The sequence below is a fragment of the Streptomyces gamaensis genome, assembly GCF_042656465.1.
Classification (GTDB): Bacteria; Actinomycetota; Actinomycetes; order Streptomycetales; family Streptomycetaceae; genus Streptomyces; species Streptomyces gamaensis.
Genome location: NZ_JBHSPB010000019.1, coordinates 56454 through 113901, shown reverse-complemented (window position 1 = coordinate 113901; position 57448 = coordinate 56454). Strand labels below are relative to the sequence as shown.

General features: G+C 73.9%; 44 protein-coding genes and 1 riboswitch (1 of these 45 running past the window's edge). Of the genes, 35 read left to right on the top strand and 9 right to left on the bottom strand.

Going from position 1 to position 57448, the window contains the following annotated elements; translation table 11 throughout:
* The first annotated feature begins 44 nt into the window (after positions 1–44).
* The 5 genes from ACFP1Z_RS26345 to ACFP1Z_RS26325 all read left to right on the top strand — a co-directional run bounded on the left by ACFP1Z_RS26345 (position 45) and on the right by ACFP1Z_RS26325 (position 8389).
* A complete protein-coding gene (locus ACFP1Z_RS26345) occupies positions 45–1565 on the top strand; it encodes an aminotransferase class III-fold pyridoxal phosphate-dependent enzyme (protein WP_390320053.1) in 1521 nt (506 codons plus the stop codon).
* 17 nt (positions 1566–1582) lie between these two features.
* A complete protein-coding gene (locus ACFP1Z_RS26340; RefSeq protein WP_390320051.1) occupies positions 1583–3523 on the top strand; it encodes an IucA/IucC family protein in 1941 nt (646 codons plus the stop codon).
* A gap of 105 nt (positions 3524–3628) precedes the next feature.
* The gene (locus ACFP1Z_RS26335; RefSeq protein WP_390320049.1) at positions 3629–4363 is read left to right on the top strand and encodes a GNAT family N-acetyltransferase; all 735 of its coding nucleotides are present in this window, start codon (positions 3629–3631) and stop codon (positions 4361–4363) included.
* Between the two features lie 188 nt (positions 4364–4551).
* Complete coding sequence (locus ACFP1Z_RS26330) at positions 4552–6264, top strand: IucA/IucC family protein (protein WP_390320047.1); 1713 nt, start codon at positions 4552–4554, stop codon at positions 6262–6264.
* A 118-nt stretch (positions 6265–6382) separates the two neighbouring features.
* Complete coding sequence (locus tag ACFP1Z_RS26325) at positions 6383–8389, top strand: ATP-dependent DNA helicase (protein WP_390320046.1); 2007 nt, start codon at positions 6383–6385, stop codon at positions 8387–8389.
* A gap of 114 nt (positions 8390–8503) precedes the next feature.
* Here ACFP1Z_RS26325 and lexA read toward each other — a convergent pair whose 3' ends face one another.
* The gene (gene lexA, locus ACFP1Z_RS26320; RefSeq protein WP_390320045.1) at positions 8504–9289 is read right to left on the bottom strand and encodes a transcriptional repressor LexA; all 786 of its coding nucleotides are present in this window, start codon (positions 9287–9289) and stop codon (positions 8504–8506) included.
* 592 nt (positions 9290–9881) lie between these two features.
* Between lexA and nrdR the strand changes: the two genes are divergently transcribed.
* The 9 genes from nrdR (at position 9882) to ACFP1Z_RS26275 (ending at position 18437) form a co-directional block, all read left to right on the top strand.
* Positions 9882–10409: a transcriptional regulator NrdR gene (gene nrdR, locus ACFP1Z_RS26315; RefSeq protein WP_390320043.1), complete on the top strand. Its 528-nt coding sequence runs from the start codon at positions 9882–9884 to the stop codon at positions 10407–10409.
* 115 nt (positions 10410–10524) lie between these two features.
* Positions 10525–13395 (top strand): vitamin B12-dependent ribonucleotide reductase, encoded by a 2871-nt coding sequence (locus tag ACFP1Z_RS26310; RefSeq protein ID WP_390320041.1) that lies wholly within the window; start codon positions 10525–10527, stop codon positions 13393–13395.
* A gap of 117 nt (positions 13396–13512) precedes the next feature.
* Positions 13513–14352: an arylamine N-acetyltransferase family protein gene (locus ACFP1Z_RS26305; protein ID WP_390320040.1), complete on the top strand. Its 840-nt coding sequence runs from the start codon at positions 13513–13515 to the stop codon at positions 14350–14352.
* 34 nt (positions 14353–14386) lie between these two features.
* Positions 14387–14992 (top strand): YdbC family protein, encoded by a 606-nt coding sequence (locus ACFP1Z_RS26300; RefSeq protein ID WP_390320039.1) that lies wholly within the window; start codon positions 14387–14389, stop codon positions 14990–14992.
* Positions 14993–15115: 123 nt separating this feature from the next.
* Positions 15116–15259: a hypothetical protein gene (locus ACFP1Z_RS26295; protein WP_390320037.1), complete on the top strand. Its 144-nt coding sequence runs from the start codon at positions 15116–15118 to the stop codon at positions 15257–15259.
* Positions 15260–15448: 189 nt separating this feature from the next.
* A complete protein-coding gene (locus ACFP1Z_RS26290; RefSeq protein ID WP_390320036.1) occupies positions 15449–16108 on the top strand; it encodes a histidine phosphatase family protein in 660 nt (219 codons plus the stop codon).
* 14 nt (positions 16109–16122) lie between these two features.
* Complete coding sequence (locus ACFP1Z_RS26285) at positions 16123–17013, top strand: ADP-ribosylglycohydrolase family protein (RefSeq protein ID WP_390320035.1); 891 nt, start codon at positions 16123–16125, stop codon at positions 17011–17013.
* 66 nt (positions 17014–17079) lie between these two features.
* Positions 17080–17781, top strand: coding sequence for a ribonuclease HII (locus ACFP1Z_RS26280; RefSeq protein WP_390320034.1), 702 nt, complete (start codon positions 17080–17082; stop codon positions 17779–17781).
* A 59-nt stretch (positions 17782–17840) separates the two neighbouring features.
* The gene (locus ACFP1Z_RS26275; RefSeq protein WP_390320033.1) at positions 17841–18437 is read left to right on the top strand and encodes a hypothetical protein; all 597 of its coding nucleotides are present in this window, start codon (positions 17841–17843) and stop codon (positions 18435–18437) included.
* A 60-nt stretch (positions 18438–18497) separates the two neighbouring features.
* On the opposite strand, the gene ACFP1Z_RS26270 is transcribed toward ACFP1Z_RS26275, so the two are convergent.
* The gene (locus ACFP1Z_RS26270; RefSeq protein WP_390320032.1) at positions 18498–19076 is read right to left on the bottom strand and encodes a hypothetical protein; all 579 of its coding nucleotides are present in this window, start codon (positions 19074–19076) and stop codon (positions 18498–18500) included.
* 210 nt (positions 19077–19286) lie between these two features.
* Positions 19287–21449, bottom strand: coding sequence for a RecQ family ATP-dependent DNA helicase (locus ACFP1Z_RS26265; protein WP_390320031.1), 2163 nt, complete (start codon positions 21447–21449; stop codon positions 19287–19289).
* Between the two features lie 146 nt (positions 21450–21595).
* Here ACFP1Z_RS26265 and ACFP1Z_RS26260 point away from each other — a divergent pair, with 146 nt between their 5' ends.
* The 7 genes from ACFP1Z_RS26260 (at position 21596) to ACFP1Z_RS26230 (ending at position 32054) form a co-directional block, all read left to right on the top strand.
* A complete protein-coding gene (locus ACFP1Z_RS26260; protein WP_390320030.1) occupies positions 21596–22957 on the top strand; it encodes a DUF4192 domain-containing protein in 1362 nt (453 codons plus the stop codon).
* Positions 22958–23103: 146 nt separating this feature from the next.
* Positions 23104–25125: a glycogen debranching N-terminal domain-containing protein gene (locus tag ACFP1Z_RS26255; RefSeq protein ID WP_390320076.1), complete on the top strand. Its 2022-nt coding sequence runs from the start codon at positions 23104–23106 to the stop codon at positions 25123–25125.
* Between the two features lie 88 nt (positions 25126–25213).
* On the top strand, positions 25214–25972 hold the full coding sequence (locus ACFP1Z_RS26250; protein ID WP_390320029.1) for an NUDIX hydrolase: 759 nt from the start codon (positions 25214–25216) through the stop codon (positions 25970–25972).
* Positions 25973–26121: 149 nt separating this feature from the next.
* Positions 26122–27894, top strand: coding sequence for an ABC transporter ATP-binding protein (locus tag ACFP1Z_RS26245; RefSeq protein ID WP_390320027.1), 1773 nt, complete (start codon positions 26122–26124; stop codon positions 27892–27894).
* A 136-nt stretch (positions 27895–28030) separates the two neighbouring features.
* The gene (locus ACFP1Z_RS26240) at positions 28031–28969 is read left to right on the top strand and encodes a FadR/GntR family transcriptional regulator (RefSeq protein WP_390320025.1); all 939 of its coding nucleotides are present in this window, start codon (positions 28031–28033) and stop codon (positions 28967–28969) included.
* A 423-nt stretch (positions 28970–29392) separates the two neighbouring features.
* The gene (locus tag ACFP1Z_RS26235; protein WP_390320024.1) at positions 29393–30955 is read left to right on the top strand and encodes an RNA polymerase sigma factor; all 1563 of its coding nucleotides are present in this window, start codon (positions 29393–29395) and stop codon (positions 30953–30955) included.
* 160 nt (positions 30956–31115) lie between these two features.
* A complete protein-coding gene (locus tag ACFP1Z_RS26230) occupies positions 31116–32054 on the top strand; it encodes a serine protease (protein WP_390320022.1) in 939 nt (312 codons plus the stop codon).
* Positions 32055–32202: 148 nt separating this feature from the next.
* Here the strand turns inward: ACFP1Z_RS26230 and ACFP1Z_RS26225 are convergent, their stop codons facing one another.
* Positions 32203–32433, bottom strand: a complete 231-nt coding sequence (locus ACFP1Z_RS26225; protein WP_390320021.1) for a DUF7455 domain-containing protein — start codon at positions 32431–32433, stop codon at positions 32203–32205.
* A 432-nt stretch (positions 32434–32865) separates the two neighbouring features.
* Here ACFP1Z_RS26225 and ACFP1Z_RS26220 point away from each other — a divergent pair, with 432 nt between their 5' ends.
* From ACFP1Z_RS26220 to ACFP1Z_RS26205, 4 genes are all read left to right on the top strand, one after another.
* Positions 32866–34986, top strand: coding sequence for a DNA gyrase/topoisomerase IV subunit B (locus ACFP1Z_RS26220; protein WP_390320019.1), 2121 nt, complete (start codon positions 32866–32868; stop codon positions 34984–34986).
* Between the two features lie 187 nt (positions 34987–35173).
* Positions 35174–35662, top strand: a complete 489-nt coding sequence (locus ACFP1Z_RS26215) for a DUF1453 domain-containing protein (protein ID WP_390320018.1) — start codon at positions 35174–35176, stop codon at positions 35660–35662.
* Between the two features lie 10 nt (positions 35663–35672).
* Positions 35673–36854 (top strand): sensor histidine kinase, encoded by a 1182-nt coding sequence (locus tag ACFP1Z_RS26210; protein ID WP_390320016.1) that lies wholly within the window; start codon positions 35673–35675, stop codon positions 36852–36854.
* Positions 36851–37732 carry a response regulator transcription factor gene (locus tag ACFP1Z_RS26205; protein WP_390320015.1) on the top strand — a complete coding sequence of 294 codons (882 nt, stop codon included), beginning with the start codon at positions 36851–36853 and terminating at the stop codon, positions 37730–37732. Before ACFP1Z_RS26210 ends, ACFP1Z_RS26205 begins: the two co-directional genes overlap by 4 nt.
* A gap of 79 nt (positions 37733–37811) precedes the next feature.
* Here ACFP1Z_RS26205 and ACFP1Z_RS26200 read toward each other — a convergent pair whose 3' ends face one another.
* Together ACFP1Z_RS26200 and ACFP1Z_RS26195 are read right to left on the bottom strand one after the other, a co-directional pair.
* The gene (locus tag ACFP1Z_RS26200; protein ID WP_390320014.1) at positions 37812–38486 is read right to left on the bottom strand and encodes a response regulator; all 675 of its coding nucleotides are present in this window, start codon (positions 38484–38486) and stop codon (positions 37812–37814) included.
* Positions 38486–40105: a sensor histidine kinase gene (locus ACFP1Z_RS26195; protein WP_390320012.1), complete on the bottom strand. Its 1620-nt coding sequence runs from the start codon at positions 40103–40105 to the stop codon at positions 38486–38488. The genes ACFP1Z_RS26200 and ACFP1Z_RS26195 overlap by 1 nt, the downstream gene beginning before the upstream one ends.
* Before the next feature lie 359 nt (positions 40106–40464).
* Here ACFP1Z_RS26195 and ACFP1Z_RS26190 point away from each other — a divergent pair, with 359 nt between their 5' ends.
* The 3 genes from ACFP1Z_RS26190 to ACFP1Z_RS26180 are packed head-to-tail and all read left to right on the top strand — an operon-like array spanning position 40465 to position 43356.
* A complete protein-coding gene (locus ACFP1Z_RS26190) occupies positions 40465–41403 on the top strand; it encodes an ABC transporter ATP-binding protein (RefSeq protein ID WP_390320010.1) in 939 nt (312 codons plus the stop codon).
* The gene (locus ACFP1Z_RS26185; protein WP_390320009.1) at positions 41393–42262 is read left to right on the top strand and encodes an ABC transporter permease; all 870 of its coding nucleotides are present in this window, start codon (positions 41393–41395) and stop codon (positions 42260–42262) included. The genes ACFP1Z_RS26190 and ACFP1Z_RS26185 overlap by 11 nt, the downstream gene beginning before the upstream one ends.
* Positions 42263–42300: 38 nt before the next feature.
* Positions 42301–43356 (top strand): ABC transporter substrate-binding protein, encoded by a 1056-nt coding sequence (locus tag ACFP1Z_RS26180; protein WP_390320007.1) that lies wholly within the window; start codon positions 42301–42303, stop codon positions 43354–43356.
* Positions 43357–43362: 6 nt separating this feature from the next.
* On the opposite strand, the gene ACFP1Z_RS26175 is transcribed toward ACFP1Z_RS26180, so the two are convergent.
* Positions 43363–44268 carry a sucrase ferredoxin gene (locus ACFP1Z_RS26175; protein ID WP_390320005.1) on the bottom strand — a complete coding sequence of 302 codons (906 nt, stop codon included), beginning with the start codon at positions 44266–44268 and terminating at the stop codon, positions 43363–43365.
* Between the two features lie 213 nt (positions 44269–44481).
* Here ACFP1Z_RS26175 and ACFP1Z_RS26170 point away from each other — a divergent pair, with 213 nt between their 5' ends.
* Complete coding sequence (locus ACFP1Z_RS26170; protein WP_390320002.1) at positions 44482–45576, top strand: CobW family GTP-binding protein; 1095 nt, start codon at positions 44482–44484, stop codon at positions 45574–45576.
* A gap of 86 nt (positions 45577–45662) precedes the next feature.
* Here the strand turns inward: ACFP1Z_RS26170 and ACFP1Z_RS26165 are convergent, their stop codons facing one another.
* Positions 45663–48116 (bottom strand): DNA gyrase/topoisomerase IV subunit A, encoded by a 2454-nt coding sequence (locus ACFP1Z_RS26165; protein ID WP_390319999.1) that lies wholly within the window; start codon positions 48114–48116, stop codon positions 45663–45665.
* A gap of 218 nt (positions 48117–48334) precedes the next feature.
* On the opposite strand from ACFP1Z_RS26165, the gene ACFP1Z_RS26160 reads away from it, so the two are divergent.
* From ACFP1Z_RS26160 to ACFP1Z_RS26145, 4 genes are all read left to right on the top strand, one after another.
* Positions 48335–49687: a M16 family metallopeptidase gene (locus tag ACFP1Z_RS26160; RefSeq protein ID WP_390320074.1), complete on the top strand. Its 1353-nt coding sequence runs from the start codon at positions 48335–48337 to the stop codon at positions 49685–49687.
* A gap of 35 nt (positions 49688–49722) precedes the next feature.
* Positions 49723–51096 carry a M16 family metallopeptidase gene (locus tag ACFP1Z_RS26155; RefSeq protein WP_390320072.1) on the top strand — a complete coding sequence of 458 codons (1374 nt, stop codon included), beginning with the start codon at positions 49723–49725 and terminating at the stop codon, positions 51094–51096.
* 215 nt (positions 51097–51311) lie between these two features.
* Positions 51312–51495, top strand: a riboswitch (cyclic di-AMP (ydaO/yuaA leader).
* Positions 51496–51509: 14 nt separating this feature from the next.
* Entirely contained in the window at positions 51510–52313 is an 804-nt protein-coding gene (locus ACFP1Z_RS26150; RefSeq protein ID WP_390319998.1) for a M23 family metallopeptidase, read from the top strand.
* Between the two features lie 166 nt (positions 52314–52479).
* The gene (locus ACFP1Z_RS26145; RefSeq protein ID WP_390319996.1) at positions 52480–53214 is read left to right on the top strand and encodes a GntR family transcriptional regulator; all 735 of its coding nucleotides are present in this window, start codon (positions 52480–52482) and stop codon (positions 53212–53214) included.
* A 169-nt stretch (positions 53215–53383) separates the two neighbouring features.
* On the opposite strand, the gene ACFP1Z_RS26140 is transcribed toward ACFP1Z_RS26145, so the two are convergent.
* On the bottom strand, positions 53384–53665 hold the full coding sequence (locus ACFP1Z_RS26140) for an HPr family phosphocarrier protein (RefSeq protein ID WP_390319994.1): 282 nt from the start codon (positions 53663–53665) through the stop codon (positions 53384–53386).
* A gap of 192 nt (positions 53666–53857) precedes the next feature.
* Here ACFP1Z_RS26140 and ACFP1Z_RS26135 point away from each other — a divergent pair, with 192 nt between their 5' ends.
* The gene (locus tag ACFP1Z_RS26135) at positions 53858–56932 is read left to right on the top strand and encodes a bifunctional acetate--CoA ligase family protein/GNAT family N-acetyltransferase (protein WP_390319993.1); all 3075 of its coding nucleotides are present in this window, start codon (positions 53858–53860) and stop codon (positions 56930–56932) included.
* A gap of 53 nt (positions 56933–56985) precedes the next feature.
* Positions 56986–57448, top strand: partial view of a DUF5998 family protein gene (locus ACFP1Z_RS26130; RefSeq protein ID WP_390319991.1) — the 5' portion only. 125 nt of this gene lie beyond the right edge of the window; only the first 463 of its 588 coding nucleotides appear in the window; the start codon lies at positions 56986–56988; its stop codon lies off the right edge, out of view.

Below are 57448 nucleotides of genomic sequence, written 5' to 3'. Positions count from 1 at the left end.
CCGCCGCTCGCGGCGTCGTTGGTACGTACGGGGGAGACGTGCCGATGACACACACCAGGCAGCAGGCGGGCGTCCGCGCGGGAGGGCCGGGCGTCGTGGCCGGGCACGGGCCCGCGCCGGTGACGCGGTCCGCGGCCGGCGCCGTCCCGCGCAGGCGGCAGGCGGGGGAGGGGGCGGCGCACGGCGAGGCCCTGCCCGTGGTGCCGGTGCGCGCCCGCGGACTGACGGTCGAGGGCGCCGACGGGCGGCGCTATCTCGACTGTTTCGCCGCCGCCGGGGCGTTGGCGCTCGGGCACAATCACCCGGTCGTGCTGGAGGCGATGCGCTCCGTCCTTGACTCGGGGGCTCCGCTGCACGTGCCGGACCTCGCCACGCCGGTGCGCGACGCCTTCGCGAGGGAGCTCCTCGCCACGCTGCCCGGGGAGTTGGCGGGCTCGGCCCGGATCCGGTTCTGCGGCCCGGCCCGCGCCGACGCGCTGCAGGCCGCCGCCCGCCTGGTGCGCGCGGCCACCGGCCGGGAAGGCCTGCCGGCCGTCGACGGGCCCTGGGACGCGGCGCGGGGGAGTACGGGCGTGCGCCCGGCCGGCGTGCTCGTCGAACCGGTGCCGGGCGAGGGCGCGGTGCTCCCGGTGCCGGCCGCCCGGATGCGGCGGCTGCGCGAGGCCGCGGCCGCCGGGGCCGTCCCGCTGGTCGCCGACGAGACCCGCACGGGGGTCGGGCGCACGGGCGCGCTGTGGGCCGTCGGGCACAGCGGGACCGTGCCCGATGTCATGGTGCTCTCCGGGGCCGTCGGCGGCGGCCTCCCGCTCGCCTGCCTCGTCCACCGCAGTGGTCTCGACGCCGGGTGCGACTCCCCGGGCGTCTTCCCGTACCAGGGCAATCAGCTGGCGATGGCCGCCGGTGCCGCGACCCTGCGCCACGTCCGGCGCAACCGACTCGCCGAGCGGGCCCGCGAGTTGGGCGCGCGCATGCTGACGCGGCTGCGCGGCCTGGCGGGGGAGCACACGCAGATCGCCGGCGTCAGCGGGCTCGGGCTCATGCTCGCCGTGGAGTTCGCGGAGCCCTGCCCTGCGGGAGTGCGTGAGCCGGTGTCGGGCGGAGGTGGCGCGGGCGCGTACGGGGCCTGCTGCCGTGCGGGCCCGGGCGGTACGTGCCGCAGCGGCGGCGGCGAGGGCCCGGCCCGCACACCAGGAGCGCCCGGTGCGCTCCGCACGCCCCGCGCAGCCGAAACCCCGCACGCTCCCGTTGCCCAGCCGGCGCCCGGAGCGGCCCCGGCCGCCCCCGCGCCCGACCCCGGGCGCGCAGCCGCGCGCCGGCACGCCCCCGGCACGGCCGCCCTCGTGCAGCAGGAGTGCCTGCGCCGCGGCCTCATCGTGGGGCTGGGCCGCCGGCACTGCGAGGCCGTCCGCCTGCTGCCGCCCCTGACCATCACCGACGAGCAGGCCGAAGCGGTCCTCGACCGGCTCTGCGACGCGGTCGCCGCGGCCGCGCGCACCCGCCGCACCACGTCCACCCCCGGCACGCCGAAGGAGGCAGGCGCCGCGTCCCCGGCCCCCACGCCGTGACCCGCGCCGCACACCGCATGAACACCGTCCCCGGTACCGGAGCGTCCACCGCCGAGCAGCAGCCCGCCCCGGGCAGCCGGCCGCAGCACGTGGTCTCCGCCGTGCCGCGCCAGGGCTGCCGCCGCGGCGAGACCCCCGACCCCGGCCTGCCCGGCGCGCCCGATCCCCTGGAGCACCCCGACCCCCGGGCCGCCGCCGACGCCGCCGCCGTGGAGAGCCTGCTGCGCTGCTGGATCCGCGAGACCGGCGTCCCCCGCCCCGACGACGGCACGCTGCGGCTCCGCCTCACCGCCTGCGGCACCGCGCTGCGCGTCCCCGTGCACTACTGGTCGCCCGCCGGCTGGCACCGCTTCGGCCCGCCCGCCCTGACCTGCGGACCCGCCGACGCCCCCGCCGTCGACGCCGCGACCCTCGCCGCGCTCCTGGGCCGCGAGGCCGCCCACCGTGCCGCCCGGGCCGGCCGCGCCACCGTGGCGGACACCGCCGAACTCGTCGGCCGTGTCGCGGAGTCGGCCCGCCGCACGGCCCTCTTCCTCGCGGAGCGCCGCGCCCGGCCCGCCGACCCGGATACCGGCGAACTCTTCCTCCACGCCGAGCAGTCCCTCGTCTTCGGCCACCCGCTGCACCCCACACCCAAGAGCCGCGAGGGCCTCTCCGACGCCGAAATGCATCTGTACTCCCCGGAGTTGCGCGGCTCCTTCCCGCTGCACTGGCTGGCCGTGCACCGCTCCGTCCTGGCCACCGACTCCGCCTGGACCGAGCGCGGCCGGCCCGTCGACGCCTGCTCCCTCGCCGCCCGCCTCGCGGGTCCCGACCTGCGGCTGCCCGCGGACACCGTCCCTCTGCCACTGCACCCCTGGCAGGCCCGGGACATCCGCACCCGCCCGGCGGTGGCCCGGCTGCTGGACGCCGGCCTGCTGCGCGACCTCGGTCCCCTCGGCGCCCCCTGGCACCCCACCTCCTCCGTGCGCACCGTGCTGCGCCCCGGCGCGCCCGCCATGCTCAAGCTCTCCCTCGGCCTGCGCATCACCAACTCCCGGCGCGAGAACCTGCGCAAGGAGCTGCGGCGCGGCGTCGAGGTCCACCGTCTGCTGCGCGGCGGCCTCGCCGAAAGCTGGCGCGTGGCCTGCCCCGGCGGCCTCGGCTTCGACATCGTCCGCGACCCGGCCTGGCTCGCGGTCGACGACCCCGAGGGCACCCCGGTGCCCGGCGTCGACGCCGTCATCCGGCACAACCCCTTCGGCCCCGGCGACGACGCCGTCTGCCTCGCCGGGCTCGCCGCACCGCGCCCCTGGCCCGACGGCCCCGGCCACCCCGCCGGATCCACCCTCCGCTCACGCCTCGCCGACCTCGTCGCCCGCCTCGCCCACCGCACCGGCCGGCCCGCCGGAGCCGTCTCCGCCGAGTGGTTCCTGCGCTACCTGGAAGCCGTCGTCCGGCCCGTCCTGTGGCTCGACGGCGAGGCCGGCATCGCCCTGGAGGCCCACCAGCAGAACACCCTCGTCCTGCTGGACCGCGACGGCTGGCCCGCCGGCGGGCGCTACCGCGACAACCAGGGCTACTACTTCCGCGAGTCCCACCGCGAGGCCCTCGACCAGCGGCTGCCCGGCGTCGGCGTGGACAGCGACACCTTCGTCTCCGACGCGACCGCCGACGAACGCTTCGCCTACTACCTCGGTATCAACAACATCCTCGGTCTCATCGGGGCGTTCGGCGCGCAGCGCCTCGCCGACGAACAGATCCTCCTCGCCGCCCTGCGCCGCTTCCTCAAGGACGTCGCGTCCGGGCCGGACGCGACCCGCTCGGCCCTGCCCGGCCTCCTCCTGGAGCGCCCCACCCTGCGCTGCAAGGCCAATCTCCTCACCAGACTGCACGGGCTCGACGAACTCGTCGGCCCCGTCGACACCCAGTCCGTCTACGTCACCATCCCCAACCCCCTGGCCACGCCCACCGGATGACGGGCGCACAGCCCCGCCCGTCCGGGCCGGGACCCTCGACCCCACGGGCCGGACAGGCCCGCGAGGCCCCCGGCCCGGACGGGCCACCGACAGGAGAGCGCCGCCGTGCCACCCACCGACCCCCGCGACCCCCTCACCAGCGACGACACCCTCGACCTGCAACTTCCCGACGGCTTCGCCGACTTCGCCGAACTCCTCGCCTGCGAGGACCCGGCCGCCGACGGCCCGCGCCCCGCTCCGCCGGCCCGGGCCCCCGGCCCCCGGCCGTCCGGCCTCCTCGACGCGCTCGCCGACTGGGGCCCCGCCGACACCCCCTTGGGCCCCTTCCGGCTCGTTCCCGTCCGTCTCGAACGCGACCTGCCGCTGATCGCCCGCTGGATGAACGACCCCGCCGTCGCCGCCTTCTGGGGCCTGGCCGGGCCCGACACCGTCACAGAAACGCATCTGCGCGCCCAACTCGACGGCGACGGCCGCAGCGTCCCCTGCCTCGGCGTGCTCAACGGCGCCCCGATGAGCTACTGGGAGATCTACCGTGCCGACCTCGACCCCCTCTCCCGCCACTACCCCTGCCGGCCGCACGACACCGGCGTCCACCTCCTCATCGGCCGGGTCGCCGACCGGGGCCGGGGCCTGGGCACCCGGCTGCTGCGTGCCGTCGCCGATCTCGTCCTCGACCACCGGCCCGCCTGCGCCCGCGTCGTCGCCGAGCCCGACCTGCGCAACACCGCCTCCGTCGCCGCCTTCCTCGGCGCGGGCTTCCGGCTCACCGCCGAAGTCGACCTGCCGGACAAACGCGCGGCCCTGATGATCCGCGACCGCGCGCTGCGCACCGCCCTCTGACGTCACGTCACCTCACTGGGAACGTCACCTCACCGGAGGTCCCCTTGCCCTCTGCGTCCTCGCCCTCTCCCTCGCCGGTGCCGCCCTCGGCTTCACCCCGCCCCTCCTGTCCCCCGCCCCGGCCCCCGGGGCCAGGCAGCCCGGATGCCTCCGCCTGGGACCACTCGGCACGCCTGCTCCTGGCCAAGATGCTCGGCGAGCTCAGCTACGAAGGCGTCCTCGCCCCCGAACCCGACGGCACCGGCGGGGAGTCCACCGGCCGGGGCGCCGCCGGCTACCGGCTGCGGTTAACGAAGGACGTGACCTACCGCTTCCGCGCCCGCCGCGGCGCGTACGGCCACTGGCGCGTCGACCCCCGCTCCATCACCCCCTCCACGGACCCCCTCCGCTTCCTCGCCCTCGCCCACGACACCGTGCTCGGCCTCTCCGGCGACACCACCGGCCACCTCGCCCGCGAACTCCTGGCCACCCTCTCCGCCGACACCCGCCTGCACACGACCGCGCTGACCGTCGCCGAACTCGCCGAGCTCGACTACGCGGCCCTGGAGGGCCACCAGACCGGCCACCCCTGGCTCATCGCCAACAAGGGCCGCCTCGGCTTCTCCGCCGCCGACGCCGCCCGCTGGGCACCCGAGGCCCGGACTCCCCGGCGCCTGCCCTGGCTCGCCGCGCACCGCGGCCTCGCCCGCTACCGCGGCGTCCCCGCGCTCGCCACCCCCGAACTCCTCTACGCGGACGAACTCGCCCCCGGCACCCGCGCCGCCTTCGCCCGCACCGTCGCCGACCACGGCCGCGCCCCCCGCGACTACCTCTGGCTCCCCGTCCACCCCTGGCAGTGGGACGAGACCATCGCCCCCCTCTTCGCCGCCCACCTCGCCGACGGGACCATCATCCCCCTGCCCACTGACAACGACCTGAGACTGCCCCAGCAGTCGGTACGCACCTTCCTCAACACCAGCCGCCCCCGGGCCCGTACGGTCAAACTCCCGCTCTCCATCCTCAACACCCTCGTCTGGCGCGGCCTGCCCACCGAACGCACCCTCGCCGCGCCCGCCGTCACCTCCTGGATCCAGTCCCTCCACGACGCCGACGACTTCCTCCGCGAGGAGACGGGCGTGATCCTGCTCGGGGAGACCGCCTCCGTCACCGTCGAGCACCCTCTCTACGACCGGGTCCCCGGCGTGCCCTACCAGTACAAGGAACTCCTCGGCTGCATCTGGCGCGAACCCCTCGACCCGGCCCTCCGCCCCGGTGAACGCGCCCGCACCCTCGCCGCCCTGCTGCACACTGACGCGCACGGGCACTCCTTCACCGCCGAACTCGTCCGCCGCTCCGGCCTGCCCCCACGACAGTGGCTGCGGCACCTCTTCGCCGCGCTGCTGCCGCCGCTGCTGCACTTCCTCTACCGCTACGGCACCGTCTTCTCCCCGCACGGCGAGAACGCCGTCGTCGTCTACGACTCCCGCGAGATCCCCGCCCGCCTCGCGGTCAAGGACTTCGTCGACGACGTCAACATCAGCGCCGAGCCGCTGCCGGAGCACGCCTCGCTGCCCGACGAGGTACGCGCCGTCCTGCTCACCGAACCGCCCGCGTTCCTCACCCAGTTCATCCACTCCGGGCTCTTCGTCGGAGTCTTCCGCTATCTCGCACCGCTGTGCGAGGACCAACTGGGCGTGGCCGGGCCCGAGTTCTGGGCGCTCGTGCGCACGGAGATCCTGCGGTACCAGGAGCGGTTCCCGCAACTGAAGGCACGCTTCGAGATGTTCGACCTGCTCACGCCCCGGATCGACCGTCTGTGCCTGAACCGCAACCGGCTCCACCTCGACGGCTACCGCGACCGCCCCGAGCGCCCCCACGCCGCTGTCCACGGCACCGTGCCCAATCCGCTCCGCGCCCCGTGACACGTATCCCGTGACGCGTGCCACGGGACGCGAGCGGGGGAGGGCGGTGGCCCGCGGACCGCGGGTTTTCCGGGATCGCGGGAGCGCTGTCAGTGCCGCCCCTTAGGCTGGACGCGCTATGACTGCCTCCTCTCCGCCCTCCCTCACCGACCTGCTGCACGCGGCGGTCGCCGCCGTCGGCGGCACCGAGCGTCCCGGCCAGGTCGCCATGGCCGAAGCCGTCGCCGAGGCCATCGACGGCGACTCCCACCTGCTCGTGCAGGCGGGCACCGGCACCGGCAAGTCGCTCGGCTATCTCGTGCCCGCTCTCGCGCACGGCGAGCGCGTGGTCGTGGCCACCGCGACCCTCGCGCTGCAGCGGCAGCTCGTCGAGCGCGACCTGCCCCGCACGGTCGAGGCGCTGCGCCCGCTGCTGCGCCGCCGCCCGGAGTTCGCCATGCTCAAGGGCCGCTCCAACTACCTGTGCCTGCACCGGCTGCACGAGGGAGTGCCGCAGGACGAGGAGGAGGGGCTCTTCGACCCCTTCGAGGCGGCGGCGCCCACCAGCAGGCTCGGCCAGGACCTGCTGCGGCTGCGCGACTGGTCCGACGAGACGGAGACCGGTGACCGTGACGACCTGACCCCCGGTGTCTCCGACCGCGCCTGGTCCCAGGTCTCCGTCTCCTCCCGCGAGTGCCTGGGCGCGAGCAAGTGCGCCTACGGGGCCGAGTGCTTCGCCGAGGCGGCCCGGGAGCGCGCCAAGCTCGCCGAGGTCGTCGTCACCAACCACGCCCTCCTCGCCATCGACGCGATCGAGGGCGCCCCGGTGCTGCCGAGCCACGAGGTGCTGATCGTCGACGAGGCCCACGAGCTGGTCTCCCGGGTCACCGGCGTGGCCACCGGCGAGCTCACCCCCGGCCAGGTCAACCGCGCGGTGCGGCGCGCGGCCAAGCTCGTCGACGAGAAGGCGGCCGACGCCCTGCAGAGCGCCGCCGAGGGCTTCGAGCGGCTGATGGAGCTCGCCCTGCCCGGCCGGCTCACCGAGCTGCCCGAGGACCTGCGGTACGTGCTGATGGCCCTGCGCGACGCGGCCCGCACGGTGATCACCGCCCTCGGCAACACCCGCGACGCCTCGGTGCAGGACGAGGACGCCGTCCGCAAGCAGGCCCGCGCCTCCGTGGAGAACGTCCACGCCGTCGCCGAGCGCATCGTGGAGGGCTCCGAGTACGACGTCGTGTGGTACGAGCGCCACGATGCCCGCGGCGGAGCCGCGTACCGGCACAGCGGGGCGTCGCTGCGGGTCGCCCCGCTGTCGGTCTCCGGCCTGCTGCGCGAGAAGCTGTTCACCGAGCGCAGCGTGGTGCTCACCTCGGCGACGCTCAAGCTCGGCGGGGACTTCAACGGGGTCGGCGCCTCCCTCGGGCTCGCCCCCGAGGGCACCGGCGGCGAGGAGCTGCCGCAGTGGAAGGGCGTCGACGTCGGCTCGCCCTTCGACTACCGCAAGCAGGGCATCCTCTATGTGGCCCGGCATCTCGCCCAGCCCGGGCGGGAGGGCGGCCGGGCGGACATGCTCGACGAGCTGTCCGAGCTCATCGCGGCCGCGGGCGGCCGGACGCTGGGGCTGTTCTCCTCGATGCGCGCCGCCCAGGCGGCCGCCGAGGAGCTGCGCGGGCGGCTGGAGACGCCGATCCTGCTGCAGGGCGAGGAGACTCTCGGCGAGCTCATCCGCCGCTTCGCCGACGACCCCCGCACCTGCCTGTTCGGGACGCTGTCCCTGTGGCAGGGCGTCGACGTGCCCGGTCCGAGCTGCCAGCTCGTCGTCATGGACCGGGTGCCCTTCCCGCGCCCCGACGACCCGCTGATGAGCGCCCGGCAGAAGGCCGTCGAGGAGGGCGGGGGCAATGGCTTCATGGCCGTCGCCGCGACCCACGCGGCCCTGCTGATGGCCCAGGGCGCGGGCCGCCTCGTGCGGGCCGCGGGGGACCGCGGCGTCGTCGCCGTCCTCGACCCGAGGCTGGCTACCGCCCGCTACGGGAGCTTCCTGCGGGCCTCCATGCCCGACTTCTGGTACACGACCGACCGCAATCAGGTGCGCCGGTCGCTGGCCGCCATCGACGCGGCCGCCCAGGAGGCCGAAGGGCGTTAGGCCCTGTTCGAAATCCCGCCTGCCGGATCCCGCCTGCCGACGGAGCGGCGACCGTCGGCGCAGGGCCCCGGGACCGGCGCAGTGGTTCCCGGGGCCCCGTCCTGCGGAGCGCCCTCAGACCCGGCGCAGCACCGCCACGACCTTGCCGAGGATGGTGGCCTCGTCGCCGGGGATCGGCTGGTAGGCGGAGTTGTGCGGCAGCAGCCACACGTGCCCGTCCTCGCGCTTGAAGCGCTTGACCGTCGCCTCTCCGTCGAGCATCGCGGCCACGATATCGCCGTTCTCCGCGACCGGCTGGCGGCGCACCGTCACCCAGTCGCCGTCGCAGATCGCGGCCTCGACCATGGAGTCCCCGACCACGCGCAGCACGAACAGCTCGCCGTCACCGACCAGTTGGCGCGGGAGCGGGAAGACGTCCTCGACCGACTCCTCGGCCAGGATCGGGCCGCCGGCCGCGATCCGGCCGACCAGCGGCACGTACGAGGCGGCGGGCTTGCCGGTGGTGTCGGTGGGCTGGGAGGTGGGCTGGTCCGAGCCGCGCACCTCGTACGCCCGGGGCCGGTGCGGGTCCCGGCGCAGGAACCCCTTGCGCTCCAGCGCCATGAGCTGATGGGCCACCGAGGACGTGCTCGACAGCCCCACGGCCTGGCCGATCTCCCGCATGGACGGTGGGTATCCGCGGCGCTGCACGGAGTCGCGGATCACTTCGATCACGCGGCGCTGCCGGTCGGTGAGCCCGGAGCTGTCCGCCCGGATTCCCGGAGGTCGCCCGGGCAGCGCGCGAGCGGGCTTGGGCCCCTCGGCGTTCGTGGCTGCGTCATTCATGGGGTGTGTCTGGTCGAGTCGGTTCTGGGAGCGGTCCTGGGCGGTGATGGTGGCGCTGTCTGCGGTGGTAGTCACGTCGGCCCCTCTCGAAATGTTCTCCCCAGCTGGACAACGGTAGTTGCTTTCGAAAGGTTGCGCCAAACACACGTTCGAGTGAAATATCGGGGAACGGCTGACGCGATCAGGGTTGAGGGTGTACGGCTGAAGATCAATTCGGTCTATTACGGTACGCTTCGTGCGAAGCGCGGCGAAGCCCGAAAAGGCTTCCCGGTCGGGGCAAGTGGTAGTGCGAACCGGCCTCTCCGGCTGTCGCCGACGGACTTCTTCCGGCCGGCCGGGGTGCGGTCCCGCGCGGCGCTCCCGCAGCGGGGCGCCGGGGCCCAGTGTGCCACCGGCTGACCCCTGGGACGGCGGCCGGGGCGGCTCACGTAGGCTCGTGCCCCGTCCCGGGCAACGCGACACGCGTCCGGCGCGCTTGGCCGACCGGTACCAGATCTAGTGGTTTGATGGCGACGGCCTCCCACAGGTTGTGGTCGTCGGCCCCTGGCGGTCAATCCGGGGCCCGGTCATCGCCTATGCTTGGGGCTGCTTCGCGGGGCCCTGTGAGGGCCTGGCCGAGGCCGAAGATCGTGCACAGTCCGAATGAGGGTGAGGAGGGTGGAGAGCCATGCACTGCCCCTTCTGCAGGCACCCCGACAGCCGCGTGGTCGACAGTCGGACCACTGACGACGGCTGCTCGATCCGACGGCGTCGCCAGTGCCCCGACTGCTCCCGCCGGTTCACGACCGTCGAGACCGCTTCACTGATGGTGATCAAGCGCAGCGGGGTCACCGAGCCCTTCAGCCGCACCAAGGTCATCTCCGGTGTGCGCAAGGCGTGCCAGGGGCGCCCGGTCTCCGAGGACGCCCTGGCCCAGCTCGGCCAGCGGGTCGAGGAGGCCGTGCGCGCGACCGGCAGCGCCGAACTCTCCACGCACGACGTGGGCCTGGCCATACTCGGCCCGCTCCGGGAGCTGGATCTCGTCGCGTATCTGCGGTTCGCGTCCGTGTACCAGGCGTTCGACTCGCTGGAGGACTTCGAGGCCGCCGTCGCGGAGCTGCGTGAGGAGGTCCACCGCGCCGAGGGCGGACACGCGTCCGCCGGGAGTCGCGCCGAGGACTCCGGGGCCCCCGCGCCCGCCACGGCCGCCGAGTAGCGGCCGTACATCACAGACCTGCCCGGTGCGCGGGGTGCGCGCCGGGTGAACGACAGACATCGCGTCACGGAAGATTTAGGCGCATCAGGGCGTTTTGCCCGTAGAGGGAGGCGGCATGACAGAGACGACGAGCGGCCCGGCACGAGGTTCCCGCTCCAAGGGGAACAAGGGCGGCAAGGGGCTGCGTATCGAGCGCATCCACACGACTCCCGGCGTGCACCCGTACGACGAGGTGACCTGGGAGCGTCGTGACGTCGTCATGACCAACTGGCGCGACGGCTCGATCAACTTCGAGCAGCGCGGCGTCGAGTTCCCCGACTTCTGGTCGGTGAACGCGGTCAACATTGTCACGAGCAAGTACTTCCGCGGCGCCGTCGGTTCGCCCGAGCGCGAGTCCGGCCTCAAGCAGCTCATCGACCGCGTCGTGGGCACCTACCGCGCCGCCGGCGAGAAGCACGGCTACTTCGCCTCCCCGGCCGACGCCGAGATCTTCGAGCACGAGCTGGCCTACGCCCTGCTGCACCAGGTCTTCAGCTTCAACTCGCCGGTGTGGTTCAACGTCGGCACCAAGCAGCCGCAGCAGGTCTCCGCCTGCTTCATCCTCTCCGTCGACGACTCCATGGAGTCGATCCTCGACTGGTACAAGGAAGAGGGGATGATCTTCAAGGGCGGCTCCGGCGCCGGCCTGAACCTCTCCCGCATCCGCTCCTCCAAGGAGCTGCTGTCCTCCGGCGGCAACGCCTCCGGTCCCGTCTCCTTCATGCGCGGCGCCGACGCGTCCGCAGGAACGATCAAGTCGGGCGGTGCCACGCGCCGCGCGGCCAAGATGGTCGTGCTCGACGTCGACCACCCGGACGTCGAGGCCTTCATCGACACCAAGGTGAAGGAGGAGGAGAAGGTCCGCGCGCTGCGCGACGCCGGCTTCGACATGGACCTGGGCGGCGACGACATCACCTCCGTCCAGTACCAGAACGCCAACAACTCCGTCCGCGTCAACGACGAGTTCATGAAGGCCGTCGAGACCGGTTCGAAGTTCGGCCTGCGTGCCCGCCTGACCGGCGAGGTCATCGAGGAGGTCGACGCCAAGGGCCTCTTCCGCAAGATGGCCGAGGCCGCCTGGGCCTGCGCCGACCCCGGCATCCAGTACGACGACACCATCAACCACTGGCACACCTCGCCGGAGACGGGCCGCATCACCGCGTCCAACCCGTGCAGCGAGTACATGCACCTGGACAACTCCTCGTGCAACCTGGCCTCGCTGAACCTCATGAAGTTCCTCCGCGACGACGACGCCGGCCACCAGTCGTTCGACGCCGAGCGCTTCGCCAAGGTCGTGGAACTGGTCATCACGGCGATGGACATCTCCATCTGCTTCGCCGACTTCCCGACCGAGAAGATCGGCGAGACCACCCGCGCCTTCCGCCAGCTGGGCATCGGCTACGCCAACCTCGGCGCCCTGCTGATGGCCACCGGTCACGCCTACGACAGCGAGGGTGGCCGCGCGCTCGCCGGCGCCATCACCTCCCTGATGACCGGTACCTCCTACCGCCGCTCCGCCGAACTGGCCGCCGTCGTCGGCCCGTACGAGGGCTACGCCCGCAACGCGGACGCCCACCAGCGCGTCATGAAGCAGCACTCCGACGCGAACGCGGCCGCCCGGCGCATGGACGACCTGGACACCCCGGTGTGGGCCGCGGCGACCGAGGCCTGGCAGGACGTGCTGCGCCTCGGCGAGAAGAACGGCTTCCGCAACGCGCAGGCCTCGGTGCTCGCCCCCACCGGCACCATCGGCCTGATGATGGACTGCGACACCACCGGTATCGAGCCGGACCTGGCCCTGGTCAAGTTCAAGAAGCTCGTCGGCGGCGGCTCGATGCAGATCGTCAACAACACGGTGCCCAAGGCGCTCAAGCGTCTGGGCTACCAGCCGGAGCAGATCGAGGCGGTCGTCGCCCACATCGCCGAGCACGGCAACGTCATCGACGCCCCGGGCCTGAAGGCCGAGCACTACGAGGTCTTCGACTGCGCCATGGGCGAGCGCGCCATCTCCGCCATGGGCCACGTGCGCATGATGGCCGCCACCCAGCCGTTCCTCTCCGGCGCGATCTCCAAGACCGTCAACCTGCCGGAGACGGCCACGGTCGAGGAGGTCGAGGAGGTCTACTTCGAGGGCTGGAAGCTCGGCCTGAAGGCTCTCGCGATCTACCGCGACAACTGCAAGGTCGGCCAGCCGCTGTCGGCGAAGAAGAAGGACGAGGCGAAGCAGGACGCCGCCGAGGCGCCCGCCGCGGAGAAGGTCGTCGAGTACCGCCCGGTCCGCAAGCGCCTGCCCAAGGGCCGCCCGGGCATCACCACCTCCTTCACGGTGGGCGGTGCCGAGGGGTACATGACCGCCAACTCCTACCCGGACGACGGCCTAGGTGAGGTCTTCCTCAAGATGTCCAAGCAGGGTTCGACCCTCGCGGGCATGATGGACGCCTTCTCCATCGCCGTCTCCGTCGGTCTGCAGTACGGCGTCCCCCTGGAGACGTACGTCTCGAAGTTCACCAACATGCGCTTCGAGCCGGCCGGCATGACGGACGACCCGGACGTGCGGATGGCACAGTCGATCGTCGACTACATCTTCCGCCGCCTCGCACTGGACTTCCTGCCGTTCGAGACCCGCTCGGCGCTCGGCATCCACTCCGCCGAGGAGCGTCAGCGGCACCTGGACACCGGCTCCTACGAGCCGATCGACGAGGAGGTCGACGTCGAGGGCCTGGCCCAGTCCGCCCCGCGCCGGATCGAGCCCCCGAAGACCGAGGCCCCGGCCGCGCGTACCACCGCTCCGGCCCCCAAGCAGGCCCACAACTCCACGGAGCTCGTGGAGATGCAGCTCGGCCTGAACGCCGACGCGCCGCTGTGCTTCTCCTGCGGCACGAAGATGCGCCGCGCGGGCAGCTGCTACCTGTGCGAGGGCTGCGGCTCGACGAGCGGCTGCAGCTGATATCCGGCGATCCGCACCGCGTGAGCGGTCGTAGCCGCTGAGCACCGAGAGGGCGCCGACCACAGGTCGGCGCCCTCTTCGTCCGGTCGGTCCGGCAGAAGGGGAGGGAACTTCGCGATGAGCACGAGCACGTGGGGCGGCAACGAGGTGGACCTGGGCGCCTATCTGGCGCGCATCGGGGTGGCCGGGCGGGGCGGCGGGGTCCGGGCGGACCTGGCCACGCTCACGGCACTGCACCAACGGCACATGGCCGCGTTCCCGTTCGAGAACCTGGAGATCCTCCTGGGCCGTCCGGTGCTGCTGGGGATCAAGGCGCTCCAGGACAAGATGGTGGCGCGGCGCCGCGGCGGCTACTGCTACGAACAGAACCTGCTGTTCGCCGCGGTGCTGGAGCGCGTCGGTTTCCGGGTGACGGGACTGGGGGCCCGGATCCGTATGGGCGGTGACACCCTGCGCCCGGCCACGCACATGGCGCTGAAGGTCGCGGCCGACGACGGGGTGTGGCTGTGCGATGTCGGGTTCGGCGGCGAGGGACTGCTGGAGCCGCTGCCCCTGGAGGACGGGGCACGGGCACGGCAGGGGGAGTGGACGTTCGGGCTGGCGCGCGAGGGGCAGGACGTGCACGTGCTGCGCTCCCTGCATCCGGACGGCTGGTTCGACCTGTACGCCTTCGGCCCGGAGGAGCGTTTTCCGGTCGACTACACCGTGCTGAACCATTACGTCTCCACCCACCCGCACTCGCCGTTCGTCTCCCGCGCGGTGGTCCAGCAGACCGGGCCCGAACTGCGGCGGAGCCTGCTCGGCCCGGTCCTGTCGGCCGCCCGTCCGGACGGTTCGGTCACTCAACGCGAGGTGCCTGTCGGGGAGTTGGCCGGGCTGCTGGCGCGGGAGTTCCGTATCGAGCTCACCGGGGCGGAGGCCGCGACCCTCGCCAGGGTGTACTCGTCCGGTACGTGATTCCGCGTCCCTTCGTGGCCTCTACGATGGCGCGGTGCTGGTCAAGTGGATTCGCTGCACCGTGGTGGACCGTCGCGGCTTCGAGCGGGGACAGCGGAAGTGGGCGGGGCTGCTGGGCGAGCCGGGGTTCCGGGGACAGGGCGGGGGCTGGAGCCGGTCGCGCCCGGACGTGGCGCACCTGTTCGGCTTCTGGGAGAGCCGGATGCTCTACGACTCCTTCATGGCACGTTCGCACGACCGGCTGGCGACGGCACAGGCAGGCACGTTCAAGGACGTCCAGGTGCGCCTCTTCGAGCACCGGTGTGACGTAAAAGTGGGGTTCCGGCCGCAGTTCTCGGACGCCGACGTGGTCCGGGTCGCCCACTGCCGGGTGCGCGAGGAGCGGGTGGAGCACTTCACGCTCATGCAGGAGAAGGTGTGGAACCCGGCCATGGCGGGATCGCCCGGGATGCTCCGCGGACTGTTCGGCGAGGCACCCGGCCGGGAGTTCCTGGTGCTGTCGATGTGGAACTCCGGGGCGGAGCACGGCAAGTACCGCACGGAGCGCGTGGAGAGACTCGCGCTGCGGGCGCAGACGGAGGCCGATGTCGCCGCGGTCGGGGGCGACATCGTCGCCCTCGAACCGTCCTGGACGGTGTGACCGGAAGTCGCCCGTCGTCGGTGCGGCGGCGTCGGACGCGGATGACGCAGGCCCCGGCGTGTGCCGCCGCGAGCGCCGTGTCGGCGGCCTGGTCCGCGGTGGCCGCGTCGACCGGCTCGCGCGGTGAGGATCTCGCAGCGCGCGAACCGCTCGGTGCAGCTCGACAGGGTCCGCCCGGGGAGCCGGCTCGACGTCGACGGCCTGCGGCTGCGCGCCGGGGAGCGCCTGCTGGTCCACGGCCCCAACGGCGCCGGGGACGGGCCTTGACCGTACCTGACGCCGGGACCGTCACCCGCAACGGCCGCACGGGGTATCCGGGGCAGGAGATCCCCGTGCACCGGCCCGCCGAGCGGCTGCGGGCCACCGGGCTCTGCCGCGAACGGGACGTGTACGGGCCGGCCCGTTTACCCTGGGGTGACGCGCGCGGCCGCCCGACGCCCGATCTAGGGTGGCGTCATGCCACGGCCCCGACGCATCGTCCTCCTCCGGCACGGAGAGTCGGTGGGCAATGTCGACGACACCGTCTACGAGCGGGAGCCCGACCACGCGCTGAGCCTCACCGAGACGGGCCGCAAACAGGCCCGGGAGGCCGGGGCGCAGCTGCGCGGGCTCTTCGGCGACGAGAGGGTGTCCGCCTACGTCTCCCCCTACCGCCGCACCCACCAGACCTTCCAGGCCCTGGGACTCGATCCCGGCCGGGTCCGGGTCCGCGAGGAGCCCCGGCTGCGCGAGCAGGACTGGGGGAACTGGCAGGACCCCGCCGACGTCCGCCGCCAGAAGGCCTACCGGGACGCCTACGGTCACTTCTTCTACCGCTTCGCCCAGGGCGAGTCCGGGGCCGACGTCTACGACCGCGTCGGGGCGTTCCTGGAGAGCCTGTGGCGCAGCTTCGAGCAGCCCGACCACCCCCCGAACGTCCTGCTCGTCACGCACGGTCTGACCATGAGGCTGTTCTGCATGCGCTGGCTGCACTGGACCGTCGCCGAGTTCGAGTGCCTGTCCAACCCGAGCAACGGGGAGACCCGCGCGCTGCTGCTCGGCGCCGACGGCAAGTACCACCTCGACCGGCCCTTCGAGCGCTGGTGCACCCCGGAACCCTACGGGTTCACCGGTTAGTAGAGTTCGCTGCGATGACCGCTGACCGATTCCACCGCGCCCTCCGGAGCCTGCGCGGGCTGTCCGTGGGCGACGCCCTCGGTTCCCAGTTCTTCGTCCCCGCCCACTACCCGGCACTGCGGCGCCGGGAACTGCCGCCGGGCCCCTGGCAGTGGACCGACGACACCGAGATGGCCTGCTCCGTCGTGGCCGTGCTCGCCGAGCACGGACGCATCGACCAGGACGCGCTCGCGCGCTCCTTCGCCGAGCACCACGACTTCGACCGCGGATACGGCCCTGCCGTGGGCCGCGTGCTGCGTCTGATCAGGGAAGGCGGCGACTGGCGGGAGCTGGCCGCGGCCCTCTTCAACGGCCAGGGCTCCTGGGGCAACGGCGCCGCCATGCGCATCGCCCCGCTCGGCGCCTGGTACGCCGACGACCCCGAACAGGCCACGCACCAGGCCGAGATCTCCGCCTACCCCACCCACCAGCACCGTGAGGCGGTCGCCGGGGCCATGGCCGTGGCCGCGGCGGCGGCCGTCGCCGCGGGCCCCGCGGCCGTCACGCCGGAAGCGCTCCTGGACGCGGTGATCGCCCTCGTGCCGCGCAGCGCCGTGCAGGCCGGACTCCGCCGCGCCCGCGACATGCTCGACTACGGCGACGCGACGACGGTGGCCGCCGTACTGGGCTGCGGCCGCCGCACCAGCGCCCATGACACGGTGCCGTTCGCGCTGTGGGCCGCCGCCCGCGGTCTCGGCTCGTACGAGACCGTTTTCTGGACGACCGCGCAGGCGGGCGGTGACGTGGACACCACCTGCGCGATCGCCGGAGGGGTGGTCGCCGCGGCGGAACGGGGCGCTCCGCCCGCGGGCTGGCTGCGGCACACCGAGACGCTGCCGGGCTGGCTTCCGGCCGCTGCGGCCTGACCTGACGAAAAGGTGAGGGGGCGGGGCTACTCGCGTCACCCGCAGGGGCGTACGCTTGCTGGCGCCATGCCGTACGAACCGCCTACCCACAGCGTCGAGCGCTCCTTGCGTGCCACGACCGGAGCCAAGGTCGTCGCCGGGGTCGACGAGGTCGGCCGCGGGGCCTGGGCCGGTCCGGTCACCGTGTGCGCGGCCGTCACCGGACTGCGCCGCCCGCCGGCGGGGCTCACCGACTCCAAGCTGCTGACCCCCAGGCGCCGGCTCGCGCTGCTGGAGGAGCTGGAGGAGTGGGTCACGGCCCACGCCCTCGGCCACGCCTCCCCGCAGGAGATCGACGACCTGGGCATGACGGCGGCGTTGCGGCTGGCCGCGACCCGCGCTCTGGAAGGGCTGCCCGTACGGCCGGACGCCGTCATCCTCGACGGCAAGCACGACTACCTCGGCGCACCGTGGCGGGTCCGTACGGTCATCAAGGGCGATCAGTCCTGCGTGGCCGTCGCCGCCGCCTCCGTGATCGCCAAGGTGCGGCGCGACGCCCTGATGGCCGAACTGGGCGCCGACCACGCCGACTTCGGCTTCGCCGACAACGCCGGCTATCCCTCACCGGTGCACCGCGCGGCACTGGAGGCGCTGGGGCCCACCCCGCACCACCGACTGTCCTGGTCCTACCTCGACGCGCTGCCCCGGTGGCAGCACCTCAAGCGGACCCGCAGCGCCCCCGAAGCGGTGGCGCTGGAGTCCGCGGGCCAGCTCGGATTCGATTTCTGATCGGTCCGAACGGCCACCCGCCGACATGAACCGCACCGGCGTTTGATAAACATCAACTCATGCCTCTCATCCCCGAGGAGCCTCAGATTCACGAGAGTGTCCCGGGTCCCCGCGCAGTCGCGGCCGCCGGCCGCACCGCGCCGACCCCTCGTCCCGTTCCTGGCCCCGGCCCCCGACCGGCCCCGCAGCGGCCCGGCAACCCCGGTGCCCGTCCGGCCCCGGCCCCGCCCGGGCGCGGCCCGCTCGCCGGCGCCGACCCCGCCCCTCCGCAGATCCAGCTCATCCCGGCGCCCGCGCCCGCCGCGCTGGACGCCGCGGACGAGGCCGTGGACCTGCTGCTCGACAGCGGCCGCGCGCCCGGTGAGGTCCTGGTGCTCACCACCGGCGACCCCCACCCGTGGGAGGCGCACGAGCGGTCCTTCGGCGAGGAGGCGTACTGGGCGCAGCACGACGCCCGCGACGACGTCTTCTACGCCTCCGCCTCCGCCGCCGCGGAGCGGGTCGGCTCGCGCCCCGTCGTGGTCGTCGCCGTCAACGGCGGTACGGACGGCGCGGTGACCGCCGCACTGCCCGTGGCGCTGGCCCGCACCGGAGCCCTGCTGGTCGTCTGCGGTGACCCGCAGCGGGTCAACGGCCTTCTCCCGGCGGGCGTCTGACGCCTCGCCCGGTGGGCGTGCGCGGGCGCCGGCTCCGGCTGCGGGGCGTGGTCCCGCGCGTCAGCGGGCCGCGGTGCGGCGGTGCGCCTGGGGCGCCCCGCCGCCGGAGGTCAGCGGCGTGCTGCGGCGCACGGCGGTCGCGCACGGTCTTCGGCCGCTGCGCCCCTCGCCGAGGATCTGCCAGCCCCCGGCGGTCAGCGTGATGTACGCGCCGCAGCGCAGCCCGTGCAGCGTGCAGGCGTCACGCAGTCCCCACATCCACGCACCGTCCTCCTCGGTCCAGTGCGGCTCCCCTGCACGGCAGTGGAGCAGTACGGCCGTACGGACCGGGGTGCGGCGGCGCAGGTCGTGCGGGATCACCCGGCGCAGCCGGTCCAGGAGCGCGTTGCGGAACTCCCAGCCGTCGGCCGGTACGGGCGGCGGGAACGAGGCGCTGGCCGCGATCCGTTGGTCGGGGTCGAGCACGGCCACGACCGCCGTGGCGGGCGCCGGCAGATGCCGGGTGTGCAGGCCGGTGATCACCTCGCGCGGGTTGTTCAGCAGCGGGATGCCCGCCGCGGCCCACTCGGCGGGTTCCAGCAGCCGGCCCAGCCGGGGGCAGGGGTCGGCGGACGGAGGTGGAGCGAAGCCCAAGGCCATGATTCTCCCTTCGTCTGCACACCCATGAGCCGGGCGGGCATCAGGTGGACGCGTGTGCACCACGACGCCGGTCCCGGCGAACCGTGGACAGGCGGGAGCGGGGAGCCACTCCAATTCTCGTGGCCCTACTGGCCTGCGGCAACGATCAATTGGCGCCACTGGCGGACAACAGACGCCCGTCACCGGGCCGTCGGCGCCGCCACCCGGCGATCACCCCTGGACAGCCAGCACCAGTGGCAGCACCTCGCCGGCCCCGGCCCGCCGGAGCAGCCGGGCGGCCACGGCCAGCGTCCAGCCCGAATCGGTCAGGTCGTCCACGAGCAGCACCGGCCCGCCCGCCTCCGCCAGGGCGGCGGCGAGCGGTGCCGGGACGGTCAACGCCCCTTCCAGCGCCCGCAGTCGCTGTGCGCTGTTGCTGCGCGGCACGTGGCCGCCGTCCTCCGTCTCCCGGTAGGCGAGGGCGCCGAGCACGGGCATGCGGCCGATCCGGGCGATGCGTTCGCCGAGCGAGCCGATCAACTGCGGGCGCGTGCGGGAGGGCAGCGTGACCACCCCCACCGGACGGGCGGCGTCCGGCGCCCCGCCGGCCCAACCGCCCGGCCCCCGGGCCCAGTCGGCCAGCACTGTCACCACCGCGTCGACCACGTCGTCCGGAACCGGTGCGTCCGGGGCCTGCGGGGCGAGCAGGGGCCGCAGCCGGTTTCCCCAGCCGATGTCGGAGAGCCGGCCGAGCGCCCGGCCGGCCGCCGCCTGTTCCCCGGCGGGAATACGGCCCTTGAGGTCCACGCCGACGGCGGACATCCCCGTCGGCCACATCCGGCGCGGCTCGATCTCCACGCCCGGGCGCCCGAGTTCGCCCCGTGACGCCTCCAGCGCCGCGGCGGACACCTCGCTCGGAAAACGCGGCCCCGCGCAGTTGTCGCAGCGCCCGCAGGGCGTCGCCTGCTCGTCGTCCAGCTGGCGGCGCAGGAACTCCATCCGGCAGCCCGCCGTGGTGGCGTACTCGCGCATCGCCTGCTGCTCGGCCTCACGCTGCCGCGCGACCCACGCGTAGCGCTCGGCGTCGTACGTCCAGGGCTGCCCGGTGGCCGTCCAGCCGCCGCGCACCCGGCGCACCGCGCCGTCCACGTCGAGGACCTTGAGCATGGTCTCCAGGCGTGAGCGCCGCAGCTCCACCCGGGGTTCGAGAGCGGGCAGGGACAGCGGCCGGTCGGCGGCCGCCAGCACCTCCAGGGTGCGGCGCACGTGCTCCTCGCCGGGGAAGGCGAGGGAGGCGAAGTACTGCCAGATCGCCTCGTCCTCACGGCCCGGCAGCAGCAGCACCTCGGCGTGGGCCACACCACGGCCCGCGCGCCCCACCTGCTGGTAGTAGGCGATGGGGGAGGAGGGCGAGCCCAGGTGCACCACGAACCCCAGGTCGGGCTTGTCGAAGCCCATGCCCAGGGCGGACGTGGCGACCAGGGCCTTGACGCGGTTCGCGAGCAGGTCGTCCTCGGCCTGCTGCCGTTCGGCGTTCTCGGTCTTGCCGGTGTAGCAGGCGACCTCGTGCCCGCTGCGGCGCAGGAACGCGGTGACCTCCTCGGCGGCGGCGACCGTGAGGGTGTAGACGATCCCGGACCCGGGCAGCTCGCCGAGGTGGTCGGCGAGCCAGGCCAGCCGGTGCGCGGCGTCGGGCAGCCGCAGGACGCCCAGGCTCAGGCTCTCCCGGTCCAGCGGACCGCGCAGGACGAGCGCCTGCCCGTCGCCCTCGCCGGTGCCCAGCTGCTCGGCCACGTCGGCCGTGACCCGGGCATTGGCGGTCGCGGTCGTCGCGAGCACCGGGACGCCCGGGGACAGTTCGGCCAGCATCGTGCGCAGCCTGCGGTAGTCGGGCCGGAAGTCGTGGCCCCAGTCGGAGATGCAGTGGGCCTCGTCGACGACCAGCAGCCCCGTGGCCGCCGCGAGCTTCGGCAGCACATTGTCCCGGAAGTCGGGATTGTTCAGCCGCTCCGGGCTCACGAGCAGCACATCGACCTCGCCCGCGGCCACCTCGGCCTGGACGGTGTCCCACTCCTCGGTGTTGGCGGAGTTGATCGTGCGCGCGCGGATACCGGCGCGCGCGGCGGCCTCCACCTGATTGCGCATCAGCGCCAGCAGCGGGGAGACGATCACCGTCGGCCCGCTGCCCCGGCCGCGCAGCAGCGCGGTCGCCACGAAGTACACGGCGGACTTGCCCCACCCCGTGCGCTGCACGACCAGGGCCCGGCGGTGGTGGGCGACGAGGGCCTCGATCGCACGCCACTGGTCATCGCGCAGCCGCGCCGCGCCCGTGGTGTCGCCGACGAGGCGGGCCAGGACGGCATCGGCCGAGGCACGGAGGTCTTCGTTGGTCATGCCCCCATGCAACACGAGGCCACCGACATCGCGCCAACGAGCCCGCAATCCTGTGGACAAGCCTTGTCCACAGGGTTAGTACGACAATATCCGCGAGTTATCCACAGGGCTGGTGGGCTCGGGCAGTTCCACGGGAGCCTCGGGGCATGACCAAGCCCGACGAACCAGCCCGCCCGTCCGTCCCCTCCACCGCCGCCGAGGAGGCCGAGCAGCAGGTCACCCTGCGCAGCCCGGCCGAGCTGGCCGACGCCCTGCCCTACCTGCTGGGCTTCCATCCCGACGACAGCATCGTCATGGTCGCGCTCCACGGCGGGCGCGGCCGCTTCGGAGGCCGGCTCAGGCTCGGCATCCCCCCGGCCCGCCAGGACTGGCCCGCCATCTGCGAACAGCTCGCCGAGACCCTCCTGACCGGCAGCGACAGGCGCGGCGCCCGGCCCGACGGCGTCGTGGTCTACCTGTGCCAGGACCCGGCCCCGGGACAGCCCGCCCGCGAGGTGATGAGGCGGCTGCGGCCCCTCGCCCAGCGGCTGCGGCAGGAGTGCGGCCGACTCGGGATGCCCGTGTTCGAGGCGCTGTGCATCTCCGACGGCCGGTTCTGGTCCTACTGCTGCCCCGACACCCGCTGCTGCCCGCCGGACGGCACCCCTGTCGGGCTCCCCGGCACCTCCGTCATGGCGGCAGCCGCCGCCTACGCGGGCATCGAGGTCCGCGGCACCCTGCGCCAGATGCAGGCGCGTTTCGAGCCCGTCACCGGCGCGAGGGCCGACGAGCAACGCCGGGCGCTCGACGCCGCCGCGGCCGAACTCGTGCCGCGCATCCTGTGCGACGGCGACAGCGAGGCCGTGCGCCGGCGGACCCTCGACCTCGCCCGGGCCGTGGTCGACCGTCTCCACGGGACCCCGCCGCTCGCCGACCGCTCCGCCTCCGACGCCCGCGACGACGGCCTGCTGACCGCCACGGAGGCCGCCGGGATCCTCCTCGGCCTGCAGGACCGCGTCACCCGGGACCGGGCCGCCGAGTGGATGGAAGGCGAGCGGGCACAGGCCGTGCTGCGCACATGGCGAGCCCTCGCGCGCCGCTGCGTGCCGCCCTTCGGGGAGTACGCGGCCGCTCCCGTCACGCTGGCCGGCTGGGTCGCCTGGTCGACCGGCGACCACCCCGAGGCACGCGTCGCCCTGGGCCACGCCCTGACCGTCGACCCCGGCTATCTCTTCGCCCAACTGCTCCACCGGGCCTGCAACCAGGGCCTCGACCCGGAGCCGCTGCGCAGCTGCCTGCGCGAGGAGCAGGCCGGGCGTGCCCTGCACGAGGCGGCACACGCCGAGGCGGAGCGCGCGGCGACGGCCGACCGGGCCCGCAAGCCGGATCGTCCCCGGCCCGGGGGCCGGCCCGGCACACGCCCGCGCAGCGCCCGGCCCGGCGGCCCCGCCTCCCCGTCCGGGGCACTGCGCACGCGGGACGGCGGCGACCGGCGCGCCGCCCGCAGCCGACAGGACCGCAGGCCGTGAGCGGCCGGCCGGACCCCGGCGGACCGGGCCCCGGGCCCGCGCGGCGTGACTTCGGCCGCCCCGTCGCCGTTCACCTCAGTACTCGCGAACGCAGCCCCGCCGTCCCCGTCCGTGACCCCCGCAGGGAGCCCAGACAAGTGCAAGGCATGGTCCCGCCCGATCCGTCCGCCCGTCCCACCGCCCGACCCGGCCGGGTGCCCGGCCCGCAGCCGGTGCCGGTGCACGCGGCGCTGGTGTGCGTCGCGCTGCCCGGCCTGGCCGTCTCCGGCGAGCACGGGCAGCTGACCGGGCACGGCCTCGACGGGTTCTACCTCGGCGGGCGCCGCCTCCTGGCCCGCTGCGTGGTGCGGGTGGGCGGGGCGGAGCCCGTGCCCGTGCAGGGCCGTCTGCTCGACGCCGGGCGGGCCCGCTTCGTGGGCACCGTGCGCACGGCGGCAGACGTCGGCCCCGACCCGGCCGTCTCCGTGGAACGGCTGCGCTCGGCGCAGGGCGTCGAACGGATCGGTCTGCGCAGCACGGCGGCCCGGGCCCTGCGCCTGGCCGTCGAGGTGTCCCTGGGCACCGACCTCGCCGAGCTCGGGGCGGTCGCCGCGGGCCACAGCGGTGCCGAGATCCCCGCCGCCGTGCACGCCGGCGGCCTGCGCTGGTCCGCTCCGGCGCTGCAGGCCGTGGTCACGGCGGACCCCCCGCCGGACGACACCCTGGCCTCCGCGGGCCTGCTGTGCTGGGACCTGGAGCTGCCCCCCGGGGGAACGCGCGCCATCGAGCTGCGGATCCAGTCGGCGGCCCCCGGCCGGGGGAACGCGCCCGAGCCCCAGGCCCCCCGCGCCCGGAGCGGACCGCAGCCATGGCGCGACGCCCAGGCCGAGGGGGACGACCCACGAGCAGGCGCTCTCTTCGCGGCCGCGCTGGACGACCTGCGCGCGCTGCTGCTGCGCGATCCCGCCCAGCCCGCGGACGGCCATCTCGCCGCCGGCGTCCCCTGGCGCTGCGGCCTCGCCCCGGCCGAAGCGCTCTGGGCGGCCCGCATGACCCTGCCCCTGGGGGTCCGGCTGGCGGCGGGGACCCTGCGCACCCTGGCCCACACCCAGACCACCGGCCCCGGGCCCGACGCCGGGCGCATCCCCGGCGCGCTGCGGCACGCGGGGGAGCATCTGCCGCCCGGCTGCACGGGCATCGAGGCCACCTTGCTGTTCCCCGTCGTCCTCGCGGAGGCCCGGCGGTGGGGACTGCCCGAGCGGGAGACCGAACAGCTGCTGCCGGCCGCCGAGCGCTGCCTCGGCTGGCTGCGCGCGACCACGGGCGACGACGGCTATCTCGCCGATCCGGTGCCCGGCGGCCCGTACCGCTGCGAGACGCAGGCCCACGCGCACCGGGCCGCGCTGCTCGGCGCCGACCTCCTGGAGGCCCACGGCCGCCCCGGGGCGGAGGACTGGCGGGCCTGGGCGGCCGCCCTGCGCGGCCGGTTCCGCGACGATTTCTGGATCGACGACCTGGGCGGCGGCCGCCCTGCGGCGGCCCGCACCGCGGACGGACAGCGCATACCCCACCTGGGCTGCGCCGCCGCGCACCTGCTCGACAACGGCCTGCTGGGCGCGGGCCGCCACGCCCCGGGCCTGCTGGACAAGGTGCAGACCGAACAGCTCGCCCGGCTCCTCGGCGGCCCCGCCCTGGACTCCGGGTGGGGGCTGCGCAGCCTCGGCGCGAAGGAGCCCGGGCACAACCCGTTCGGCCACCGTAGCGGCGCGGTGCGCGTCCACGAGAGCGCCGTGGCCGTCGCCGGGCTGGCCGCCGCGGGCTACGAGAAGGAGGCCGGAGCGCTGCTGCGGGGCGTCGTCGACGCGGCGGAGAGCTTCGGCCACCGCCTGCCGGAGATGTACGCGGGGGAGCAGCGCACCGTCGGCAGCGCCCCCATGCCGCACCCGGCGGCCTGCCGGCCTGCGGCCGTGGCGGCCGCCGGTGCCGTCCAGCTGCTGACCGCCCTCGCCGGAGTGCGCCCCGACTCCCCGGCCGGCTGCGTGGCGGTGCGGCCACTGGCCACCGCGCCGCTGGGCGCCCTGCGCTTCACCGGGCTGCGGGTCGCGGAGCAGCCGTTCGCCGTGCGGGTGAGCCGGCTGGGGCTCGGCATGGTCGAGGAAGCGGCCGAGGGCCTGCAGCTGGGGGTGTGAGACCGTGCGCGCGAGCCTTCCCGACGGGCCGGTGGCGGACCCCGCCCAAGACCCTGTTTATCGTCAGGCAGACGACTATGATCGCGTCATGCCCTACGACCCGTCGGCCTTTCCGCCCTTCGCTGTCACCGTCGACCTGGTCGTGCTCACCGTGCGCCGCCACGCGCTGTGCGCGCTGGCCGTCCGCCGCGGGGATCCGCCCTTCCAGGGGCGCTGGGCGCTGCCGGGCGGCTTCGTACGGGGCGACGAGGACCTGGCGACAGCCGCGGCCCGCGAGCTGGCGGAGAAGACCGGACTGCACGCCTACGACCCGGCCGGGCCGCCCCGGCCCGACGACGCCCATCTCGAACAGCTCGCCACCTACGGCGATCCGAAGCGCGACCCGCGCATGCGCGTGGTCAGCGTCGCGCACCTGGCTCTCGCGCCCGACCTGCCCGCCCCGCGCCCCGGCGGGGACGCGCACAGCGTGCGCTGGGCGCCCGTCGACGAGCTGCTGGAGCAGGAGACCGGTCACGTCCGCGAGGAAGAGCACGCTCCGCTGGCCTTCGACCACGCGCGCATCCTCGCGGACGGCGTCGAGCGGGCCCGCTCCAAGATCGAGTACTCGTCGCTCGCGACGGCCTTCTGCCCGCGCGAGTTCACCGTCGGCGAGCTGCGCCGCGTGTACGAGGCGGTCTGGGGCGTCGCCCTGGACCCGCGCAATTTCCACCGCAAGGTGACCGGCACCCCCGGTTTCCTGGTGCCCACGGGAGGGACGACGACGCGGCAGGGCGGCCGCCCCGCCCAGCTCTTCCGGGCGGGCGGGGCGACGCTGCTCAACCCGCCGATGCTGCGGCCGGAAGCCTAGGGGAGCCCAGGGGGCGTCACTGCTCCCGGGCGTGCGGCGCCGTGGGTGACACGGCGCGAGGGAAGCACCCCTTACGTAGCAAATAGGACATAACGGGTTATGGTGCTGCGGCATGCCGTCGAGCCGTCTCACGCCCCGCGAGAGAAGCCATGATCCAGGCCATCGGACTGACCAGCGTCCCCAGCCGCGACGGGCTGCCCGCCGTCGACGACCTCACCTTCGAGGCGCACCCCGGACGCGTCACCGTCCTGCTCGGCGCCCCGGGCTCCGGCAAGACGAGCGCCCTGAGGATCATCCTGCGGCTCGACCCCGGCCGGGGCATCGCCCTCTTCCGCGGCCGCAGCCTGGACCGGATCCCCCATCCCGCCCGTGAGATCGGCGTCCTGCTCGGCGACGTCCCCGGTCACCCCGCCCGCAGCGCCCGGAGCCACCTGCACATGCTCGCCGCCGCCGGCGGCCTGCCCGTCGGCCGGGTCGACGACGTCCTGGAGGTCGTCGGACTCACCGGACTCGCGGACCAGCGCATCGGCGACTGCTCCCGTGGCATGGACCGTCGCCTCGGCCTCGCCGCCGCGCTGCTCGGTGACCCCCACACCCTCGTTCTCGACGAGCCCGCCCAGGAGCTCTCGCCCCGCGAGACCGCCTGGCTCCACGGGATGCTGCGCGGCTACGCGGCGCAGGGCGGCGCCGTTCTCGTCACCTCCAGCGACCCGAAGGAAGCCGCCCGCATCGCCGACCAGGTCGTCACCATCGACAAGGGCCGGCTCGTCGCCGACCAGGCCGTCGCCGACTTCGCCCGCGGCCGCCTGCGGCCCCGGGTCGTCGTCCACTCACCGCTCGCCGACCGCCTCGCCCACGTCCTCGCCGCCGAGGCCGAGCTCCCCGGCCCGGCCTCGGGCGGCCCCCGGCCGGAGATCGTCCCCGAAGGGGGCGGGCGGCTCTCCGTCTACGGCAGCAGCTGCGCCGCCGTCGGTGAGACCGCGCACCGGCACGGCATCCTCGTCCACCGCCTCGCCGAGGAGACCGCCGACGCGGGGCCCGTACGGCCCCTGCGCCGCGCCGACGGCCGGGCCCCCGGATCCGGCGACACCCACGCGCCCCACCCGCTCGCACCGGGCGTTCCCCGCGGGATCCAGCCGTGCCTGCCCGCGCCGGGTCCGGTCTGGTCGCTGCGCTACGAACTGCACCGCGCCACCGGCGTGGGAACCGGCTGGACCGTGGCCGCCGCGTCCCTCGCCGTCTCGCTCCTCGCCTCGGTGCTCCTCGTGTGCACCGGCGGTACACCGGCATCGCGCCAGCTCACGGGCTGGCCGACCTTCCTGCCCCTGCCCCCGGCCGCCTTCGGCGCCGGCGTCATCGGGGCGCTCGCCTTCGGCCAGGAGTTCCGCTACCCGGCGCTGGCCCCGGACCAGGGAGCCGTCCCGCGCCGGCTCAGCCTGCTCGGCGCCAAACTCCTGTCGACGGCCGTCGCGGCCGTACTGCTGGCGCTGGTGTCCCTGGTCCTCGACATCGCGGGCCTGCACCTGCTCTACGGGAACGACGCCACCGCCGCCCCCGGCGACTGGGCCGCGCTGCTCGTCGGCTGGACCGGGCTCGCGCTGGGCTGCGCGTGGGCCGGACTGCTGGCCGCCGGACTCTTCCGCTCCACCGCGCTGGGGCTGCTCGCCGTCCTGGTGGTGCCGACGCTGGTGGTGCCCTTCCTCGACAGCGTGCTGGTCCAGCCGGCGGCGGCCCGCTCGTCGGCCGGGCTGCCGCAGCGGTTGCACTCGACCGCGGTGGTGCGGTGGCCCGCCGCCGCGGACGGCGGTGCCGCCGAGGCGCTGCGGCTCGTGGACCGGCCCGGCGGCCTGGCTCTGGCGCTCTCGCTCCTGGCGCTGCTCGGCGCCTACGTCATGACCGTGCTGCGTGGCAGGCCGCGCTGACGCGCCGGACCGCGTACGGCTCGTGGAGCCGTGGGCGAAGGCGGGGATGACGCTCCGCAGTCGCACCACCCCGGAGGGTGCCCGCTTCTGTCCGATTGGTCGTCAATTGTGAGGTAATGGGCGATCACCCTTTCGTGTGCTTTTCACCAAAGACCTCAAGGGAGTTGAGGGTGTCGCCGACAAAGGAGGCGTGAGTACCCTTGCGCACACCATGATGACCGCGGCTCGCCCCGCCGACTCCGGCCTCGCAGGCTCGGGCGAGCTTGACCGTTACTCCTATGCCGAGGCCGCCGGGGCCGACCGCGGAGCCTCGCCGGCCTGGGACGGGGAGGCCGAGCTGAGCAGGGCGGGCCGCCGTGCGGCCGGCAGCCGGGGCCGCGGGCTGCACGGCCAGCTCGTGCAGCAGCTCGGCCAGATGATCGTCTCCGGCGATCTCGGGGCCGACCGTCCGCTCGTCCCGGAGGAGATCGGGCAGCGTTTCGAGGTCTCCCGCACCGTCGTCCGTGAGTCCCTGCGCGTCCTCGAAGCGAAGGGTCTGGTCAGCGCCCGCCCCAATGTCGGCACCCGGGTCCGCCCCGTCAGCGACTGGAACCTGCTCGACCCCGACATCATCGAGTGGCGGGCCTTCGGGCCGCAGCGCGAGGACCAGCGCCGCGAGCTGTGCGAACTGCGCTGGACCATCGAGCCGCTCGCCGCTCGCCTCGCCGCCGGCCACGGCCGTGAGGACGTCCAGCAGCGGCTGGCCGACATGGCCGAGATCATGGGCCACGCGCTGGCCCAGGGCGACTCGCTCACCTTCACCCGCGCCGACGCCGAGTTCCACTCGCTGCTGCTGCAGGTCGCGGGCAATCGCATGCTGGAGCACCTCGCCGGCATCGTCACCGCCGCGCTCCACGTCTCCGGCGTGCCCTCCGGCGGCTGCGACCGCCCCACGGAGGCGGGTGTCGGCCACCACCTCAGGATCGTCGACGCGCTCGGCACCGGTGACGCCGTCGGCGCGGAGGCCGCGATGCGGCAGCTGCTCGTCACCCACCCCGACGTCGAGCGCGTGGTGCCCGCGCCGCGCGAACACTGACGTCCGGCGGCGGCGCGGGGCGGGACGGGCGGATCGCACGGCCGGGTCGCGCCCCGTCCGCGCCGCCGGGCTCGCGCGTACGGCAGGCTGCGTGGCCGTACGTGCGAGCCCTTGGGGGTGGCGGAGGTGCCGGCGGAGCCCGGATCGGGGGTAACAGGCTGATGGGTTCTGTCCAGTTGGGCAGCTTTCGATCCCTTATGGGGTGTGACTCGGGCCACGAGGATTGGGCGTAACGCTCCTTGAGACAGTGCGATGACTTAAGAGGTGGTGGCCGCGGAAGGAATACACGCCCCGTATCCGGCGCTGTGTCCCTCTGCACCCGTCACCCGCGCGCCGTCGGTTCATCCTTGCCGACGGTCGTCGGAACCGGTTCCCCGCCGAGGGAGGACCGGGGCCGGAAGCCGTTTCCATCGTTCCGAGAGGTTGTTCGTGTCGGCCAGCACATCCCGTACGCTCCCGCCGGAGATCGCCGAATCCGAGTCTCTGATGGCGCTCATCGAGCAGGGAAAGGCCGAGGGGCAGATCGCCGGCGACGACGTGCGTCGGGCCTTCGAGGCTGACCAGATTCCGCCAACCCAGTGGAAGAATGTTCTGCGCAGCCTCAACCAGGTCCTCGACGAGGAGGGTGTGACGCTGATGGTCAGTGCCGCCGAGGCGCCCAAGCGCACCCGCAAGAGCGTCGCAGCGAAGAGCCCGGCGAAGCGCACCGCCACCAAGGCCGTCTCCTCCAAGACGGTCACGGCCAGGCAGACCGCGTCCGCGGCGTCCGCCACGTCCGCCACGGCGGCGTACGGTGACGCCGAGAGCGACGAGGCGGTGGCGCCCGCCAAGAAGACCGCCGCCAAGAAGACGGCAGCCAAGAAGACGGTGGCCAAGAAGGCCGCCGTGAAAAAGACGGCGGCCAAGAAGACCGCCGCCAAGAAGGACGCCGACGAGCTCCTCGAAGAGGACCTCATCGACGAGACCCCCACTCCCGGCAAGGGGGAGGACGAGGACGAGACCGGCGAGAACAAGGGCTTCGTCCTGTCCGACGAGGACGAGGACGACGCGCCCGCGCAGCAGGTCGCGGTCGCCGGTGCCACCGCCGACCCGGTCAAGGACTACCTCAAGCAGATCGGCAAGGTCCCGCTGCTCAACGCCGAGCAGGAGGTCGAGCTCGCCAAGCGCATCGAGGCGGGTCTGTTCGCCGAGGACAAGCTGGCGAACTCCGACAAGCTGGCCCCGAAGCTCAAGCGCGAGCTGGAGATCATCGCCGAGGACGGGCGCCGCGCCAAGAACCACCTGCTGGAGGCCAACCTCCGGCTCGTGGTCTCCCTGGCCAAGCGCTACACGGGCCGCGGCATGCTCTTCCTGGACCTGATCCAGGAGGGCAACCTCGGTCTGATCCGCGCGGTCGAGAAGTTCGACTACACCAAGGGCTACAAGTTCTCGACCTACGCGACCTGGTGGATCCGTCAGGCCATCACCCGCGCGATGGCCGACCAGGCCCGCACCATCCGCATCCCGGTGCACATGGTCGAGGTCATCAACAAGCTCGCGCGCGTGCAGCGCCAGATGCTCCAGGACCTGGGCCGCGAGCCCACCCCGGAGGAGCTGGCCAAGGAGCTCGACATGACCCCGGAGAAGGTCATCGAGGTCCAGAAGTACGGCCGCGAGCCCATCTCGCTGCACACGCCCCTCGGCGAGGACGGCGACAGCGAGTTCGGTGACCTCATCGAGGACTCCGAGGCGGTCGTGCCGGCCGACGCCGTCAGCTTCACGCTCCTCCAGGAGCAGCTGCACTCCGTGCTGGACACCCTCAGCGAGCGCGAGGCCGGCGTGGTCTCCATGCGCTTCGGCCTCACCGACGGCCAGCCCAAGACACTCGACGAGATCGGCAAGGTCTACGGCGTGACGCGCGAGCGCATCCGCCAGATCGAGTCGAAGACGATGTCCAAGCTGCGTCACCCGTCCCGCTCCCAGGTGCTGCGCGACTACCTGGACTGACGCGCGGCGATCAGCGGTCCCGAAGGCCCGGCACCTCCTCGGAGGTGCCGGGCCTTCGGGCTTGGCGGGGTACGGGCGCGGGCCCCTGCTTCCGGATGCGCGGGGCGCCCCACGGGTTGACCCTGGGTGTGCAAGGGACTCCGCACCGTCAGGAGAGGGCATGCGTTCGCTGAGCTACCCGCTGGCCGGCGCTCTCGCGCTGCTGCTGGCGGTGCCCCTCCCGGCAGCGGCCGCCGCGGGGGACCGGGGCGTCATCGGAGGTCAGCCGGTACGGGCCTCCGAGGCGCCCTGGGCGGTGGCCCTGGCGAGCCGCCAGCGGTTCGGAGCCGCGCGGTCGGGACAGTTCTGCGGCGGGGCGCTGGTGGGCAGCAGGACCGTCGTCACGGCGGCGCACTGTCTGAGCCGGGCGGTGCTCGGGGTGGACGTGAGCGAGGCGACGGACCTGAGGGTCATCGTCGGCCGCGACGATCTGCGCGGCGCGAGCGGGACCGAAGTGGGGCTGAAGGACACCTGGGTCAACCCCGATTTCAACGCCGTGACCAATGAGGGCGACGTCGCGGTGCTCACTCTGAAGAACCCGGTCGCGGCCGGTCGCGCGCTGCCCATGGCGCAGACCGACGACCCGAGATACCGCCCGGGCACCTCGGCCGCCGTCTACGGCTGGGGCGACACCTACGGCAATGGCGTCTACTCCAACGGCCTCCGCGCGGCAGGCGTGCTCGTCCTGGAGGACAGCCTGTGCGAACGGGTCTACCCGGGAAGCATCGAGGGGGTCTACCGGCGGGCGTCCATGCTGTGCGCAGGGCTCCCGGAGGGCGGCAGGGACGCCTGTCAGGGCGACAGCGGGGGACCGCTGGTGGCGGACGGGAGACTGATCGGGCTGGTCTCCTGGGGCAGTGGCTGTGCGCAGCCGGGCCGCCCAGGGGTGTACACGAGGGTCTCGGCGATCAGCGGACTGGTCGCCGCGCGCGAGCCGGGCACCGCAGGGGCGCAGCCGTCGCCGGACAGCCCCGGCCGGGGGCTCGCGGCCCCGGCGCGGACCGGCCCGGCGGCCACGGGGCCACCCCTGGGGTCGCGTAGGGCCCACGTCGCGGGGTGAGGGAGGGTGCCGGTCGGGGAGACCGGCGCTGTGAGGGTACGAGAGCGGGCGGCCTGCCCGGTGGGGCAGGCCGCCCGCGGCTGCCCGGCCCTGGACGGCCGGACCTCGCTCGTCGTCGGATGCGATGTGTCAGCGTTCCGCTGCGGACTCAGCGGCCCTCGTCGGACGCGGACGCCGGGGCGGCCGTGAGCCGCTCCGTCTCGTCCTGTATCTCCGCGGCGATCTTCTTGAGTTCTGGCTCGAACTTGCGGCCATGGTGGGCGCAGAAGAGCAGTTCACCGCCGCTCAGGAGCACGACGCGCAGGTAAGCCTGAGCGCCGCACCGGTCGCAGCGGTCAGCGGCCGTCAGCGGGCTCGCAGGGGTCAGAACAGTAGTCACGTCGCCTCTTCTCTAGCTCGACGAGCTGTCGTACCAGGGTCAACATCCAACCAGGCCGAAAACGTTCCCGCTCGCGGCTTTTCCTCGAAACTTCCTTCCGAGTGGGCCGGGTCTTGACGGTTGGCGGCGAATGAGCCGTATTGCGTGGGCCTACGGTTTCACGTCGCTGGGGCTTTCGTCCTCCCCGGCCGGCTTGCCGGGTTGTTCTTGAGGACGTGCCCGGAGCCTAAATGGTTCATGCCTCCAAGGGAACGTGATGTGCACGTCACTCCATCGAGCGATCGAACGTGTGAGCGACCCTGGACTAGCATGGGAGTTCTCATGGGTGGCGGCACAAAGGCTCTACCTGGCCTCGGTACCCTCTGAACGGCGACAGAGCCACCACTGTGCCCACACCCGGGCCAGAGAGAAATTCAGCGAGGAGCGAACCGCGTGACCGCCGATATGTCCGTGCCGTCCACTGCGTTGCTGACCGGGGCAGACCGGGACGGATCCAACTACACCGCGCGGCACCTGCTCGTCCTCGAAGGCCTGGAGGCCGTGCGCAAGCGCCCGGGCATGTACATCGGCTCCACCGACAGCCGTGGCCTGATGCACTGCCTGTGGGAGATCATCGACAATTCCGTCGACGAGGCCCTGGGCGGCTTCTGCGACCGCATCGAGGTGATCCTGCACGACGACGGCTCCGTGGAGGTCCGGGACAACGGCCGCGGCATCCCCGTCGACGTCGAGCCCAAGACGGGGCTCTCCGGCGTCGAGGTCGTGATGACCAAGCTGCATGCCGGCGGCAAGTTCGGCGGCGGCTCGTACGCCGCCTCCGGTGGTCTGCACGGAGTGGGCGCCTCCGTCGTCAACGCCCTCTCGGCGCGGCTCGACGTCGAGGTCGACCGCAGCAGCCGGACCCACTCGATCAGCTTCCGCCGCGGTGTCCCCGGCATCTTCACCGAGTCCGGCCCCGACGCGCCCTTCGACCCCGCCAACGGGCTCCTCAAGGGCAAGAAGATCCCCAAGACCCGCACCGGCACCCGTGTCCGCTACTGGGCGGACCGCCAGATCTTCCTCAAGGACGCCAAGCTCTCCCTGGAGACCCTCTACGGGCGCGCGCGTCAGACCGCCTTCCTTGTGCCCGGGCTGACCATCGTCGTCCGCGACGAGCGCGGCCTCGACGGGCAGGACGTCACCGAGGAGACGTTTCGCTACGACGGGGGCATCAGCGAGTTCTGCGAGTACCTCGCCCCGGACAAGGCCGTGTGCGACGTCCTCCGCCTGAGCGGCCAGGGCACGTTCAAGGAGACCGTGCCGGTCCTCGACGACCGCGGCCACATGACGCCCACCGAGGTCACCCGCGAGCTCGGCGTGGACATCGCGCTGCGCTGGGGCACCGGCTACGACACCACCGTCAAGTCCTTCGTCAACATCATCGCCACCCCCAAGGGCGGCACGCACGTGGCCGGATTCGAGCGCTCGGTCGCCAGGACCGTCAACGAGGTGCTGCGCTCGTCGAAGCTGCTGCGCGTGGCCGAGGACGACGTCGTCAAGGACGACGCCATGGAGGGCCTCACGGCGGTCGTGACCGTCCGGCTCGCCGAGCCGCAGTTCGAGGGGCAGACCAAGGAAGTGCTGGGCACCTCCGCCGCCTCGCGGATCGTGGCGAACGTGGTCGCCAAGGAGCTCAAGGCGTTCCTGTCCTCCACCAAGCGCGACAGCAAGCAGCAGGCGCGCGCCGTGCTGGAGAAGATCGTCGCCGCGGCCCGTACCCGCATCGCCGCCCGCCAGCACAAGGAGGCGCAGCGCCGGAAGACGGCCCTGGAGTCCTCCTCGCTCCCGGCCAAGCTCGCCGACTGCCGCAGCGACGACGTCGAGCGCAGCGAACTGTTCATCGTCGAGGGCGACTCCGCGCTCGGTACGGCGAAGCTGGCGCGGAACTCCGAGTTCCAGGCCCTGCTGCCGATCCGCGGCAAGATCCTCAACGTGCAGAAGTCGTCGGTCTCCGACATGCTCAAGAACGCCGAGTGCGGCGCGATCATCCAGGTCATAGGGGCGGGTTCGGGACGGACCTTCGACATCGACCAGGCCCGCTACGGCAAGGTGATCTTCCTCGCGGACGCCGATGTGGACGGCGCGCACATCCGCTGTCTGCTGCTGACGCTCTTCCAGCGCTACATGCGGCCCATGGTCGAGGAGGGCCGGGTCTTCTCGGCGGTGCCGCCGCTGCACCGGGTGGAGCTCGTCAACCCCAAGAAGGGCCAGGACAAGTACATCTACACCTACTCCGACAGCGAACTGCGCCAGACGCTGATGGAGCTGGAGCGCAAGAACATCCGCTACAAGGACAGCGTCCAGCGCTACAAGGGGCTCGGTGAGATGGACGCCGACCAGCTCGCGGAGACCACGATGGACCCGCGCCACCGCACGCTGCGACGGATCAACATCAGCGATCTGGAAGCCGCCGAGCGCGCCTTCGACCTGCTGATGGGCAACGAGGTCGCGCCGCGCAAGGAGTTCATCAGCAACTCGGCGGCCACGCTGGACCGTTCGAGCATCGACGTGTAGCGCCGACGGGCTCCGCCCTTGGGCCTGTCTCCACCCGCGGGTGGAGACAGGCCCTTTGCGGATCTCCACCCGGAGCCCACCCGTGCGCCGATCCGCGGCAGCGGGCCGGGTCCGTAGCGTCGGAGACGACATCGCACGTGCCCGTCGCCATCCGCACGTGCTCGCCGTCGCCCGCTGGAGGCTCCCCATGTCCGAGACCGTCGATGTCCTGGTGATCGTCGCGGTCCTCGCGCTGGTGCTCGCGCGCCAGTTCAGGCCGCAGAAGGTGACAGCGGACTCCCGGCGCTGGTGGCTGCTCCCGGCCGTGCTCCTCGTCGTGGCCGTGCGCGAGCCGGGGCTGCTCGACGCCGGGCATCCCACGGCCTCCGCGGCACTGCTGGCGGGCGGGGTGCTCGCGGGGCTCGTGACCGGCGCGGCCTGGGCCTGGAGCACCAGGGTCTGGGCGGACCGGTCCGGGGCGATATGGGCGCAGGGAGGCAGGGCGACGGCCGCGATATGGCTCGGCGGGGTGGCCCTGCGGCTCGGGCTGCACGGGCTGGGTGCGCTGGCCGGAGTCCACCAGGGAGGCCCGGCGACGATGCTGACCATGGCGGCGGCCCTGCTGGCCCGCAGCGGCGTCGTCTCCCTCAGGGCCCGGGGGCTGCGCCCGGCGTACCGTGTCACTGCCGGCGGCTGAGCCCGGGACCATGGCGGAGGAACTGCGCGTGCCGATGGAGGACTGGACGGCGTGGCCCGCCCGCGAGGCGCTCTCGCGGATCGGGGTGCCGCGCCGGCGGAAGGTGATGGCCTGGGCCGTGCGGCTCGGACTGATCGGTTTGGTCCTGTGGAACGCGCTGCGCGGGGGCTTCTTCCACGGCTGGGGACTGGCCGTCCTCGCCATCGGTTTCGGAGCCGGGGTGGCCGCGGTCTGGGCCTGCTATCGCACGACGCTGGCGATGCGGCTGTGGCCGTCGGTGGGGCTGCTGGGCGTGCTGTTGCTCATGGGCGTCGGCGCCGAGCTGGGCGGGGCGCGCGATCCGGCGGTGGCGCTGTGGTGCGTGTGCACGCTCGTCGCGATGGAGCGGCTTCCGCTGGCCTACGGGCTGGGGCTGTCGGCCCTGTCGATGGGGGCGTATGCGCTGGGGACCACGGATCCGCCGGCGCTGGCCGCCGGTATCGCGGTCGGACTGCCACTCGTGGGGTACGGGCTGCGGCTGGACGAGGAGGCGCGCGGGGCGGGGTTCCGGCTGCTGGCGCAGGAGCGCATGGCGCGGCGGGCGGAGGCGGAGTCGGCGGCCCTGGCCGAACGGGCCCGGATCGCCCGGGAGATCCACGATGTCCTCGCGCACAGCCTCTCGGCGCAGCTGGTGCATCTGGAGGCGGCACGGCTGTTGATCGAGAGGGACGCGGACCGGCAGCAGATCCTGGAGCGCGTGGTGGCGGCCCGGGGCATGGCCCGCGAAGGGCTGGCGGAGACCCGGCAGGCGCTGAGCGCGCTGCGGGGGGAGCTGACGGCAGTGGAGGACTTCCTGCGCGCGGCGGCCGCGTCGCAGGGAGCGCGACTGGAGGTGACGGGGGAGCCGCGGAGCCTGTCCGCGGAGGCCGGGCTCGCGGTGCGCAGGGTGGCGCAGGAAGCCCTGACCAATGTGCGCAAGCACGCGCCGGGTGCCCGGGTGGAGATGGGATTCACCTATCTGGAGCGAGAGGTGGAGCTGTGGATCCGGGACAGCGGGGCGCAGGCCGCGACGGGGGAGCTCGGGGCCTGCGGGGGCGGGTACGGTCTGCTCGGGATGCGGGAGCGCGCCGAGTTGCTGGGCGGCTCGCTGGAGGCCGGACCGGCCGGAGCTGAGCAGGAGGGTTTCGTGGTGCGTCTGAGGGTGCCCGCATGACGGATGAAGCACTCGGTGCGGGCATCGGACACGGAGCCGAGGAGCCGGAGAGCGGGTACGACGGCTCCGGCGCCCGGGCCGGTGGCGATGGCGGGGCCGGTGGCGGTGTCCGGCCCGATGACGGTGGCGGGGCCGGTGGTGGTGTCGGGGAGAGCGGTTCCGGGGGAGGAGGTGTGGCGCGGGTCGTGGTCGCCGACGACCAGACCGTGGTGCGCGACGGCATTGTCATGCTGCTGGGGCTGCTGCCGGGGATCGAGGTGGTGGGGGCGGCCGCCGATGGTGAGGAGGCGGTGCGGCTGGTCGCCGCCCATGCGCCCGACGTGGTGCTGATGGATCTGCGGATGCCGCGCTGCGACGGGGTGGAGGCCACCCGGCGCATCCGGTCCGAGTACCCGGGCACCCAGGTCGTGGTGCTCACCACCTACGCCGACGACGACTCGCTCTTTCCCGCGCTGCGGGCCGGGGCACGGGGGTATCTGACCAAGGACGCGGGAGCGGAGGAGATCGTCCGGGCGGTGCGGCATGTGATGTCGGGGGAGGCCGGGCTCTCGCCGAACGTCCAACGCCGCTTGCTGGAGCGGCTGTCGGCCTCCGCCGGGGCGGATGCCGCGGCGGAGGGGCCTGCCGCGCCCCCGGAGCTGCCGGACGGGCTGACGGCACGTGAGGCGGAGGTGCTGGGCCTGGTCGCGGAGGGGCTGTCGAACGGGGAGATCGCCCGTCGGCTGCATGTGAGCACGGCGACGGTCAAGACGCACATCAACAACCTCTTCGCGAAGACCGGGGTGCGTGACCGCGCCCAGGCGGTCCGGTATGCCTACCGGCACGGGCTCGCGGAGCCTCCGGGGCCCGCGCCCGGTCAGGGTCCCGTGATGCGGTGACGGGGTGACGGGGTGTCAGGGGCTGGGCGCACGGGCAGGATCGGCGCCAGGGCCCCGGGGGCGTTGTCGGGGTGGGGGGTCAGCCCGAGGCCCAGGTGTAGCGGTGTTCGGGGCGGCCCGTCGCGCCGTACCTGAGGGTGAGGCTGAGTCGGCCGGACTCCTCCAGCCGCTTGAGGTAGCGCTGGGCGGTGGAGCGGCTCAGGCCCGCGAGGGCCGCGACCTCGTGGGCGGACAGCGGGCGGGCCGCGTCGGTGAGGACGCGGCGGATGAGTTCGGCGGTCGGGGCGGAGTGGCCCTTGGGCAGGGGGGTGTCGGCGGCGGTGCGCAGGGTGCCGAAGATCCGGTCGACCTGGTCCTGTTCGGCCACGACGGCGTCGTCGAGGGTGCGGCGCAGCCGCGCGTACGCCTCCAGCTTCCCGCGCAGGGCGGGGAAGGTGAAGGGTTTGACGAGGTACTGCAGGGCGCCGTGGCGCATCGCGGCCTGCACGGTGGCGACATCGCGGGAGGCGGTGACCATGATGATGTCGGTGGGGTGGCCGCGCTGGCGCAGCCGGCGGACCAGGGACAGCCCGTTCTCGTCCGGCAGGAAGTGGTCCAGCAGCAGCAGTTCGATACCGCCGGCCTCCACGGCCGCCAGGGCTTCGGCCGCCGTACGGGCCGTGGCGGCGACGTGGAAGCCGGGGACGCGCGCGACGTACGCGGCGTTGATCCCGGCGACACGGAAGTCGTCGTCGACGACCAGGACCTCGATCATCACTTCACCTCTTCGCGTGGGCGCAGCGCTTCGGGCAGTTCGACGGTGAACACGGCACCGCCGTCCTGTCGTTGGTCTGCCCGCGCCGAGCCGCCGTAGCGTTCGGCCAGCCCTCGTACGAGGCTGAGGCCGAGGCCGCGGCGGCGGTGCGGGGAGGGCGGTTTGGTGGACCAGCCGTCGTCGAAGACCCGCTCGCGGGCCGCCGGGGGCACCCCCGGCCCGTTGTCGGCCACGCGCAGCACGACCGTGGAGCCCTCCGCCCGCAGCTCCACTTCCACGAAGGCCCCCTCGGCTGCGGGCGGGCCGCCGGCCGAACCCCCGGCGGCGTCCAGGGCGTTGTCGACGAGATTGCCGAGCACGGTGACCAGGTCGCGGGGGTCGGCCACGCGGTCGGGCAGCGCGGTCGCCGGGCTCACCCGCAGCGCCACGCCGCGCTCCGCCGCGACCGCGCTCTTGCCCACCAGCAGGGCGCCGACCACGGGGTCGTGCACCCGCCCGGTGACCTGCTCGGCGGTGGCGCGGTGGGCGCCGGTCACCTCGGTGAGGAACGCGGACGCCTCGTCGTACAGGCCGAGTTCCAGCAGCCCCAGGAGGGTGTGCAGCCGGTTGGCGTGCTCGTGGTCCTGGGCGCGCAGGGCGTCGGTCAGTCCCCGGGTGCCGTCCAGTTCCCGGCGCAGCTGCTCCAGTTCGGTCCGGTCGCGCAGGGTGGCCACGGTGCCGCCGTCGGCGGTGTCCCTCCGGTTGACGACCAGGACCCGCCCGTCGCGGACGGTCAGCAGATCGGCGCCCGTGACGCGTCCGGTGAGGATGTCGGCGGTACGGCCGGGCGGCAGCACGCGGTGCAGAGGGGCTCCGACGGTCTGCGGCCCGAGCCCGAGCAGCCGCTGGGCCGCGTCGTTGACGAGGCGTATCCGGCCGTGCCGGTCGAGCGCCACCACTCCCTCCCGGATGCCGTGCAGCATGGCCTCGCGCTCGTCGAGGAGGGCGGAGATCTCGGTGAGCGCGATGCCGTGGGTGCGCCTGCGCAGCCGCCGGGAGACGGCGTACGCCGCCAGCGCGCCCACGCCGAGCGCGGCCCCCGCGTACAGCAGGATGCCGGGCACGGCGTGCAGCAGCAGGGCACGCACGCTGCCGTACGCGATACCGACCGACACGGCGCCGGCGACCGTGCCGTCGGTATCGCGCAGGGGCACCTTGCCGCGGGCCGAACGGCCCAGGGTGCCGTGGTCGATGCCCGTCCACTCACGGCCCGCGAGGACGTCCCCCGGCTCGGTGCTGACGTGTTCGCCGACGCGCGCGGCGACGGTGTGCGAGTAGCGGATGCCCCGGGTGTCGACGACCACGACGTAACTGGCGCCGGTGGCCCGCCTGATGCGCTCCGCCTCGGCCTGCACCGGCCCCGCGGGGTCCGGCGGCCCGGACCGCAGTGCGCCCGCCAGGCCGGGGCGGGCCGCGACGGTCTGGGCGATGGCCAGCGCCCGGCGCTCGGCCTGCTGGTCCAGCTGCGCGCCGAGAGGCGCGAGGAACAGGCCGGTGGTGAGCAGGCTGACGCCGGTGGTGATCATCAGCTGGACGAGCAGGACCTGCGCGGAGACGCGGCGGGGCCACCGGGGGCGCATGTATCGGTCCCTTTCCTCTCGTCACCCGGCCGCCCGGTGGCAGCGGGCACCGCCGGGCAGCCGTCCGTTCCGGCGGCGTGACCGGCACGTTCGCACCCAGAACGTATGCCGGACGGTGTGCCCCGGCCCAGCCCTGTGGCCCATTCGTTTCCCAACGGGCTTCCGGTCGAGGCACGATGACGGTGCCGGTCACAAGGCCCGTCCGCGAGTGAGCACAACGAGCAGAACGGGATCTGTGCGCCGAAGCGGCACAGTGCGCACAAGCCTGTCCGCGCCCGGCGCCCCCGGCCTAGCCTCCAGCACCGGCCGCCCCGCCCGGGACCGCGGGACCGCGCGGCCGCGCACAGGAGGCAGCACCGATGGACAGCACCAGCGGCACCACACCACCCCACGACGACAGCAAACCTGACGGCCGGGACCACGCCGGCCGTACCCCGGCCCGTACCCGTACCGGAACCGGCAGCGGCGCCCCGCCGGGCACCGCGCCGGCCGTCGAACTGCGCGGCGCGAGCAAGGTCTTCCGCACCCCCTCGGGCGCGGCGCACACCGCCGTGCGCGACCTCGACCTCACCGTCGCGCAGGGCGAGTTCGTGGCGGTCGTCGGCCCGACGGGCTGCGGGAAGTCCACGACACTCACCCTGGTCAGCGGCCTGGAGGAACCGACCGAGGGGGAGGTGCTGGTCGGCGGCGAGCCCGTCACGGGGATCCGGCCGGACGTCGGCTTCGTCTTCCAGCAGGACGCCGTCTTCCCCTGGCGCACGGTGCTCTCCAACGTCGCGGCCGGCCCCCGCTTCCGGGGCGTGCCGAAGGACCGGGCGCGGCAGCGGGCCCGCGACTGGCTCGGCCGCGTCGGGCTCGCCGCCTTCGCCGACCGCTATCCGCACCAGCTCTCCGGCGGGCAGCGCAAACGCGTCGCCCTGGCCCAGACCTTCGTGAACGACCCGGCGATCCTGCTCATGGACGAGCCGTTCTCCGCGCTCGACGTGCAGACCCGGGCCTTGATGTCGGACGAGCTCCTGGACCTGTGGGGCGGCTCCCGGCCCGACGCCGCGGCCGCCTCCGTCGTCTTCGTCACCCACGACCTGGAGGAGGCCATCGCCCTGGCCGACAAGGTCGTGGTGATGACCGCCGGGCCCGCCACCGTCAAGGCGGTCTTCCCCGTCCGCCTGCCCCGGCCGCGCAAGGTCGAATCCGTGCGCCTGGAGCCGGAGTTCGTCGAGATCCACCGGGAGATCTGGGCCTCGCTCGGGGAAGAGGTCCGCATCACCCGCGAGAGGGGTGCCCGCAGTGACCACTGACTCCCTGCCCGCCGCCGCGGCCCCGCAGTACGGCCCCGGCGACCGTACCCGGGCCAGGGCCCGCGCCGCCCGCAAGCGCCGCCTGCTGGTGCTGCTCGCCCGGGTACTGCTGCTCGCCGCGGTGCTCGGCGCCTGGGAGGCCCTGGCCCGCGCCGCGGTGATCGATCCCTTCAACTTCTCGATGCCGTCGCGGATCTGGGAGCAGATCGCGCAGTGGACCGCGCACGGCACCGCCCAGGGCTCGCTCGGCGAACAGATCGGATACACCCTCTGCGAGGCGCTGTTCGGCTGGGTCGCCGGCGTGGCCGCCGGGGTGCTGCTGGGCATCGCGCTGGGCCGCATCGGCTTCCTCGCCGACGTCCTCGGCCCGTACATCAAGGTCCTCAACGCGCTGCCGCGCATCGTCCTCGCCCCGGTCTTCCTGATCTGGTTCGGGCTGGGTCCGGCCTCCAAGGTCGCCTCGGCCGTGGTGCTGGTCTTCTTCCCGGTCTTCTTCAACGCCTTCCAGGGCGCCCGCGAAGTGGACCGCAACCTCGTCGCCAACGCCCGCATCCTGGGCGCGAGCAACCGCCGGGTGACGCTCCAGGTCGTCATCCCCTCCGCGACCTCGTGGATCTTCACCAGCCTGCACGTCAGCTTCGGCTTCGCGCTCATCGGCGCCATCGTCGGCGAGTACCTCGGCGCGACCAAGGGCATCGGGCTGCTCGTCGCCACCTCGCAGGGCACCTTCAACGCGGCGGGCGTGTACGCCGCGATGGCCGTCCTCGCCGTCGTCGCGCTGCTCGCGGAGGGGCTGCTGACCTTCGCCGAACGGCGGCTCTTCCGGTGGAGGCCGACAGAAACGGGCACCCGCCGCTGACAGTTCCGGACCGCGACACGGGAGCGCAGGAGCAACCGATGCGTATCTTCAGCAAGTTCACCAGGACCCGGGCCGCGGCCGTCGCCGCCGTGCTGTGCCTCGCGCTCGCCGGCTGCGCCGACGAGGTCTCGCACAGCGGCGTGGGCGGCGGCCGGGCCGCCGGCGGGAAGACCGTCAAGATCATGGTCGGCGGCCTGGACAAGGTCATCTATCTGCCCGCGGTGCTCACCCAGCGCCTCGGCTTCTTCCAGCAGGAGGGCGTCGACGTCGAGCTGTCGACCGAACCCGCCGGCGTGCAGGCCACCACGTCCCTGCTCTCCGGCGACGTCCAGGGCGTCGTCGGCTTCTACGACCACACCCTCGACCTCCAGGCGAAGGGCAAGAACGTGGAGTCCGTCGTCCAGCTCGCCCGGACGCCGGGGGAGGTGGAGATCGTCTCGAAGAAGGCCGCGTCCGCGGTGACGTCGCCGAAGGACTTCAAGGGCAGGAAGCTCGGGGTCACCGGACTCGGCTCGTCCACCGACTTCCTGACGAAGTATCTGGCCGTCAGGAACGGCGTGCCCGTCGGCGAGTTCACCCCGGTCGCCGTCGGCGCGGGCCAGACCTTCGTCTCCGCCCTCCAGCAGGGTTCCATCGACGCCGGCATGACCACCGACCCGACCGTCGCGCAGATCCTCGCCAAGGACGCGGGCACGGTGCTCGTCGACCTGCGCACCCCCGAGGGCTCCCGCGCCGCGCTCGGCGGGCTGTATCCCGCGTCGAGCCTGTACATGAACACCGCTTGGGCCGACAGCCACAAGGAGACCGTGCAGAAGCTCGCCAACGCCTTCGTCCGCACCCTGAAATGGATGGCGTCCCACAGCCCGCAGGAGATCGCGGACAGGATGCCCGCCGACTACGCCCAGGGCGGCAGGGAACTGTACGTCCGCGCCATCCGGGACACGCTGCCGATGTTCACCGACGACGGGGTGATGCCGCCGGACGGGCCCAGGACCGTCCACGAGGTCCTCAAGGCGTTCAGCCCGAACCTGCGCGGCGCGACGGTGGACCTGGAACGCACCTACACCACCGAGTTCGTCAAACAGGCGAAGTGACGGGCGTCAGCGCAGCGCGGAGACGGACACGACGTCCATCCGGGCCGGGGAGACCGGGGCCCGCCCGCAGCTCTCGGGGCGGGGCGGCGACGTGGCGCCCTGGGCGACGGCCACCCGCCAGGCCCTGCCGTCGGTGTGCGTGACGGTCACCGACCAGCGCCCGTCACCGACGGCCTCGGCGTCCGGCACGTCGAGGGCGTCCGCGCCCTCCTCGCCGGTCAGCTCCCGCACCGCCAGCTCCGCGGCCTGGCCGGGCCGTTCCCACGCCGAGCGGCCCCGGCAGCCGGCCGTGACGATCCGCCCGTCGCGCACCGCTTCGAGGACGTCCTTGACGCCGTGCGCGGTGACCCGCCCGTACGCGTAGCCGTACGGCAGCACGAACAGCGTCGGCGCGAAGCGGTGGCCCCCGATGTGCGTGACCTCCCAGGCCCCGACGGCGCCGGACGCGGCGAGCTCGGCCGCGAGAGGCCGGCCGAGCAGGGCGCAGCAGCGGTCCCGCTTGCCATTGGTGCACACGAACACCAGCGGATCCCCCTCGTAGGGCTCCCACAGCCCGCCGTGCTCTCCCGCCCCGAGCGCCGCGAAGTCCAGCCCGGCCAGGTCCGCGGGGTCGACGAGGGCCGTACGGACCCAGGAGCGGCCCGGCGCGGTGTGCGCGGCGAACACCCGGTGCGCGGCGGGCCGGTGGCAGTCCGCGTGCCGTCCCGGCCGGCGGATCAGCGCGACACGCACCCCGGTCCCCTCGGCGGCAGCCTCCAGGGCACGGCCGACCCCGGGGTCGAGGTGGCTCTCGGTGAGGGCCTTCGCCCCCCACGGCCCCGGCTGCTCGACCAGCAGCCACGTCGGGGCGGCGGCGGCCGTGCCGGCCAGGGGCTCGGACAGACGTCGGGAGGCTGTCGCACACGTGCTCACAAAGGCAAGGCTAACCTGCGGGACGCGTCGTGGATCTCCGGGACGCCCGGCCGGGGCGGGTGTCCTCGGGGGCCCCGGCCCCGCCGGGCCCTCCCGCCGCGCCCCTATCCTGGAGCGGGCGGGGCCGAAGATCGTTCGCCGGTGGTCCGCCGGGCCGGTCCGTTCCCGTCGCAGCCCGTCCCCGCCGCGTACGACACCCGAGGAGGCACCCCCGTGAGCCAGCCGGAGGCGACCACCCGCAGCGCCCGGACGTCCAGGAAGCAGATCCCGGTGGTCGTGCTCGCCGGTTTCCTCGGCTCGGGGAAGACCACGCTGCTCAACCATCTGCTCGGCAATAGCGCGGGCACCCGGATCGGCGCGGTCGTCAACGACTTCGGCAGCATCGAGATCGACGCGATGGCCGTGGCCGGGCAGGTGGACTCCATGGTCTCGCTCGGCAACGGCTGCATGTGCTGCGCCGTCGACGCCAGTGAACTCGACGAGTACCTCGACCGGTTGGCCCGGCCGGCCGCGCGGATGGACGTCATCGTCATCGAGGCGAGCGGCCTCGCCGAGCCCGAGACGCTCATCCGCATGATCCTCTCCAGCGAGAACCGGCACATCGTCTACGGCGGACTGACCGAGGTCGTCGACGCGGCGGAGTTCACCGCCACGCGCGCCCGCCACCCCGAGCTGGACCGGCACATACGCGTCGCCGACCTCGTCGTGCTCAACAAGACCGACCGGGCCGGCGAGGCCGCGCTGGAGGCCGTCGCGGACACGGTCGCCGCCCTCGCCCCGGGCACCCCCGTCGTCCACGCCGAGCACGGGCGCGTCGACCCGGAGCTGCTCTTCGACCGCGCCGCGCGCGAGGAGCGGCACGAAGCCGTACGCCAGCTGTCCTTCGAGGACCTCCGCGCCGACGAGCACACGTGCGAGGGCGGCGGGGCGTGCGGTCACGGAGCGTGCGACGGACGGCATCTGCACGCCGCCTACGAGAGCGTCGAGTTCACCTCCGACGTCCCCCTGCACCCGCGCCGGCTGATGGACTTCCTCGACGACCGGCCCGAGGGCCTCTACCGCATCAAGGGCTTCGTGCACTTCGCGGCCGAGGGGCACCGCCAGAAGTACACGCTGCACGCGGTGGGCCGCTTCCTGCGCTTCTACCCCTCGCCGTGGGCGCGCTCCGAGCCGCGCCGCACCCGACTGGTCATGATCGGCAGCGGCGTCGACGCCGACGCCCTGCGCAAGGGACTCGACGCCTGCCGGGAGGAGACCCCGCAGGACGCCCACACCATGTGGGGCGTCCTGCGCTACGCCCAGGGCTGACGCTGCGCACAGGGCTGGTCAACGCCCCGTACGGACCCCGCCGGCGGCACGCGGCACCGGCCGCGCGCCACCGCCCGTACCGCCGCTCACACCGGCCCGGCGACGACCGCCACCGGCTTCGTCAGCGGGGTGCCCGAGCCGTCGCGGCGCGGGTCGGGCTCGGGGAGCTCCGCCGGGGAGCCGTTCGCCTGCGCCGCGCGCGCCGGGGCGGCACCCGCCCAGGCGACCACCAGGCAGTCCTCGCCCTTGAGGAAGCGCTGACAGCGCACACCGCCGGTCGCCCGCCCCTTGCGCGGGAACTGGTCGAACGGCGTGAGCTTCGCCGTCGTCTCCGAGGCCCCCAGCAGCGTGCCCGCCGCGCCCGCGACCGTGAACACCACGGCGTCCGCCGCCGGGTCGACGGCCGTGAAGGAGATCACCTTCGCGCCCGCCGAGAGCTTGATGCCCGCCATGCCGCCCGCCGGGCGGCCCTGCGGCCGCACCTGACCCGACGGGTAGCGCAGCAGCTGCGCGTCGTCGGTGATGAAGACCAGGTCCTCCTCGCCCGTGCGCAACTCCACCGCGCCGACGATGCGGTCGCCCTCCTTGAGGGTGATGACCTCCAACTCGTCCTTGTTCGCCGGGTAGTCCGGGACCACGCGCTTGACCACGCCCTGCTCCGTGCCGAGCGCGAGGCCCGGCGAGGACTCGTCCAGCGTCGTCAGGCACACCAGCCGCTCGTCCTCCTCCAGCGGCAGGAACTCCGTGACCGGTGCCCCGCCCGCGAGGCTGGGCGGCCCCGCCGTCTCCGGCAGCTGCGGCAGATCGATCACCGGCAGCCGCAGCAGCCGGCCGCTCGACGTCACCGCGCCCACCTTGCCGCGTGCCGTCGCCGGCACCGCCGAGACGACCACGTCGTGCTTGACGCGCCTGGCGCCGCCCTCGTCCGCCGACGGCTCCGCGGAGGCCGTACGGGCCAGCAGCCCGGTGGAGGACAGCAGCACCCGGCACGGGTCGTCCGCGACCTGGAGCGGCACCGCGGCCACCGGCGCGCCCGCGGACTCCAGCAGCACCGTGCGCCGCTCGGTGCCGAACTTCTTGGCCACCTCGGCCAGTTCACCGGAGACGACCTTGCGCAGCTCCGCGTCCGAGTCCAGGATCTCCGTCAGCCGCTCGATCTCCGCGGTGAGCCTGTCGCGCTCCGCCTCCAGCTCGATCCGGTCGAGCTTCGTCAGCCGGCGCAGCGGGGTGTCCAGGATGTACTGGGTCTGCACCTCCGAGAGCGAGAAGCGCTCCATGAGGGACGCCTTCGCCTGCGCCGCGTCCTCACTCGATCGAATGATTCTGATGACCTCGTCGATGTCGAGGAGCGCCACCAGCAGGCCCTCGACCAGGTGCAGCCGGTCGCGCCGCTTGCGGCGCCGGAACTCGCTGCGCCGGCGCACCACGTCGAAGCGGTGGTCGACATAGACCTCCAGCAGCTCCTTGAGCCCCAGCGTCAGCGGCTGCCCGTCGACCAGCGCCACATTGTTGATGCCGAAGGACTCCTCCATCGGCGTCAGCTTGTACAGCTGCTCCAGCACGGCCTCGGGGTTGAAGCCGTTCTTGACCTCGATGACCAGACGCAGACCGTGGGCGCGGTCGGTGAGGTCCTTCACATCGGCGATACCCTGCAGCTTCTTCGAGCCGACCAGGTCCTTGATCTTGGAGACGACCTTCTCCGGACCGACGGTGAAGGGCAGTTCGGTGACGACCAGGCCCTTGCGGCGGGCCGTGACGTCCTCCACGGAGACCGTCGCGCGGATCCTGAAGGTGCCCCGGCCGGTCTCGTAGGCGTCGCGGATGCCGCCGAGCCCCACGATGCGGCCGCCCGTCGGCAGATCCGGGCCCGGCACGTACTTCATCAGCGTGTCGAGATCCGCGCCCGGGTGCCGGATCAGGTGCCGGGCGGCCGCGATCACCTCGCCCAGGTTGTGCGGCGGCATGTTCGTCGCCATGCCGACCGCGATGCCCGACGAGCCGTTGACGAGCAGATTCGGATAGGCGGCCGGCAGGGCCACCGGCTCCTGCTCGCTGCCGTCGTAGTTGGGCGCGAAGTCGACGGTGTCCTCGTCGATGGACTCCGTCATCAGCGACGTCGCCGCCGCCATCCGGGCCTCGGTGTAGCGCATGGCCGCGGGCGGGTCGTCATTGCCCAGGGAGCCGAAGTTGCCGTGCCCGTCGACCAGGGGGACCCGCATCGAGAAGGGCTGCGCCATGCGCACCAGCGCGTCGTAGATCGAGGCGTCACCGTGCGGGTGGAGCTTGCCCATCACCTCGCCGACGACCCGGGCGCACTTCACATAGCCCCGGTCGGGCCGCAGGCCCATCTCGTTCATCTGGTAGAGGATGCGGCGGTGCACCGGCTTCAGGCCGTCCCGCGCGTCCGGCAGGGCGCGGGAATAGATGACCGAGTAGGCGTACTGGAGGTAGGAGCCCTGCATCTCGTCGACGACGTCGATGTCGAGGATGCGCTCCTCGAAGTTGTCCGGCGGCGGGGTCTTCGTGCTGCGGCGGGCCATCGCGGCTGCGGCTCCATTCGATTGCCTGAGGCGTGGGACTGACGCGGACCATTGTGGACCGCGGCACCGACAACGCCGACCGCGACCCGTCCGTAACTCCGCCGCGGGAACTTCGCCACAGCCCGGCGCGCTTGCATACAGTGACAGGACTCGTCCCCGGCGCGAGTCGCCCCGAACGAGCGCGAGACCACCCGAAGAACGAAGGGACGCACATGCCCATGGGTCACACGGCCACGCAACAGGCCGTCTCCGGCGGCCTGACAGCGACCGAGCACCGCCTGGCCAACGGCCTGCGGGTGGTGCTCTCCGAAGACCACCTGACCCCGGTCGCCGCCGTCTGCCTGTGGTACGACGTCGGCTCGCGCCACGAGGTCAAGGGGCGTACCGGCCTGGCCCACCTCTTCGAGCACCTGATGTTCCAGGGCTCGGCACAGGTCAAGGGCAACGGCCACTTCGAACTGGTGCAGGGCGCCGGCGGTTCGCTCAACGGCACCACCAGCTTCGAGCGCACCAACTACTTCGAGACCATGCCCGCCCACCAGCTGGAGCTCGCCCTGTGGCTGGAGGCGGACCGCATGGGCTCGCTGCTCGCGGCCCTCGACGAGGAGTCGCTGGAGAACCAGCGGGACGTGGTGAAGAACGAGCGCCGCCAGCGCTACGACAACGTCCCCTACGGCACGGCCTTCGAGAAGCTCACGGCCATGGCCTTCCCCGACGGCCACCCCTACCACCACACGCCCATCGGCTCCATGGCCGACCTGGACGCCGCCTCCCTGGAGGACGCGCGCGCCTTCTTCCGCACCTACTACGCGCCGAACAACGCCGTCCTCACGGTCGTCGGCGACATCGACCCCGAGCAGACCCTCGCCTGGATCGAGAAGTACTTCGGGACCATCCCCGCGCACGACGGCAAGCAGCCCCCGCGCGACGGCCGGCTCCCCGAGGCCATCGGCGAGGAACTGCGCGAGGTCGTCCGCGAGGAGGTCCCCTCGCGCGCCCTGATGTCCGCCTACCGCCTCCCGCACGACGGCACCCGCGAGGCCGACGCCGCCGACCTCGCCCTGACCGTCCTCGGCGGCGGCGAGTCCTCCCGGCTGCACAACCGCCTGGTGCGCCGCGACCGCAGCGCCGTCGCCGCCGGCTTCGGGCTGCTGCGGCTGGCCGGCGCCCCCTCGCTCGGCTGGCTGGACGTCAAGACGTCCGCCGGCGTGGAGGTCTCCGCGATCGAGGCCGCCGTCGACGAGGAGCTGGCCCGCTTCGCCGCCGAGGGCCCGACCGCCGAGGAGATGGAGCGCGCCCAGGCCCAGCTGGAGCGCGAGTGGCTGGACCGCCTCGCCACCGTCAGCGGCCGCGCCGACGAACTGTGCCGCTACGCCGTCCTGTTCGGCGACCCGCAGCTGGCCCTGACCGCCGTCCAGCGCGTCCTGGACATCACCCCGCAGGAAGTGCAGGCCGTCGCCCAGGCCCGGCTGCACCCCCGCAACCGCGCGGTGCTGGTGTACGAACCCGTCACCTCCGAGACCGCCGAAACCCCCGCCCAGGAAGCCCAGCACGAGGAGACGGACCGGTGAGCGACACCGCCGCCGCGGGCACCCAGATGCCCACGATGACCTTCCACCCCCGGCCGCGCCCCGGCGCCCCCACCCCCTGGGCCTTCCCGGCCCCCGAGCGGGGCGCGCTGCCCAACGGGCTGACCGTGCTGCGCTGCCACCGCCCCGGCCAGCAGGTCGTGGCCGTCGAGGTCCATCTGCAGGCACCGCTCGACGCCGAGCCCGACGGCCTCGACGGCGTGGCCACGATCATGGCGCGTGCCCTGTCGGAGGGCACCGACAAGCACACGGCCGAGGAGTTCGCCGCCGAGCTGGAGCGCTGCGGCGCCACCCTCGACGCGCACGCCGACCACCCGGGCGTGCGGCTGTCCCTGGAGGTGCCCGCCTCCCGGCTGGCCAAGGCCCTCGGCCTGGTCGCCGACGCCCTGCGCGCCCCCGCCTTCGCCGACAGCGAGGTCGAGCGCCTGGTCCGCAACCGGCTGGACGAGATCCCGCACGAGCTGGCCAACCCCGCCCGGCGCGCCGCCATGGCGCTGTCCAAGGAGCTCTTCCCGGCCGGCTCGCGCATGTCCCGCCCCCGGCAGGGCACCCAGGAGACCGTCGAGGCCATCGACGCCGCCGCCGTCCGCGCCTTCTACGAGGCGCACGTACGGCCCGCGGCCGCGACCGTCGTTGTCGTCGGCGACTTCACCGGCGTCGACCTGGACGGGGCGCTCGCCGACTCCCTCGGCGCCTGGACCGGCGGCGCCCACGAGCCCCGCCCGGTGCCCCCGGTCACCGCCGACGACCGGGGCCGCGTCGTCATCGTCGACCGGCCCGGCGCCGTGCAGACCCAGCTGCTCATCGGCCGCGTCGGCCCCGACCGGCACGACGCGGTCTGGCCCGCCCAGGTGCTGGGCACCTACTGCCTCGGCGGCACCCTCACCTCCCGCCTGGACCGCGTCCTGCGCGAGGAGAAGGGCTACACCTACGGCGTGCGGGCCTTCGGCCAGGTGCTGCTCTCCGGGCCCGGGGGACGGCCCGGCGCGGCCATGCTCGCCATCAGCGGCTCCGTGGACACCGAGTCCACCGGCCCGGCCCTGGACGACCTGTGGACGGTGCTGCGCACCCTGGCCGCCGAGGGCCTGACCGACGCCGAGCGCGACGTCGCCGTGCAGAACCTCGTCGGTGTCGCGCCGCTCAAGTACGAGACGGCGGCGGCCGTCGCGGGCACGCTCGCCGACCAGGTCGAGCAGCACCTGCCGGACGACTTCCAGGCCGGTCTGTACGAGCGGCTCGCGGCGACCGGCACCGTGGAGGCGACCGCCGCCGCGGTCAGCGCCTTCCCGGTCGACCGGCTCGTGACGGTGCTCGTCGGCGACGCCGCGCGGATCGCGGAGCCGGTCCGGGCGCTCGGCATCGGCGACGTGTCGGTCGTCGTCAGCGGCTGACCGGTTTTCAGCCACGCGCGACGCGGCGGGAAGCCGGGAGGGAGGCACGCGAGGGCAAGCGCCCCGCGTGCCTCCCTTATGTCCGTTTCGCTGGAGAGGTTGCAGTCCCGCACTGTGGCGTGCGCCACAAAACCCGACTTCTGTTTGTGGTTCGAAACTGGCGCCGTCTAGCGTCTGGGTGGCTGTCCGTCAGGTGCGAGCCGCATCCGCGGCCCGGGCAGTCATCGCCGAGTCCCCGTACGGCGCGAGCCAGGGGAGCCGGGGACCCGCCCTTCTCGTGGCGCGTGCGTCGCGAGAGGTTCCCTGGGGTGAATCGGGGCCCTCTGCGAGGAGGGGCCCGTAGGAGACCTTCCTGCTCCGAACCCGTCAGCTAACCCGGTAGGCGAGAAGGAAGGAAAGGACCAGCCGTACCCATGGCGTTCACCCGTGCCACCGGGAAACACCGTCGTCCGAAGGGCGCCGTGCGCGCCGGAGCGCAGCTGGCGGGCGTCGCGACCCTGACGGCCGGAGGGGTTGTCGCGGGCTTCGCGGCCCCCGCCCTCGCCGCCACCGACGACGTCCCGCACCCCGAGGACACGGGGCTGACCCAGGCCGTCGTCATCGCCGACGACATCGCCGACCGCATCAGCGAGCAGGCCGACGTGCAGCGCAGCGCCGCCGTCGAGGCCGAGGCGCGACTGCGGGCCGAGGCCGAGGCCAAGCAGCGGGCCGCCGAGGTCAAGAAGGCCGCGGACGAGGCCGCGCGCAAGGCGGAGGCCGAGCGCGCCGAGAAGGCGCGTGCCGCCCGCGAGGCCGAGCGCAAGCGCCTGAACACCTTCGTCTCGCCGGTCGACGGCTCGTACGTCTCGACCTCATACAAGGCGAGCAGTGGCCTGTGGTCCTCCGGCAGCCACACCGGCGTCGACTTCCACGCCGAGTCCGGCACCGTCGTGCACGCGGTGGGCCTGGGCACCGTCGTGGAGGCCGGCTGGGGCGGCGCGTACGGCAACAACGTCGTCATCAAGATGATCGACGGCACCTACACCCAGTACGGCCACCTGTCGTCCATATCCGTCTCCGTCGGCCAGAGCGTCACTCCCGGCCAGCAGATCGGCCTGTCCGGCGACACCGGCAACGTCACCGGCCCGCACCTGCACTTCGAGGCCCGTACGGCCGCCACGTACGGCTCCGACATCGACCCGGTCGCCTATCTGCGCGGCCACGGCGTGGACCTCTGACGTCCGCCGTGCCGCGGTGACGCGACGGCCCGTCCTGGCCAAAACCAGTCGTCCGTCCCCCGGGCACCATCGGAAATCGCGGGTGTCTGCAATAGAGTCGCTGAACAGGTGTCAAGCGGCCGCGTCGCGCGGTCCATTGCGGAGGTACACCCATGCGGGGCCGTACGTGAGCGGCGAGGGCGAGGCGGTGCGGGACGGCCGCCGGATCTCCACCCACGCCGTGTGCACCGCGATCCGTGACGACATCGTCTCCGGCACCTTCCCGCCGGGCAGCCGGCTCACCGAGGAACTGCTGGCCCGCCGCTACGGCGTCTCCCGCGTGCCCGTGCGCGAGGCGCTGCGCACCCTCGCCTCCGAGGGCTTCGTCACCACCCGCCGGCACGCGGGTGCCGCCGTCGCCGAGCCCACCGAGCAGGAGGCGGCCGATCTGCTGGAGGTACGGGCCCTGCTGGAGCCGCTGGGCGCGGCACGGGCCGCCCAGCGCCGCACCGAGGCCCATCTGAAGGTGCTGCGCGGACTGGTCAGGCTCGGCCAGGAGCGGGCCCGCGGCGGACGCGCGGGTGAACTGCGGCCGCTGGGCGACTGGTTCGACGAGACGCTGGCCCAGGCGTCCGGCAGCCCCAGCCTCGCGGCCCTGCTCACCCAGCTCCGGCTGAAGATCGCCTGGGTGTACGTGCCGGAGCCGCCCGCCCGGCCCGTGGAGATCTGGGAGACCTGCGCCGCCCTCGTGGACGCCGTCGCCCGCGGTGACGCCGAACGGGCCCGCGCCCTGGCGGCCGCCCGCGCGGACCGGGCGCCGGGGGAGTACCGGCTGCGCAGCCGGGCCGCCGCGGCTCCTGCGCCTCCCGCGCGACGGGCGCAGCCGAAGGCGGCCGGGGACGCGCTGATCGCGGGGTCGTGAGGACCGGGCGGCGCATGGACGCGCCGGGCTTCGCCCAGGGCGCAATGCCGGAGAACGACGGGAAACGCCGGGGGCGACGGGGCGCACAGCCCTGTCGGGAACGCACAACGGGGCCGCAGTGGCTCCTGTCCGGCCACCGCGGCCCCGCCGCGTACGTGAGAACCGTGGTTCAGACGGTCTCCGGGAGCTCCTCAAGGCCCTCGGCGACGAGCTTCGCCAGACGGTCCAGAGCGGCCTCGGCGCCCTCGGCGTCGGAGGCGAGGACGATCTCCTCGCCGCCCTGGGCACCCAGGCCCAGCACGGCCAGCATGGACGCGGCGTTGACGGGGCTGCCCCCGGCCTTCGCGATCGTCATGGGGATGCCCGCGGCGCTGGCCGCACGGACGAAGATCGACGCGGGACGCGCGTGCAGGCCCTCGGCCCAGCCGACGTTGACGCGGCGCTCAGCCATTGTGTTGCCCTCTCACGTAGTCGAGTACTTGTCTAGACCATTCTTGCACGGGGGCCGCGGTGCTCCGACTCCGTGTTCGAAGCCCTCCCGGCGGGCCGGCCGGGGCCCGGGGCGGGACCGCCCCCACCCTGCCCCGGCCCGCTGTCCGGCGCGAGCCGGGCCGCTGTCGGTGCCCGGCCCTACGCTGGGCCCATGCAGACGCCGTCCGAGCACGCGTACCCGGCCCACTGGGAGGCCGACGTCGTGCTGCGCGACGGCGGCACCGCCCGCGTCCGTCCCATCACCGCCGACGACGCCGGACGCCTGGTCGCCTTCTACGAGCAGGTCTCGGACGAGTCGAAGTACTACCGCTTCTTCGCCCCCTACCCGCGGCTGTCCGACCGCGACGTCCATCTGTTCACCCACCACGACTACGTCGACCGGGTGGGCCTCGCGGCCCTCGTCGGCGGCGAGTTCATCGCCACCGTCCGCTACGACCGCGTCGGCGGGGGCGAGGAGGCCGAGGTCGCCTTCCTCGTGCAGGACGCCCACCAGGGCCGCGGCGTCGCCTCCGCGCTGCTGGAGCACATCGCGGCCTGCGCCCGCGAGCGCTCGATCCGCCGGTTCACCGCCGAGGTGCTCCCCGCCAACACCAAGATGATCAAGGTGTTCACGGACGCCGGCTACACCCAGAAACGCAGCTTCGAGGACGGCGTGGTGCGCCTCGAACTCGACCTCGAACCCACCGACCGCTCCCTGGCCGTCCAGCGCGCCCGCGAGCAGCGCGCCGAGGCCCGCTCCGTCCAGCGCCTGCTCGCCCCCGGCAGCGTCGCCGTCGTCGGGGCCGGCCGCGCGGCGGGCGGCATGGGCCGGACCGTGCTGCGCAACCTCCTCGCCGGAGGGTTCACCGGGCGGGTGTACGCGGTCAACAGGGCCTTCCCCGAAGGCGGTTCACCGCTCGAACCGGAAGGGGTGCCCGCGTACCGCTCCGTGGGGGAGATCGGCGAGCCCGTCGACCTCGTGGTCGTCGCGGTGCCCGTCGAGCAGGTGCCCTTGGTCGTCGCCGACTGCGGGGAGCACGGCGTGCAGGGCCTCGTCGTGCTGACCGCGGGGTACGCGGAGGCCGGCGCCGACGGCCGCGACCGCCAGCGCGAACTCGTCCGGCAGGCACGCTCCCACGGCATGCGGGTCGTCGGCCCCAACGCCCTCGGGCTGATCAACACCGCCCCGGGCGTGCGGCTCAACGCCTCCCTCTCGCCCGAACTGCCCGCCCCCGGGCGGCTGGGCCTGTTCAGCCAGTCCGGCGCGATCGGCATCGCCCTGCTGTCCGGGCTGCAGCGACGGGCCGCCGGGCTCGTCGGCGTCTCCAGCTTCGTCTCCGCCGGCAACCGCGCCGACGTCTCCGGCAACGACTTCCTGCAGTACTGGCACGACGACCCGGACACCGATGTCGTGCTGATGTACCTGGAGTCCATCGGCAATCCCCGCAAGTTCACCCGGCTCGCCCGGCGCACCGCCGCCCGCAAACCGGTCGTCGTCGTCAAGGGCGCCCGGCACGGGGGAGCGGCCCCCACCGGGCACGCCGTGCCCTCGACCCGCATCCCCGACGCCACCGTCACCGACCTGCTGCGGCAGGCCGGCGTCCTCCGCGTCGACACGGTCACCGAGCTGGCCGACACCGGGCTGCTGCTCGCCTCCCAGCCGCTGCCCGCCGGCCCGCGCGTCGCCATCCTCGGCAACTCCGACTCCCTCGCCCTGCTCACCTACGACTCCTGTCTGACCGACGGCCTGCGCCCGCAGCCGCCGTACGACCTCACCACGGCCGCCGGTCCCGCCGACTTCCGCGCGGCCCTGGCCGACGCCCTCGCCGACGACGAGTGCGACGCCGTCGTCGTCACCGCCATCCCCTGGGTCGGCGACACCTCCGCCGACGGCCTCGCGGACGCGCTGCGCGAGGCGGTGGCGGCCGCCCCGGCCGCGAAGCCGGTGGCCGTGGTCCACCTGGAGATACCGGGCCTGGCCGAGGCCCTGGCGGCCCCGCCGCCCCCTGCCGCGCCCGCCCCCGGACCCCACGGGACGCCGCCCGCACCGGCCGGCACGGAAGCCCCCACCACGGGGGTCCGGCCGGCCCCGGCCGACCCCGGCGACCCGGCGGGGCCCGGCCCGGCCTCGCCGCCTGGGGTCTTCGCTGCGGGGAGTGGGGCTGCCGTCGGGTCCGATTCGGCTGCGGCTGCGGCTGCGGCCGCGGTGTCGGCCGGTGACCGGTCCCGGCCGTCGGTCTTCGGTGAGTCCGGTGCCGCAGGCCCGCGTCCGTCCGGCGGTCCGGTGGGGTCCGGTTCCTCCGGCCCCGGTGGGGGCGTGCCCTGCGGCTCCGGCGCCCCCCGGCCCGCACCCTCCCTCCGCATCCCCGCCTACCCCGCCGCCGAGCGTGCCGTGCGGGCGCTGGCGGAGGCCGTGCGGTACGCGCGGTGGCGGGGGCAGGCCGTGGAGCCGGGGCGGGTGCCGGAGTTCGAGGACATCGACGAGGCGGGCGCAGCCGACGACATCGCCGTGCTGCTCCGGGCCCACGGGGCGGAGACCGGCACCGCCGACGGGCCCCGGGCCGTCACGCTGTCCGCCGCCGACACCCAGCGGCTGCTCGCCCGCTACGGGATCGCCGTGCTCCCCGCGCTGCCCGCCCCCGACCCGGACAGCGCCGTCCGCGCGGCGCACCGGCTCGGCTTCCCCGTCGCCCTCAAGCCCACCGCCCCGCACCTGCGGCACCGCGCCGACCTCGGCGGGGTCCGCCTCGACCTCGGCGGCGAGGCGGAACTGCTGCGCTCCTACGGCGAGTTGACCGAGCTGCTCGGCAAGCCCGCGGAGACCCGGCTCGTCGTGCAGTCCATGGCCCCGCGCGGCGTGGACACGGTCGTCCGCGCCGCCATCGACCCCGCCGCCGGGGCCGTGCTCTCCTTCGGGCTCGCCGGGGCGCCCTCGCTGCTGCTCGGCGACACCGCCCACCGCCTCGTCCCGGTCACCGACCGGGACGCCGCCGAGCTGATCCGCTCGGTCCGCACGGCCCCGCTGCTGTTCGGCTGGCGCGGCGCCGCCCCCGTGGACACCCGCGCCCTGGAGGAACTGCTGCTGCGCGTCTCGCGCCTGGTGGACGACCACCCCGAGGTCGTCGGCGCCGACCTGGAGCCGGTGATCGTCGCCCCGCACGGCGTCCACGTGCTGGGCGCGACCATCCGCCTGGCCCCGCCCCCCGCCCGTACCGACCTCGGCCCCCGCAGCCTCCCCGCCTACTGACGAACGCGGACGCACCGCGCAGGAGGGCCCGGTACGCCCCGTAGGATGGGCGTATGGCGAAGACCGGTACGACGACCCAAGGGCTGCGCGCGGCGATCGAGCGCAGCGGCTACTACCCGGCGCTCGTGGCCGAGGCCGTGGAGGCCGCGGTGGGCGGCGAGCCGGTCGCCGCGTACCTGGTGCACCAGGAGACGACCTTCGATTCCAACGAGGTCCGCCGCCACGTCACCGTCCTCGTGCTGACGGGCACCCGCTTCATCGTCAGCCACACCGACGAGCAGGCGGCCGACAACACCTCCCCGTCCCCGTACGCCACGACCTCCACCGAGTCGGTCAAGCTCGACCGGATCTCCTCGGTCGTCGTCAGCCGGGTCGTCGCCAACCCCGAGTCGTACACCCCGGGTGCCCTGCCCCGCGAGGTCGTCCTCACCATCGGCTGGGGCGCGGTCTCCCGCCTCGACCTGGAGCCCGCCGCCTGCGGTGACCCCAACTGCGACGCGGACCACGGCTACACCG

What these genes read in the sequence shown, in the direction of transcription:
- ACFP1Z_RS26345 (WP_390320053.1), top strand. Translation starts at nt 45, where the DNA reads ATGACACACACCAGGCAGCAGGCGGGCGTCCGCGCGGGAGGGCCGGGC.
- ACFP1Z_RS26340 (WP_390320051.1), top strand. Translation starts at nt 1,583, where the DNA reads ATGAACACCGTCCCCGGTACCGGAGCGTCCACCGCCGAGCAGCAGCCC.
- ACFP1Z_RS26330 (WP_390320047.1), top strand. Translation starts at nt 4,552, where the DNA reads ATGCTCGGCGAGCTCAGCTACGAAGGCGTCCTCGCCCCCGAACCCGAC.
- ACFP1Z_RS26325 (WP_390320046.1), top strand. Translation starts at nt 6,383, where the DNA reads ATGACTGCCTCCTCTCCGCCCTCCCTCACCGACCTGCTGCACGCGGCG.
- nrdR (WP_390320043.1), top strand. Translation starts at nt 9,882, where the DNA reads ATGCACTGCCCCTTCTGCAGGCACCCCGACAGCCGCGTGGTCGACAGT.
- ACFP1Z_RS26310 (WP_390320041.1), top strand. Translation starts at nt 10,525, where the DNA reads ATGACAGAGACGACGAGCGGCCCGGCACGAGGTTCCCGCTCCAAGGGG.
- ACFP1Z_RS26305 (WP_390320040.1), top strand. Translation starts at nt 13,513, where the DNA reads ATGAGCACGAGCACGTGGGGCGGCAACGAGGTGGACCTGGGCGCCTAT.
- ACFP1Z_RS26290 (WP_390320036.1), top strand. Translation starts at nt 15,449, where the DNA reads ATGCCACGGCCCCGACGCATCGTCCTCCTCCGGCACGGAGAGTCGGTG.
- ACFP1Z_RS26285 (WP_390320035.1), top strand. Translation starts at nt 16,123, where the DNA reads ATGACCGCTGACCGATTCCACCGCGCCCTCCGGAGCCTGCGCGGGCTG.
- ACFP1Z_RS26280 (WP_390320034.1), top strand. Translation starts at nt 17,080, where the DNA reads ATGCCGTACGAACCGCCTACCCACAGCGTCGAGCGCTCCTTGCGTGCC.
- ACFP1Z_RS26275 (WP_390320033.1), top strand. Translation starts at nt 17,841, where the DNA reads ATGCCTCTCATCCCCGAGGAGCCTCAGATTCACGAGAGTGTCCCGGGT.
- ACFP1Z_RS26270 (WP_390320032.1), bottom strand. Translation starts at nt 19,076, where the DNA reads ATGGCCTTGGGCTTCGCTCCACCTCCGTCCGCCGACCCCTGCCCCCGG.
- ACFP1Z_RS26265 (WP_390320031.1), bottom strand. Translation starts at nt 21,449, where the DNA reads ATGACCAACGAAGACCTCCGTGCCTCGGCCGATGCCGTCCTGGCCCGC.
- ACFP1Z_RS26260 (WP_390320030.1), top strand. Translation starts at nt 21,596, where the DNA reads ATGACCAAGCCCGACGAACCAGCCCGCCCGTCCGTCCCCTCCACCGCC.
- ACFP1Z_RS26255 (WP_390320076.1), top strand. Translation starts at nt 23,104, where the DNA reads ATGGTCCCGCCCGATCCGTCCGCCCGTCCCACCGCCCGACCCGGCCGG.
- ACFP1Z_RS26250 (WP_390320029.1), top strand. Translation starts at nt 25,214, where the DNA reads ATGCCCTACGACCCGTCGGCCTTTCCGCCCTTCGCTGTCACCGTCGAC.
- ACFP1Z_RS26245 (WP_390320027.1), top strand. Translation starts at nt 26,122, where the DNA reads ATGATCCAGGCCATCGGACTGACCAGCGTCCCCAGCCGCGACGGGCTG.
- ACFP1Z_RS26230 (WP_390320022.1), top strand. Translation starts at nt 31,116, where the DNA reads ATGCGTTCGCTGAGCTACCCGCTGGCCGGCGCTCTCGCGCTGCTGCTG.
- ACFP1Z_RS26215 (WP_390320018.1), top strand. Translation starts at nt 35,174, where the DNA reads ATGTCCGAGACCGTCGATGTCCTGGTGATCGTCGCGGTCCTCGCGCTG.
- ACFP1Z_RS26210 (WP_390320016.1), top strand. Translation starts at nt 35,673, where the DNA reads ATGGCGGAGGAACTGCGCGTGCCGATGGAGGACTGGACGGCGTGGCCC.
- ACFP1Z_RS26205 (WP_390320015.1), top strand. Translation starts at nt 36,851, where the DNA reads ATGACGGATGAAGCACTCGGTGCGGGCATCGGACACGGAGCCGAGGAG.
- ACFP1Z_RS26200 (WP_390320014.1), bottom strand. Translation starts at nt 38,486, where the DNA reads ATGATCGAGGTCCTGGTCGTCGACGACGACTTCCGTGTCGCCGGGATC.
- ACFP1Z_RS26195 (WP_390320012.1), bottom strand. Translation starts at nt 40,105, where the DNA reads ATGCGCCCCCGGTGGCCCCGCCGCGTCTCCGCGCAGGTCCTGCTCGTC.
- ACFP1Z_RS26190 (WP_390320010.1), top strand. Translation starts at nt 40,465, where the DNA reads ATGGACAGCACCAGCGGCACCACACCACCCCACGACGACAGCAAACCT.
- ACFP1Z_RS26180 (WP_390320007.1), top strand. Translation starts at nt 42,301, where the DNA reads ATGCGTATCTTCAGCAAGTTCACCAGGACCCGGGCCGCGGCCGTCGCC.
- ACFP1Z_RS26165 (WP_390319999.1), bottom strand. Translation starts at nt 48,116, where the DNA reads ATGGCCCGCCGCAGCACGAAGACCCCGCCGCCGGACAACTTCGAGGAG.
- ACFP1Z_RS26160 (WP_390320074.1), top strand. Translation starts at nt 48,335, where the DNA reads ATGGGTCACACGGCCACGCAACAGGCCGTCTCCGGCGGCCTGACAGCG.
- ACFP1Z_RS26155 (WP_390320072.1), top strand. Translation starts at nt 49,723, where the DNA reads ATGACCTTCCACCCCCGGCCGCGCCCCGGCGCCCCCACCCCCTGGGCC.
- ACFP1Z_RS26150 (WP_390319998.1), top strand. Translation starts at nt 51,510, where the DNA reads ATGGCGTTCACCCGTGCCACCGGGAAACACCGTCGTCCGAAGGGCGCC.
- ACFP1Z_RS26140 (WP_390319994.1), bottom strand. Translation starts at nt 53,665, where the DNA reads ATGGCTGAGCGCCGCGTCAACGTCGGCTGGGCCGAGGGCCTGCACGCG.
- ACFP1Z_RS26135 (WP_390319993.1), top strand. Translation starts at nt 53,858, where the DNA reads ATGCAGACGCCGTCCGAGCACGCGTACCCGGCCCACTGGGAGGCCGAC.